The following is a 57,671-nucleotide window of genomic DNA, read 5'->3' as shown; positions in this document are numbered from 1 at the left end:
CGGGGCGGTTGAAAGCGAAGCAAGCGAGGCTCCAGTCGAGCACGGGAGATGTTGAACTGGAGGGCTTCGAAGGCGATGTGCTGGAGGTCAAGACGGACACCGGAGACATGGATCTCCCCGCTGTGACGGCAAAAGTGCAGCTTGTAAGCAGCACGGGAGATGTGAAACGATTGCAGCTGAATGCATTTACGAATGATGCAGATATCCACACGGACACCGGTGATGTCCACGTAACCATCCGGCCGCTGCCTGACTCCGCTCAACTGGATCTGGCTTCGGACGTTGGAGATGTGGAAGCCGATTGGCCGCGGCTGGATTACACCGAGAAAGGAAGGCATCGCCTCATCGGATCGGTGGGATCTGAAGGACCCAAGCTGACCGTGCGCAGCTCCACGGGAGATATCCGGATTCAGCAGTGAAATTTTTGGAAACAATGGGTACGAGAGGCGGGCTCGCTGAAACGATAACGATTTTGACACAATCATATCATTTTTTGTCGATTGCTGGGTGGTATCATAAGGATAAGGAATATTATCGTGTAAAGCGAGGTTTATTCATGACTGTAAAAGCGTTTAACGATACGTTTTTGAGGGCTTGTCGCCAGGAGACGACCGACCATGTCCCTGTCTGGTACATGAGACAGGCTGGCCGCTACCAACCGGAGTATCGCGCGATCCGAGCCAAACACACCTTTTTTGAGATGAACTACATACCGGAAGTATGCGCGGAAGTGACCCGTCTGCCTGTCGAACAGCTGGGCGTAGACGCAGCCATTCTCTTTGCTGATATTATGACCCCGCTGAAGCCGATTGGCGTCGATGTGAATATCGAATCGGGCATCGGACCCGTGATCGCCAACCCGGTCCAATCGATGGACGACGTGAACCGCCTGGGCGAACTGGACCCGGATACTCATGTGCCGTACATTATGGAAGCGATTAAAATACTGCGCCAGCAGCTTTCTGTGCCGCTGATCGGCTTTGCCGGCGCTCCGTTTACGCTGGCCAGCTACATCATTGAGGGCGGGCCATCGAAGCATTACCACAAGACCAAAGCCTTTATGTACACACAACCGCAGGCCTGGGACAAATTGATGGAAAAGCTGGGCACGCTGACGATCAACTATCTGAAGGCGCAAATCGCGGCCGGCGCGCAAGCTGTTCAAATCTTTGACTCCTGGGTAGGGGCGCTGAATGACGAAGACTACCGCAACTACATCGCACCCGTGATGACGCGGATTTTGCAAGAGGTAAAACCGACAGGCGTGCCGACGATTTATTTCGGCGTCGGCTGCGGCCATCTGCTGGATGAGTGGAACAAGCTCCCTGTCGATGTGCTGGGGCTTGACTGGCGTACGACGATTACGACCGCACGCGAGATGGGGATCACCAAGACCCTGCAGGGCAATCTGGACCCCACTCTGCTTTTGGCTCCGTGGGAAAAGCTGGAAAGCAAAGCAAAAGAAATCCTCGACGAAGGCACGAAGCAGCCTGGTTTTATCTTCAACCTGGGTCACGGAGTGTTCCCGGATGCCAAGGTAGAAACCCTGCAAAAGCTGACCCGCTTCATCCACAGCTATCGCCGGGACGCGTAACGCGGAGGTGCGACTATGTCCAAGCAAAAGATCGGCTTGCTCTTGATGGCGTACGGAACGCCGCGCAGCAAGGAAGAAATCGAACCCTACTATACACATATCCGCCGCGGTCGGAAGCCACCACAAGAACTCCTGGATGATCTGACTGCGCGCTATGAAGCCGTCGGGGGCGTCAACCGCTTCGCCGAAATTACGGACGAGCAGGTGCGCCAGCTCGAACAGGAAATGAATCGCCGGTACCCCGACAAGGAATTTATCGGGTATCTCGGCTTGAAGCATATTGCTCCGTTCGTGGAGGATGCGGTGGAAGCGATGCACCGGGACGGCATCACGGAGGCGATCAGCCTCGTGCTCGCCCCGCACTACTCCAGCTACAGCGTCAAGGAGTACAACGGCAGAGCAATCGCACATGCGGAGAAGCTCGGCGGTCCCGTCATTCATGCGGTCGAGAGCTGGTATGCGGAGCCGGGCTTCATCTCCTACTGGAGGGATGCGGTTCGGGCCGTCTTCGATGAAATGACTGAAAAACAGCGGGACAAGGCTGTCGTCATCTTCTCGGCTCACAGCCTGCCGGAAAAAATACTGCAAACAGGCGATCCCTATCCGCAGCAACTGGAAGAGACAGCCCGGAAAATCGCGGAAGCGGCGGGAATCTCCCAATTTGCGATCGGTTGGCAAAGCGCGGGAAATACACCGGAGCCGTGGCTCGGTCCGGATGTGCAGGAGTTAACCAGAGAACTGCATCAGCGGCATGGCTACGAGGCGTTTGTCTACTGTCCGGTCGGCTTTGTAGCCGAGCATCTGGAAGTGCTGTATGACAATGACATTGAATGCAAAGCCGTAACGGATGAACTGGGAGCTGCCTACTTCCGTCCGCCCATGCCCAATGCCAAACCTGCGTTTATCTCCTGTCTGGCGGATGTCGTAGGGAAAAAGCTGCATAAAATGGGGAATTAGGGATGAGTGCCAAACAGCTGCATGTGACGATCGTCGGCGGCGGTATGACAGGACTTACGGCTGCCTACTATCTGCAAAAATGGTCGAGGGAGAAAGGACTGAATCTCCGCTTTACCTTGCTGGAATCTAGCGATCGGGTGGGCGGAAAGGTGCAGACCTGGCGACATGAAGGCTTTACGATTGAGCTGGGAGCGGACTCTTTTCTGGAGCGAAAAACCAGTGCCGTCGAGCTGATCAGAGAGGTCGGACTGGGAGATCGGCTTGTGAACAACCAAGCCGGACAAGCCTACATCATGCACAAAGACCGGCTGTATTCCGTTCCTGAGGGTGCCGTGATGGGGGTGCCCACCAAGCTGATGCCCTTTGCGACCACACCGCTTATTTCGCCTTGGGGCAAGCTGCGGGCGGCGGCCGATCTGTTATTGCCGGGAGCCCAAAGCGGCGAGGATGAGTCCGTCGGTGACTTTTTCCGCCGTCGCCTTGGCGACGAAGTGATCGAGAACATCATCGAACCGCTGATCTCGGGCGTCTACGGCGGCAATATCGACAAGCTCAGCCTATTGTCCACATTTCCGCAGTACGCGCAAATGGAAAAGCAGAGTCGCAGCCTGATTCTGGCGATGAAGAATTCCCGCCAGCAGCAAAAGCCGCAGGCAGAGCCGAAGCGGACCAAAGGGATGTTTATGACCTTGACCAGCGGATTGCAATCCCTGGCTGAGCGACTCGAAGAGCTGCTGCCAGAGGATGCGGTGCGCAAGCAAACGTCGGTCAAACGGCTTGGCAAACGGGAAGAGGGCGGATACTCGCTGGAGCTGAGCAGCGGAGAAGTGCTAAAGACCGACGCCGTCATCCTGGCGATTCCGCATCATCTGGCCCAGGACGTGGTCAAAGAGTGTGTGGAGATCCCGCCGCTCTCGGGTGCCAAACCGACCCTCATGGCTACCGTAGCGCTCGCCTATCCGGAAGAAGGGGTCAGAGTGGACCGGGAAGGGACTGGTTTTGTCGTGCCGCGCAAGGAAAACTGCACGATAACCGCCTGCACCTGGACCCAGCGCAAGTGGCCGCACACCACCCCGCCGGGAAAAGCGTTGGTTCGCTGCTACGTCGGAAAGCCGGGCGCCGAGGAGATCGTAGAGCGCTCGGATGAGGAGATCGTCCGTGTCGTGATTCGCGATTTGCAGAAAGTGATGCAGATCGATGAGCGCCCCGAGTTTTACCGGGTGACCCGCTGGAACCGCGGCCTTCCGTATCTCGTGGGCCATCGCCAGTGGGTTTCGGGGATCACCGCGCGGATGAAGGAACATCTTCCCGGCGTGTGGTTGACAGGGGGATCCTACGGCGGCGTAGGGGTGCCCGATTGTATCGATCAAGCCAAACAGACGGTTCAGGAACTGCTGGACCATTGCACGAGCAAACCAGGGAACTAAGGTCCCTGGTTTTTTTCTGTCCCGCAAGTTCTGGTGCTAAAAAGCCCGTCAACCCCATATAGTGTAGGGAAATGTCCTGCACTTGAAAGGGGGAACACGCATGTCGATACAGGATGGACTGCTCTCGTTTGCCATCAAGGAAACCATTTTCCTCTCATCCGATAAAGCTGGTATCGAAGAATGGAAGGAGCTGGAACTGGTTCCTGACGTCGAGGTGCTGGAAACAGATACAGCCATCTCCATCACGGGTTGTCTGCAGTTATTCGGAAAATACAAGCCGACCAAGGAGGCCTTCGAGTCAGCCGAAGGCAGTGCGGACACCTTGGTCGAAGCCGTTACGTTTTCACCCTTTCGTCCGGGTGGTTCCGAAGGGCAGCTGTACGGCCGGGAAGAGCAGCTCCAGCATCGGATTCCGCTCAATATCACCATACCGCTGAACCGGATCGCCGAGATTGAGGATATATACGCGGTGGTAGACAGCTTTGACTATCAATTGCAGTCCGCTCATCAGCTGCTGATCGAAGCGGATCTGGTCATCGCCGGCATCAAGATCGGGGAGCCCCAGCAGTCGGTGGCCCAGCCAGCCAGCTACGAAGACGGAGCGGAAGAGAACGAGCCTGACCAGGAGCAGTGGGAATATGCCTATGCGGCGCACGAACAGGAAGAAAGCGGGATTCAGCCGATCTCGCTGGAAGACATCGAGAAAAAGCTGGCCGAGCTGGAGAGTGAAATGAAACGGCAGGATGAGCCGGAAGAAGAGGAAGAAGAAGAGCAGGACCGGGCCAAGCAAGAGAACTCCAGCGGGTTTGCGGCCATGTTTCAATCAATCGCCGGCAGGACGGCGTCCAACCAGCCGGCGGATCGGCAGCAGAGTTTTGGCGACGTGACCGACGATTTCATTTCGCAGGAAGAGCCCGTATTGTCCGATTCCGAGCCCAGCTATTCGATCGAGCCTGTATCCTGGCAGGAGACGGAAGAAAACGCGAATTTGTATGAAGGGATGCGTCCTGACGCCGAGCCTGTCGTGAGGCCGGCTGTCCAGAGCGAGGCCGATGCCGAGCGGGAAACGGTGTCCCCATGGCGGGCGGCCGAACAGAAGGTCCCCATGCACAAAGAAGTGCCCAGCGTGAAGCAGGCGCCGCCGTCCCCATTGCAGGAGGCAAGCCAGGTGGTCCATGAAGAGGCCGTGGAGGCAGCTGCGCCAAAAGCAGAGGCAGCAGCAGCTCCCCGTGAGGAACCCAGACAACAGGAGATTGCTCCGGCCTCCGCTTCGCAGGAGAGCGCCGCCGAAGCGCAACAACCCGCTCCGGAAACGGCTGAAGAAAGCAGCGTGACGGCTGCGGAAGCATCCGTTGAGACGACAGCCGCAAATGATGCGGAAGAGTCCGCGGAAACCGCCGTAGATGAGTCTCAGGAAGTGTCCGCGGAGGAGAGCGGTGAACCGGAAAGCGTGGAAGCGTCGGCCGCTCCCCCGGTACCGGAGGCAGCCGAGGAAAAAGAGGTGCGCGTGGCGATCACCAGCAAAGCCCATCGCGAGGAAGGGGGCAAGCTCAATTTGACCTCGATTTTCTCGCAAGCCACGCGGACGAAGCAAGAGGAGAAAGCCGTGGAAGAGTCCTCTTCCGCCACGCGAAGGGGGCCCGTAGATGCCGATCACGCTGCCATCGAGACGATGCAGAACCTCAGTTCCTTTGTCCAGAACAAAGAGGAGAAGAAAAGCCGGCTGAAACTGTGCATCATCCAGCGCGATGAGACATTGGAGACGATCTCGCAACGCTATTCCCTGCCCCCGTCCCGCATTTTGGAGGTAAACAATTTGCGTTCGGATCAGATCGTAGCCGGTCAGATTATTTACATTCCACAGTAGAGGAGGCGGGGGCGGTGGAGCAAATCAATCTGTCCGAGTTGTGTCAACGGTATCGGGCAAGGGTCATCCACATCACCCCGCTGGAGGATTGCTATCTGTTGGAGACAAACCGAGGCCCGAAGGAACTTCACATCTGGCCGCGAGCAGATGTCATGCGATGGTCGTTTTTCTGGCGGGAGAGCATGGCAAGGCAAGGGTTTCGCCAGCTGGAGCGATTTATTCGCACCCGGGATGCCAAGCCGTACGTGATGATGGGCCAGCGGGGAATCACCTTAACCGATCATCAGCGCCACATCGAAGCGGTGACTCCTACGGTGGAATTGGCTCGGCAGTGCGGCGAGATCGTCGCGATGATGCACGCTGCACAGCGCGAAAGCCGGCAATTTCACGCTGCCGATTACTGGGAGCGGGCGCAGGGCAAAGCGGCTTCAGAAGTGAAACGGGCCGAAGATTTTCTGGGGACGCTGCGCTTCAGGGGGCGTCCATCGGCGCGAAGGTATGAGGCGGTTTCCTGGCTGTTCCCGCCGCTTTTGGAGAGAATGCGGCGCTGCGCCTCTCTGCTGCAAAGTGCCCGTATCGATCACGCCGACCTGTTTGTCACACATGGCCGAATCAGCCGCGACAATTGGGTCATGGTCCGTGACAAGCTGTTTTTGCATGGCTTTTTCAAACCGAAGTTGTCCGTAGCCCAGCGGGATGTAGCGGGGTATCTGCGGGAGCTGTACCTCGTCCACGAAGACTTGGCGCAAATCGACGCCTTTCTGGACGGTTACGAGGAAATCCGCCCCCTTAGCCAAAGCGAGTATACGCTGTTGGTAGCCTTTATGGGCTTCCCGCTGGAGGTCTGGAGAGAACTGCAAGCGGTGTTCAGGTTAAACGGAGAGCCGGAGGAGGAGCGTTTGGCCAGGCTGGAGCAAGCTGTCCACCAGCAGCAAGCGGTGGATCAGCTGATTGGGCATATCGCCGAGCGCGCCGAGGGAATGAGGAGTGAGTCAAAAGCATGAAGCGCTTTGACGATATCTTTCCGCTGTTTCAGGAATATGACATGTTTGCCCAGAAGATAGAGATGGTAAAGTCCCCCAATGTGTACAGAGCGGTCACTCCATACGGCGATTTTGCCTGCAAAAGGACGCGGACGGATCCCCAGCGCCTGCATGCGGTCAGCGGGGTGCTGCGCCAATTGGAGCGGAGAGGATGGGAGGGGGCCGTTCCCTTTTTTTATACCAAATACGATGAACCCTATGTAAAGTACGGGAAAGACACGTATTATCTGACAGAATGGCATCCAGGCACGACACGGCGGCAGTATCAGCCTCTCGCCTGGGCGCAGCCTGCGGTCGAACGCTTGGCAGAGCTTCATCATCTGACACAAAACTATCGATTTGACGACCCCAGACAGGTGGAGCCTTTGATCGACACCATGCTCAAGCGGTGGGACGGGTTCCTCCTGCAGATGGATAAGGCTGCTGAGATCGCGGGCGAGCGGCTCTATCCGTCTCCGTTTGATATTGTGTTTTTGGCCAATCAAGCCTTTGTCAGGGAGACGGCCCAGACGGCCATCAGACAACTGCAGGAATGGCGTGAGAGACATCGGACGTATGCCCATTTTCGGCTGTCCCTCATCCACGGCTCCCCCCAACCGGCTCACGTCCTCACAGATCGGCATGGAAAAGCCCGCTTGCTCAATTTTGACCGGGCCGTCTTCGATACCCCGACCAGAGATTTGGCCCTGTTTTACCGGACGTATTTTTACCTCGCCGGAGATGAAGCGGGAGCCAGTCAGCTCTTCCGTCGCTACATGGAGATATTCCCTCTTCGCTCCGAGGAGACCAATCTGCTCGTCGCTTTCCTCACGTATCCGGAGCGCATCATGAGAGACATCGCGATCTATTACGGCGGGAAGAACGAGTGGAGTGAGCTGTACGCCGTCAAAAGGCTGGAAAAGGATATGGACCGGCTGTTGCGCTTGAACCGCTGGGTGCAGCAAGCGTTTTAACAGAGGAAAACGTCTCACCGCGTGGGGCGTTTTTTGTTTGCCCAAAATCGCATAGATCGAGGCCGGTCAGATCCAGTCCAGGATGACGGCTACGTAGAGGAGAGCCAGCAATCCGAGCAGAATGACATCAAATGATGTGGGAACGAAAACGGTTCGGATAAATTGAAAGATTATCAAAGGCAAAAGAATCTGTTTGCAGCCGTATTTAATCCGTATATACGTGGGGTGGTATTTCCATCGAGACATTCCGATCACCTCGTTTCAGTCTATGCGCCAGCGCCCCTGCCAGTGTATGGCAGGAAGCGAAGCCCCTGCTCAAAACAGGGCAAAGATGCGCTATAATAAGAAAAATAGTTTGCGCCAGCTTGGATCCGGGTACAGAATCAACAACATGGGCAGTACAGGAACGACAATCGAAGGCAAAAAGGTGATTCTCTATGATATGGCAGGCGATTTTATACGTATGCAGCATCGCAGCGGGTGTGACGATCGTGCTCTTCTCCCGGCAGCTGGTGTCGATCAAAAAATGGTACGACATCTCCTTCTTGCAGGGGGTTGGCCTGATTTTGTGGGGACTGTCCCATCTGATGATCAATCATCCGGATCCCGTCGTGAGAATCATCAGCCTGCCGCTGGACAGCCTGTTTTACCTCTTTTTTCTGATGTCTCTGCATGTCTATCCACTTGCCCCTCATATCTACTACGACCAGTGGAAAACGGTTCTGGATTCTGTTGCCTTTCTGGCGATCTACGGCGCGACGGTGCTTACCATCGTCTTCTCTCCCGCGGAGACGGGCTCCACTTTCATTTTGATGCATCTATTCAGTGGATTATTGCTGGTGTTTCCGTTAGTTACCGTGTACATGGCCAATGCCCGGCTGAACGGCAAGCAGACAGAGCGGAAGGCAGAGCTGTTGCTGGCGACGTTGCTATTGATTGTGACGGTGATGCTCCACCAGCTTCTTCCCGAACCCGTGGTTATGATCTTCGGGGTTCTTTCCATCGGCATCCTGGTCTTTGCTCATTACCGCTTTCCGCGCAACAGATCTAAATCTGTCGTCATGGACGAGCACAGTTACCTGCACGAGCAGCTTCATTTCAGTATCCAGGACTCCAATGCGATGCAGGTGCTCCTGATCATCCAGCTGATCGCGATGCTGACCTGGCGGGAATCCTGGGTGTATATGATCGGGTTCGGAATTGCGGCCATCATTACGACCGTCCGCATCTGCCTGACGAAAAGCAGAAATCAATCGCTGATCCGGCAGACGCTGAAGACGGCGGGCAGCTTGGAGAAAAAATTTTCCGAGCAGTTGGAACAAATCCAGGGAAAAAACTATCAGCTCTCCAAAATGCTGAGCCTCAAGCAGACCTACGAGAAGCTGCTATTGGCCAGCAATGAGCAGAGCTTGCGGGAAGTCAGCTACGAGAATTTGCAGCAAGTCATCGAAGAATTGGTGGATGTCTGGTTTGCGAAAATGGACAACCTGGTTTACCTGCGTCTTTCGCTGGAATCTCAGGATGGAGTCGTATATTATGAGATCATCCGCGGAGATGAGGATCATTCCGGCATCCAGCGAGACGTTACGGAGAGGATAGCCGTTGATGAAGAGCAGGACACGCCGCTCGTTCCCCGATACGTGGTGATGCAAGCAAAATGCGTGACCGAGAATGAAGAAGAACTGCTCTTGGAACAGTCTTTTTACCAGCTCCTGATCGTCAATGTACGCGGCTTGATCCTGAGGTGCCTGCAAGAGAACCAGCTCTTGGAGCTTCGGTTAATGGAGCAGGAGATGGAATTGGCTCAGAAAATACAAAGAATGTTGATGCCCGATGGCCGGCTGCTGCTTCCGAAGCTGGAAGCCAAGGCCGTTTTCCTGCCCGATACCTATGTGGGCGGCGATTATATCGACTATCTCAAGCTGGATGAGCGGCGCACCTGCTTTGTCATCGCGGACGTATCCGGCCATGGCTTGCCGGCCAGTCTGATGACGACAGGAATCCGCAGTGCGGTTCGGGCCGTGACGCAGACTTGCTGGGAGCCCGAATTGATCTTGCAGCGGCTCAATTCGCTGCTGTACGAGGATTTGATCAAAACCCGTTCTTTCATCACGATGCTGGTCGCCATCTACGACAGCCACGAGCATGCACTGCTGATCAGCCGGGCCGGGCATCCCCAGCCGCTATATCTGACCGCCTCAGGAGCCGCGCTCCTGCCCTGCTGCGGCGGACTTGGGCTGGGCCTTTCTCCCGACAGCTTTTACGAGAGAGAGACCATCCCGCTGAAAGAAGAGGGCATTCTCTTGGCGTATACGGACGGGCTGCTGGATTTGAGCCGAAATGACCTGCAGCGCTGTGTCAATCAATGGCTGGAGGGGTTTACTCGGTTAAGGCACGAAGGCCTGTTGTCAGAAGATGAGGACAGCATCGCCATCGTGGAAAATTACGTAAAGTCGCAAACGAGCGAATCGCTGCAGACGGATGATATTTCCCTGTTGATCCTGCGATTTCAATCAGGTACAGAACAGGAGGCTGTAATCGATGATGTTGTGTGAGGAGTGCCCGACGAATCCTGCATGTCATAACTGTCTTCACGCACTTCGAGCGGGAGCGGCAAAAAAGGTGGTGCCCGCGCGAAAAGTGCGGGTCACGCTCGAATCGGGACAGACGGCCCTTGCAGAGTTGCGGGCGATCAGCCGGACGGCGATTGGTTTGTATTGCAAGCAGGAAACGCTGTCCGCGCAGGTAGAAGTAGAACTGGCAGCAGACTTTCGGATTGTGGGCAGCGCTTTTCAAGGAATTCGTGATGTGCCCTACTATGTACTGGATATCGAAAAGGTGCTGCGGCGGGAAGAAGTCCTGGAGCGGCTGCTGCTGGACGAATTTCTCCAGTGGCATCGGAGGCGGGATCCGCTTACGGATGAATGGCCGCTGGAGCTGAGGCAGCCCGAGGATGAGCGGCACCGCATGATTAAAGAGGAGCTGCAAAAGCTCTCGATCTTGCGCCAGGTGCAGTCGATCTACCTGTATGTAATGGAAAACGGCGTAGTTCGGCCCATCGGCGGGCAGATGATCGAGGAAAAGATGACAGAAGATCTGAAGCGGGTGGCTGAGGAAGCGGTCTGGAGCGGATCGGCCGTTCGCGAGCAGCTGGTATCGGCTGACGGCAAGCGGATGTTTGAATTGTATGCGTCGCCTTTGCCGGATCAGACCTGCGGCCTAGCCCTGATCGATGTGACGGAAGCGATCGCCGCGGAGCGAAAGCGGCAACAGAAGGAGTGGGAGCTGTACAAGCAGGTGATGGGTGCCGTCACGCAGGACAAGCTCATCCTGCTGACCGATCAGGAACTGCATGAGCTGACGGAGAGAGGCAAGCAAGTAGCGAGCATTACGATTACGTCGGCCGAGGATCTGGCTTCGCTGCGGACGGAGTGCAAGAAAATCATGGCGCCGCTGGCCATGCCGGAGAAACGGAGCCTGCAATTTCTCGTCGCTGTCAATGAAGCGGCGACCAATACCCTGAAGCACGGATCGGGGGGAACCGTCACCATCTACATATGCAGGGAGGAGCGTTTGTTGCGCGTCATCGTCCACGACCGGGGACAGGGGATCCTCCTGGAGGAGCTTCCGAATGCGACGCTGCGGCAAGGGTATTCGAGCAAGCATTCCCTCGGCGTAGGCTTTCATGTCATGCTTCAGTTCTGCTATCGTCTGCTGGTCGGCACCTCTTCGGTGGGAACCAAGCTGGTTTTGGAGGCGATCATTCCCTGAGCGGATGTTTGGAAGGCGGACAAAGCGGGAATTTAATAGAACGAGGACGAATTGTTGGCGAAGAGAGAAAGAAAGCGAGAGAGGAGTTTGAACATGGACTTCCGGGCAATTGAAGAGAACGGACAAGCGATATTGTATTTTGCCGGTGAATTGGACATGGCTGTCGGTGAACGGGTCGGCAATCTTCTGCGTGAATACGGAGAGAGAAACGGCGCCGTCACCGTAGATTTCCAAGATGTCACGTTCGTGGACTCTTCCGGTATCGGCCATTTGTTTTTTACGACCAAAGATTTGCTCACCTTGGGGAAAAAAATTGACATTATTAATGTACGTGAGGAAATTTTGGACATCCTGCACGTCCTCGGTTTTGCGGAGGCTTTGGGCATCTCCCTGAAGCAGGCCTGAGAAACCGGGTTTGACGGGCGCGGCGATGATTGTATATAATACATTACGATTGACCAAGAATAGAACCAGTACAAGCGATGATCGGGAAGAGTAGAGCAGAACGCCTTGGCAGAGAGGGAGAATCGGTAAGCTGCGAGATTCTCTAAGGACAGGTCTGATCGAAGGTCGCCCGGGAGTTGTCACGGCGAGAGCTGATGCTGTAGCCGCGGCCGGTTTACAACCGTTATCTTGTCAAAGTGAGCGCCGTGCATGGATTCGTCATGCTGCTGCGTTAACAAAGGTGGTACCGCGAAACAATCCTTTCGTCCTTTGAGATGAAAGGTTTTTTTATTTTCTGAAGGAGGATATGCCATGTCGAATCAACAAGCGACGAATGACATTGATCAATTGCTGCCCAAAAACTACGACCCCAAAGCAGCGGAATCCAAATGGTATCGCTATTGGATGGAAAAGCAGTTTTTCAAGGCGGAGCGCGATCCAGAGAAACAACCGTTTACGATCGTCATCCCGCCGCCAAACGTGACCGGCAAGCTGCATCTCGGGCATGCGCTGGACACCACCTTGCAGGACATCATCACTAGAACCAAGCGGATGCAGGGCTACAGCACGCTGTTTTTGCCGGGGATGGATCATGCCGGGATCGCCACCCAAGCCCGCGTAGAGGCGACGCTGCGGGAAGAAGGCATCTCCCGTCACGACCTCGGCCGGGAGAAGTTCCTGGAAAAGGTGTGGGAGTGGAAACATATCTACGCCGAGCACATCCGTGAGCAGTGGGAAAAGCTGGGCCTGGCACTCGACTACTCCCGCGAGCGTTTTACGATGGACGAGGGGCTGTCCCGCGCCGTACGCGAGGTGTTTGTGCGCCTGTACGAAAAAGGACTGATCTACCGCGGCAACCGCATCATCAACTGGGACCCGGCTGCACGCACGGCACTGTCCGACATCGAAGTGATCTATAAAGAAGTAAAAGGCGCTTTGCATCATATGCGCTATCCGCTGGCTGACGGAAGCGGCTACATCGAGGTGGCCACGACCCGTCCCGAAACGATGCTGGGCGACACGGCCGTAGCGGTTCATCCGGAAGACGAGCGCTACAAGCATCTGGTTGGAAAGACCGTCATCCTGCCTCTCGTCGGTCGGGAAATCCCGATTGTGGCTGACGATTACGTCGATCCGGAATTCGGCTCCGGCGCGGTAAAAATTACGCCCGCTCATGACCCGAACGACTTCGAGCTGGGACAAAGACACAACCTGCCGCAAATTGTGGTGATGGACGAATCCGGCACGATGAACGAAAATGCAGCTGGCTACCAGGGGCTGGACCGCTTCGAGTGCCGCAAGCAAATCATCAAGGACCTGACCGAACAAGGCGTCATGTTCAAAATAGAAGAGCATATTCACCAGGTCGGCCACAGCGAACGCAGCGACGCCGTCGTGGAGCCGTATCTCTCGACCCAATGGTTCGTCAAAATGCAGCCGCTGGCCGATGCGGCGATCGCCAATGCCTACAGCGAAGAGAGCGTCAAATTCGTTCCGGATCGCTTCAAGACCAACTACCTGCGCTGGATCGAAAACATCCGCGACTGGTGCATCTCCCGTCAGCTCTGGTGGGGCCATCGGATTCCCGCCTGGTACTGCCAGGATTGCGGCGAAACCATCGTCTCCCGCGAGGATGTGGGCGAGTGCCCGCACTGCCACAGCCATCAGCTGCAGCAGGATGCCGATGTGCTGGATACCTGGTTCTCCTCCGCGCTCTGGCCGTTTTCCACGCTGGGCTGGCCGGATGAGACGGAGGACATGAAGTATTTCTACCCGACCAATGTGCTGGTGACCGGCTATGACATCATCTTCTTCTGGGTGGCCCGGATGATCTTCAGCGGCCTGGAGTTTACCGGGAAAAATCCGTTTGAGACCGTTCTGATCCACGGCATTATCCGCGATTCGGAAGGGCGTAAAATGTCCAAGTCGCTGGGCAATGGCGTCGACCCGATGGAAGTTATCGAGAAATACGGAGCGGATGCGCTTCGCTTCACGCTGGCGACAGGCAACTCGCCGGGCAATGACCAGCGTTTCTACTGGGAAAAGGTAGAGGCCAACCGCAATTTCGCCAACAAGATCTGGAACGCCTCCCGTTTTGCCCTGATGAACATGGCTGACTTCCGTTACGAAGATATCGATTTGAGCGGCGAATTGTCCACGCCTGACAAATGGATTCTGTCCCGCCTGCAAGCGACGATCAAAGACGCGACCCGCCTGATGGATCAGTTTGAATTTGGCGAAGCCGGACGCGTGCTCTACAACTTCATCTGGGATGATCTTTGCGACTGGTATATCGAGATGGCAAAGCTCCCGCTGTACGGCACGGATGCCGCAGCGAAAAAGACGACCCAGTCCGTCCTCGTGACCGTTCTGGATCAAACGCTCCGCCTGCTGCATCCATTCATGCCTTACATGACCGAGGAAATCTGGCAAGCGCTGCCGCATGAAGGGGAGAGCATCACGGTAGCCAAGTGGCCGACGGTCAAGGAAGAGTGGCTGTTCCCGGAAGCGGAAGCGGAGATGAATCTCCTGGTCGAAGTGATCCGCAATGTCCGCAATATCCGTGCGGAAGTAAATGTGCCGATGTCCAAAAAAATCGAGCTGCTGATCAAGCCGGGTGACCAGGCTACGAGTGAGCGGTTGAAGCGCGGAGAGGAATACCTCATTCGCTTCTGCAATCCGGAGCGGCTGGAGATCAGCGAGCAGCTGCAAACGCCGGATAAAGCGATGTCCGCTGTCGTAGCAGGGGCGGAACTGTTCTTGCCGCTGGCCGGTCTGATCGACCTGGAGCAAGAGATCAAGCGGCTGGAGAAAGAGCTGTCCACCTTGCACGGCGAAGTGGAACGCATCGAGAAGAAATTGAACAACCCGGGCTTCATGGCCAAGGCTCCGGAAAAAGTAGTCGCAGAGGAACGGGCGAAAATGGAAGGGTACATGGAGAAACGGGATAAAGTATTGGCTCGCTTGACAGAACTAAAAGGCGAATGAACCGCCCCTCCCTTGCATATTTTTGAGAATGGAGCAATGCGGCATGATAGCTGAAGGTTTGGCAACATACGAAGAAGCCATAGACTGGCTGCATGGACTGCTTCGTTTCGGGCAGAAGCCTGGGCTGGAGAGAATGCAGTGGATGCTTGAGCAAGTGGGACATCCTGAACGGAGACTGGCATTTATTCACGTAGCCGGTACGAACGGAAAAGGCTCCACTTGCTCCTACCTGAGTCAGATGCTGATCGAAGCAGGATACAGTGTGGGCATGTTTACATCGCCTTACCTGATTGATTTCCGCGAACGCATCCGCTATAACGGCGCGATGATTCCGGAAGCCGATCTGGTGGAATTGATCAGGGAGGCAAAGCATTTGGCTGAACGCTGCGAGGCAGAATCGGGGCATGGCTCTCCGACCGAGTTTGAAGTCATCACCCTGATCGCTATCCTCTATTTTGCCAACGTCACAAGACCGGCAGTGGTGATCTGGGAAACAGGGCTGGGCGGTCGCCTCGACTCGACCAACGTTGTTTTGCCCATCGCGACGGTTATTACGAACGTAGGTATGGATCACATGGACGTGTTGGGAAACAGCCTCATCGACATTGCCCGGGAAAAGGCAGGCATCATCAAGCCGGGGGTACCTGTAATCACCGGCGAGAGGCGGGCCGAGGTGCTTGCGGTCCTGCAGGAAGCGGCGGATAAATCTCGCAGCACCCTGTATCGGATCGGCTCCCAGTTCGATGTGGAGCAGCTACAGGAGAGCGTGGGCGAACAGACGATCCGCTACCGCAGCCTGCTCCGGCGGGAGGAAGCCGAATACCGCCTCGCCATGAACGGCCCTCATCAGGCAGTAAATGCGGCAGTATCCTTGATGACCATTGATATCCTGCGAAATTTCCTTTCCTATCTCTTGGAAGAAGAAGAAATTGCGCGCGGGCTGCAACAAACGCGCTGGCCGGGACGTCTAGAGGTAGTCTCTCCACGGCCAATGGTCATGTTGGACGGGGCACATAATCAGGAAGGAATTGAAGCGCTGGTCACCAGCCTGCAGCGGTTGACGCCGCCGGAAGCACGACTGCATGTGCTCTTTTCCGGCTTGGCGGATAAACCGCTTGCGAGTATGGCAGAAGCGCTGAGAGGATTGCAGACAAAAGTAGAAACCGTTCGACTGACGACGTTTGACTTCCCCCGCGCGGCGACCGCCGGCCACTTGCAGGAAGCATTTCTTGCAGGCGGCTGGGAATCTGCTCGATTGGAGCTCATTTCCGATTGGCGCCAGTTTCTCGCTTCTTGGGTGAAGGACAACCGAACAGCAAACGGCGACGACTGGTTGGTTGTCTGCGGTTCGCTCTATTTCATCGCCCAAGTGCGCACATTCTTTCCCACTACTGTAGAAGAGGTAGGTGAATAGGGTGGATCAGGCCCAACACGTCCACTTTGTAGGTATAGGCGGATATGGCATGAGTGCCATTGCCCGCGTATTGCTCGACCTGGGTTACAAGGTAACCGGCTCAGATGTGGCCATGAACGAACTGGCGAAAAAACTGGAACAGCGCGGAGCTGTCGTCTATATCGGACATGATGCAAATCACGTAAACGGTTGTGACAAGGTTGTCTATTCCACGAGTATCGCTCCGGACAATCCGGAGGTGGTAGCGGCAAAAGAGAGGGGCATTCCCGTCATGCACCGCGCCAAAATGCTGGCCAGCATTTTAAATGAAGGCAAAGGTGTGGCTGTGGCAGGAGCGCACGGCAAAACCACGACGACCTCGATGATCGCGCACGTCATGGAAACCTGCGGGGTAGACCCGACGTTTATCATCGGCGGCGAACTGATCAGCGCGGGCACGAATGCGAAAGCAGGCAAGAGCGAGTTTGTCATCGCGGAAGCTGATGAGAGCGATGGCTCGTTTTTGGAGTACCAACCGGCTTACGAAGTGGTGACTAACATCGAGGCCGATCATCTGGAGCATTTTGGCGGGGACTTTGCCAATCTGAAACGGGCGTACGCCCAATTTCTCAGCCATCTGAAACCGGGCGGAAAAGCGATCCTCTGTCTGGATGATGAGCACATTCGGGAATTGATGGAAACCGTAACCGAAGAGATCATCACCTACTCGATCCAGCCTGCGTATGTGGATCAGGCTGATTTCAGCGCCCGCGACATCGTCTGTGGTGACAGACGAACCAGCTGCCTGGTTTACCGGCGGGATGTCCTTTTGGGCGAGCTCGTCCTCTATGTGCCGGGTGCGCACAACATTGCCAATGCGCTGGCGGCCATCATCGTCTGTCTGGAGGCGGGACTCAGCTTTGACCAAATTGCCTCGGCCTTCACCACGTTCAGCGGGGCCAAGCGGCGCTTTCAGATCATCGGCGATGTGCGCAACATCCTGGTCGTGGATGACTACGCACACCATCCGACAGAGATCATGGCGACGCTGAATGGCGCGAGGGCATCGGGGAGACGCGTCATCGCGGTTTTCCAGCCGCAGCGCTACACGCGCACCTATTTTCTCATGGATGAATTCAGCAAAGCCTTCGCGGATGCGGATGAGGTGATCATCACCGATATCTACTCGCCGGCGGGCGAAGCCCGAATCGAAGGGGTGACGGCCGAAGTGCTCGTCGAAAAAATCCGCAGCAACAGCCATCCGCGTGCCCAGTACATCCCGACGAAGGAACTGGTGCAGGCGCATCTGGTAGAATCGCTGCAGCCCGGGGATCTCGTGCTGACGATGGGCGCCGGCGACATCTGGAAATCGGCGTACTGGCTCGCCGATAAGCTGGAGAAATAGGCTGCCGACTCGTTTGCAAATTTGTTTCAAATACAGAAAGGTCTGGACTCGATTGTCCAGGCCTTTTCGCTATGCGCTCATCCAGCGGCGCCTCGGAGGGCATGCAGATACCTCTTCCATGAGAGAATAGGGAATTGACCGCGACGTTTTTCATACTTATAATTAGTACCAGGTACTAACACTAAGTCATAAAAACGAACGGAGGCTACGCCCAATATGAATAAAAAATCGTCTGCCCTAATTACGGCGATCGGCACCTACGTCCCCGAAAAGATTTTGACCAACGCGGATCTGGAGCGCTTGGTAGAGACATCGGATGAGTGGATCATTCAGCGAACTGGCATGCACGAGCGCAGAATTGCGGCGGAAGATCAGTTCAGCAGCGATCTCGCCATCGCGGCTGTAGAGAACCTTAGACAGGTCTGGGGAAAAGATGTATCGGATGTCGACTTGATCGTGGTCGCCACGACGACTCCCGATTTTCCCTTTCCCAGCGTAGCCAGCCGACTGCAGGCGCACTTCGCGATGACCCGCGCAGGCGCTCTCGACCTCAACGCCACCTGTGCGGGCTTTTCCTATGCCCTCCATGTAGCCAACGGGATGATCAGCTCCGGCCTGCATCAAAAGGTTCTCGTGGTGGCGACCGAGACGATGTCCAAGGTGACGGACTACACCGATCGCACGACTTGCATTCTGTTCGGAGATGGCGCGGGAGCCGTGCTGGTGGAGGCGGACGCCGATGAGCCATCCTTCCTCTCCGCACACCTCGGAGCAAAAGGAGAGGGAGGCATTCACGTCTATCGTTCCGGCCTGTCCGCGCGCATGGGTGATCAGGAGCTGACGGGCGGGGGATGCATCGTGCAAAACGGCCGTGAAGTCTACAAATGGGCAGTGACGACGATCCCCAAAGGCATGAAAGCGGTCGTCGAGCTGGCGGGAAAAACGCTGGAGGAGGTAGACTGGTTCATTCCGCACAGCGCCAATCTGCGGATGATCGAGTCCATCTGCGAGAAGAGCGGATTCCCGCTGGAGAAGACCCTCCACAGCATGAAATACTGCGGAAATACTTCCGCGGCGACGATTCCCCTGGCCTGGAATTTGGCCATTCAGGAGGGCAAGCTGCAGGCGGGCGACACGCTGCTCATCTACGGCTTTGGCGGAGGTCTTGTCCATGCCGGCCTTCTCCTCACCTGGAATCCCGGTACCCTGCCCCGATAGCGGAGAGTCATAACCTGTCCCTCCCGGGCGTATGCTGGTACAAAGTAGCCTTTGCAAAAGGGAGGCGTTCGGGGTGAACGGGGATCGAAAAAACAGCAAGCTGACGGTGAGACTCAATGGCGAGCGGTGGACGAATCAGAGCGCGGAGAAAAGCAGAAGCGCACAGCAGCCGCTTCGCTGGAATACGGTTGCCGATCAGGCGCCCGTGAGAAAACAGCAGCGGGAAGGGGATGCCTGGACGCGGCTCGCCCAGCTTCGAGACAAGGCGCAGCTGGAGACGAGTGAGATGACAGAGACGGGTAGCGAGTATGTATCGCAGGCCGATCAGACCCGCGAAAATAGCCATACACCCAGATGGCGGCCGCGGATCGTGATACCCGATTGGGTTCACAGGCAGGGCTGGGCCAAAACGCTGCTGACGACGGGCGGTGCGGTTGCCATCGGCCTTTTGTTCGGATTTATGGTGCTCAGCGTCTTCCATCAGGAGCAGCTTCACCAATCCTACCAGACGGTTTTAAGCGATACGGTGGCCACCCTGACTGCTCAGGGCGGCGCCAAAACAACTCCAGAGGCAGAAGGGGGAGAGGCGCAGCCCGTGCCGGCCTCTGTGCAAGCCTCCGCAACCAAGCTGAATATACCTGGGCAGGATCTGTTTGTCGCCCAGGCCGGCGCCTTTCAGCTGGAAGTGCCGCGTGAGGCAGCCGTAGCTGCGCTGAAGGATGCGGGCTTGCCCCATCTGTTGTATAAACAGGGCGACAAGCAATACCTGTTTGCGGCGGGAGCACCCGACCGGAATGCCGTGCTCGGCTTTGCAAGCAGTCTGAAGCAAAAAGGAATCGACGTCTATGTAAAAGAAATGAAAATGCCGCCTCTGACGAGTGAGGTAACCGTAGCGGGCGGAGGAGCGAAAGACAAAGCGCCTGACCTGAATAGCTTCCTGCAGAATGGCTGGAAGATCGCCAAGGCATTGTCGCTGGAGTCGGGCAACGTCGTCAGCCTGACCCCATCCTCGCTGTCAAAGGAAGAAGAAGCCCAGCTAAAGGAGCAGCACCGCCGTTTTCTGGAGGAGAGCCGTCTCCTGGAGACTCCGGAAAAATGGCAGCCGATGTTTGCCGGTATGATAAACGGGATTAATCAGGGAATGGCTGCCCATGAAAAGATGGTGGAAGCGATCGCCGGGAAGAAACAGAACAGCGCGGAGTCCTATGCCTGGCAGGTGCAGGCCGGCGTCCTCCAGTTCTGGGAATCGTATGTCGATTGGGCGGCGGCAGTGGAAAAAGAAGAGTAAGGCGAGCAAACGGGAAAGGAAACTATCTGATCGGAATCGAACGGGGGCTTTCGGCATAATTTCTTGCCGGAAGTCCTTTCTTTCTGTACAGTAATTACCAAGGGTATTCAGGGATTGTTTCACATGGTCTCATTTGCTACACTTATGGTTGGCAAAAATAGAATCCCTCACAAGCAGGGAGTGGAGCTTTTACATGAAGGGGAAAGAGACGCTTACACTTTTGTTTCTTTTAATTTCCGGTTTGCTTTTCGGAAGCATGATGGGAGAGATTTTGGGCCCCTGGGTCCCTTTTCTGACAAAGAGCAAAGTGATAACATGGTCACCTGCAGCAGATTTAGAAATTTTGAAGTACGACCTTACCTTTCAGGTAAAACTAAATCTGGCTAGTATTGGAGGGCTCGCCCTCGCATTTTGGATATATCGCAGAATGAAGTAGGTAGATGGCACATGAAATCAAGCACAACTCTCATTTTAGCCTCCTCATCGCCTCGCCGCCGCGAGCTTTTGCAGACAATCGGCCTTCCGTTTACGGTGATGGCCAGTGATGTGGATGAGTCCACAGAACCGGGTCTGCGCCCCCATGAAATCGTGGAGCAGCTGGCCTATCGCAAAGCCAAAGCCGTGGCTGACCAGGTGGAGGAGGGGATCGTACTCGGTTCCGATACGATCGTCGTTTTGGGTGAACGCATACTGGGCAAGCCTGCTGACGAGCAGGACGCTTTTCGGATGCTCTCCGCCCTTCAGGGGAAGGAGCATGTCGTCTACAGCGGCGTTGCCTTGATTGATGCGAAGACAGGAAGGTTCGAGCTTGCGCACAGCAGTACGCAGGTACGCATTCGGCCGTTGACGGAGAGCGAGATTCATGGCTATATCCGAACCCGGGAGCCGATGGACAAGGCCGGCTCCTATGCGATTCAGGGGATCGGCGCCACGTTGGTGGAAGGCATTGCCGGCGACTATTTTACTGTCGTGGGCTTGCCGCTTTGCTTGACTGCAGATATGCTCTCCCGTTTTGGCATCACCCTTTATTAAGAGTTCTATTGGTAATATCTCATCCTTGAAAGAGCGGCAACGGCCGTGCTTCAACTGGGACTTTACTTACCTCTGCCAGCCGTATTCCGCCGTTCTCCGATAGAAGCTGGAGGCGGTAAAAATTGGCACAAAAAGCGTGTAACAAAATTCACATGAAAAACGTCCCTTATTATGACCGTCCAAGGGAAAGACTGCTTCGGGAGGGAGCGGGCTTTCTATCGGATGCTGAACTGATCGCCATCATGCTTCGCACGGGAAGAGAAAGAGAGACGGCCCTTGGGCTGGCCCAGCGCTTGCTTGCCACCTTTGGCGACATTGGCGGACTGGCGCAAGCCTCTCATGCTGAGCTGACAACCATTAAAGGGATTGGTCCGGTGAAAGCAGTAGGATTGCTGGCATCGTTTGAACTGGGACGGCGAGTGATGAAGTCCTCGCATGAGCGAACTACGATCCGTTTGCCGCGTGACGTGGCCAATTTAATGCTCCCCGAGATGAAGCATCTGACACAAGAACATTTTGTCTGCCTTTTTCTCAACACCAAAAATCATGTGATCGGAAAACAGACGATATTTGTCGGCAGTCTCGACGCTTCCATCGTCCACCCGCGGGAGGTCTTTAAAGAAGCCATCCGACGCAGCAGTGCTTCGATCATCTGCTTGCACAACCATCCGAGCGGTGACCCGACGCCCAGTCGGGAGGATATTGCCGTCACGCGGACCCTGCAAGAAGCTGGTGACCTGATCGGAATCACTCTATTGGATCATGTCATCATTGGTGACGACAGCTATGTCAGCCTGAAGGAGCAGGGGTATATCTAATCCCCGCTGTTTCGCTAACTACTTACAATACTTACGAGCAAATGGAAATTAGCGGAAGGAGTTTTACTATGTTTGGTGGATTTTCTCGTGACATGGGGATTGACCTCGGCACTGCCAATACACTTGTATTTACGAAAGGAAAAGGGATCGTCGTCCGGGAACCGTCCGTCGTGGCGATCCGTACAGATACCAATACCATCGAGGCGGTCGGAAATGCCGCCAAAAATATGATCGGCCGTACGCCTGGCAATATCGTTGCGGTTCGTCCGATGAAAGACGGCGTCATCGCCGACTTCGAAACCACGGCGACCATGATGCGCTACTTTATCAACCAGGCGCAAAAAAATCAGGGCTTGTTCAGCCGCCGTCCCAATGTCATGGTCTGCGTGCCTTCGGGCATTACCGCCGTTGAAAAGCGCGCGGTCGAAGATGCGACCAAGCAGGCGGGAGCAAAAGAAGCCTTTACGATTGAAGAGCCGTTTGCAGCGGCCATTGGAGCGGACCTGCCGGTATGGGAACCGACGGGCAGCATGGTCGTGGATATCGGCGGAGGTACGACAGAGGTCGCAATCATCTCGCTGGGCGGCATCGTGACGGCCCGTTCGATCCGGGTAGCCGGTGACGAGATGGATGAGGCGATCGTCCAATACATCAAGCGAAAGTATAATCTGATGATCGGGGAGCGCAGCTCGGAGACGCTCAAGCTGGAGATCGGTTCGGCGATTGCTCCGGAGGTGGAGGAGTCCGTGGAAATCCGCGGCCGCGACCTCGTAACCGGCTTGCCGAAGACCATCAGCGTCAGCAGCACGGAGGTAGCCGAAGCGCTCGCTGAGACAGTCTCCGCGATTGTAGAGGCTGTGAAAGTGACGCTGGAAAAGAGCCCGCCGGAGCTGGCTGCCGACATCATGGACAGAGGAATTGTCCTGACGGGCGGCGGCGCTTTGCTGCGCAATATGGACCGCCTCATCAGCAAGGAGACGGGGATGCCTGTGCACGTAGCGGAAAACGCATTGGATTGTGTGGCAATCGGAACGGGCCGTGCCCTCGAGAACCTTCATCTGTTCAAATCCAAGCACGGAATAACCTCTTCCCGGCAAAAACGCGGTAGATAAACGGAGGTTGCGTCATGTCGTTTTTCGGGAACAAGCGACTAATTATTGTCCTGGTGGGCCTGGTTTTGCTCATTACCATTGTGGGCTTCACGTCCCGGGAACGGTCTAAACTCAGCTGGCCGGAGATGTTTGTCAAAGATACCTTCAGCTTGATGCAGGGCTTGCTTTATCGCCCTGCTCAGGCTGTTTCCGGCTTTTTTCAGGGAGTTGGCGATGCGTACAGTGTCTACGAAGAGAATCGTGCACTGAAGGCGAGTCTGGATCAATATGTGAGAACAACTGCGGAATTGCACGACCTGAAAGCAGAAAATGACCGCCTGCGGGAAGCCTTGGAGGCAAAGGAAAGTCTGGTAAAATCCTATCAGCTCCGATTTGCCGAAGTGGTCGCGCGCAATCCGGACACATGGAATAATACCATTACGATTGACATGGGTCAGAAGCACGGCATTAAAAAGGACATGGCGGTGATGACAGCCAAAGGGCTGATCGGCCGCGTGCAGAGCGTTTCCAACTTTTCCTCCACCGTCGAGCTCTTGACCAGCTATGAACGGAGAAACCACATTTCCGCCTACATTCAAGTGCAGGTGCCGAATCCAAGTGGCGGGATCATGTACCAGACAGTCAGCGGCGTGATCGAAGAATACGATCCGCAGGAGAGGCTGCTGGTGATGCGGAAAATCGCTTGGGGACAGAAAATTGAAGCAAATCAACAAGTCGTGTCTTCCGGACTGGGAGGCGTGATTCCGCGCAATCTGCCGATCGGATACATCGTGAAGGCCGAGCCGGATGACTACGGTTTGACGCAGACGGCTTACATTCAGCCGAGCGCCGACTTCTCCCAGTTAAATGAAGTTATGGTCGTAGAGCGGGGCTTTACGTTCTCCCCGGCGGGCGAATTGGTTCCTACCGGGCAGCCGACCCAAACGCCTGGGGGTGGGCAATAAATGTCGCGCTTTTTGCTGACACTGACGCTGCTCTTGCTTTTTCTGCTAGAGGGAACTGTGATTCAGTTTGTGTCACCTTCTGCTTGGGGTCTGTCCTGGTTGACAGTACCCCGCTTTGCACTTGTTGGAACGCTTTTGATTTCGATGTTTCTGGGCAGGCGGGAGGGGTTGTACTACGGCCTGGCGATCGGCCTGTTGCACGACCTCTTGTACGGGCAGGTCGTCGGACTCTACATGATGACGATGATGGTCGCCAGTTATTTTGCGGGGCTGATCGTCATCCTGTTTCAGCGCGGCTTTGCGATGGTGCTCGTCACCTGCAGTCTGATCCTGTTCGGTCATGAATGGCTGCTGTACAGTGTTCATCGCCTGTTTTCGACGGCTCCCGTAGATGTCCGCTGGATGCTCCATTGGCAAATCCTGCCGACAGTCGGGCTCAATCTGCTGTTTGCCCTCTTGGTCTACGCACCGCTGAAAAACTTGTGCCAGGCCGTGAATGAAAAGCGGGATGTTCCCCTGGAGTAAACCGCCAGAATCTTGATTCTTTCGGGAAGGAGGAGAGTTGTCGTGGAGGAAAAGAAGGAGCTGAAATCTCATATACCGGCGCGATTAAACATCCTCTTTATCATCGTATTTCTATTTTTTGTTGCGATCATTCTGCGCCTGGCCTACGTCCAGCTCGTCGAAGGAGAGCAATACCGCCATCAACTGGAGAAATACAGCATTCGCGAGCTTCCCATCTCTGCCCCGCGCGGTCGGATTCTGGATAAAAACGGAGTGGTGCTCGTCTCCAATAAGCCTGTCTACTCGATCACATATGTGGAGGAGCAGGGCCAGGATATTGACGAGGAGCAGGTGGCCGACCGTTTGGCCAAAATCCTGGCAATGGATGGCGAAAAAATTGGAACGGATGAGGACTTGCTGAAGACGACGATTGAGCTGAATTCCACGCTGCCCGTCGCCTTTAACCGGGCGGAGACGGAAGAGCTGATCGGCCGGTTGATTCCCAAGCTGCAAAAGGTGCCGAAAGTATCGGAGCTGGAGGCGATGTCCGATTACGAGCTGGTCAAGACGGCCATCTACGTCGGCTTGCACGTCCGTTCTCCCTTCGACAACAAGGAGCGGGAAAAAGTCCTCAGCATGATGAAAACGAAGCTGAACGCCCCCGGACAGGCGTTGACTTTTGACGATATGTCCGATCTGGAGCTATTGAAGTACGCCATTTCGACCAATATGCAATTGAATCTGACTTTGGACAAGGACGACCGGGACGATTTGCTGAAAGAGGTCAAATACCAAATCGGCAAGCTGCCTGCTCCCGATGAGCTGAAAAATAAGTCAGACATGGATTTGCTGCGGTACGCATCGCTCTTTTCGCTGGAAATCAACCTGCGGCTCACAGAGGAGCAGCGACTCTTCCAATGGCATAAGCTGTCCCTCCTGAAAGAAATGCGCTCAGCCCATCTGCCCAGCTATATTCCGCGGCGGGTTAAGGTAAACATCAGTGAAAACGAGCGCTTCCAGATCGAAGAGAGACTCTCGGAGCTTCCCGGCATCTCCGTGGTCCTGGAGCCTGTCAGGGAGATCCACAAAGATCCCGACGGTTCGGCCTTTGGCACCCATATTCTCGGCTATACCAATGCGATCAAGCCGGAGAATCTGAAAGAGTATCAAGCGCAGGGCTACAACCCCACTGACCGCGTCGGCGTCACCGGGCTGGAGGCCTTTTATGAGCGCTATCTGCGGGGCAAGGACGGAATCGAGGAAGTCCACGTCAACAAGAACTCGGAGACCCTGGAGCGGAACCTGAAAAGGCCGGCAGAGCCGGGCAACGATCTGGTGCTTACGCTGGATTGGCGTTTTCAGAGCAAAGTGGAGGCGATCTTGAAGGAAGAGGTAGAGGCGTTCAAGAAAAGGCCGACCACGCCCAAAGAGTTTAAAGAGGCCCACGTTCTCGCCTTGAATCCGAATACGGGTGAAATTCTGGCGATGGCCAGCTACCCGGACTACGACCTGAACCTGTACTACGACCGCAAAGAGTTTAACAAACGGTACTCGACGGAAATTCTCCCGAACGAGTCCAACAAGTTTATCTACGCCGCCTACCCGCCGGCCTCGACTTACAAGCCGCTCTCGGTCATGATCGCGCTGCAGGAAGGCTTGACGAATCCTAGCGAGACGATCATCGACAGAGGGGGCCTGAACGTCGGTACCTCGTACAAGCGGAACTGGAAGCCGGGCGGTCATGGTCCGGTAAATGCCCGCCGCTCTTTGCAGGTATCCAACAACACATATATGTACGAGATGGCTGTTCGCCTGGCAAGACGGGCGGGAAAGGACTGGATCTCCAAGCTTCCCGAGCAGTTCTCCCTGCTCCGCTACTACAATGCCCAGTTTGGCCTCGGCGTCAAAACAGGGATTGACCTGCCGGGCGAGAGAACAGGCGTGATCAACAAAAACACGCACTATGGAAACCTGGCGGACGCCTTGATCGGCCAGTACGATATTTTCACGCCCATCCAGCTGGGGCAGTACGTGTCCACGATTGCCAATGGCGGATACCGTTTGCGCCCTCATCTGGTCCGGGAGATTCGCAGCGGCAACACCGATCCGCTGCAATCCGGCAAAACCCTCTCCGTAATCGAGCCGGAGGTACTGAATCGAATCGACATCGATCCCAAACACCTCAAGGTGATTCAGGAAGGGATGCGCATGGTTACCCAGATGGGGGGAACGGCGTACCGGACGTTTTCCGGCCTGCCCTTCTCGGTTGCGGCCAAAACAGGTACCGCCCAGACGGGAAAAGCGGCGGAAAATGCGGTGCTGATCGGCTACGCGCCTTACGAAAATCCGAAAATCGCTTTCGTGGTCGTCGCTCCTGACAGCTTGAGAGACGGCACCTCCAGTTCGGACGCGACCGGCTATGTCGCCCGCCGTTTGCTGGAGGCGTACCATGAGCTGAATCCGGGCGTACTGGCCCCGGCGCCGGCCGGCACAGCAGCAGCCGCACCGGAGAGCGCTGCGGCAAGCACGGGCGGACTCGTTCCTGCCGCTGGAACGGCTGGCAGCGCAGCAACAGCACCGTCCACCAGAACGACAGGCAGCCCGACAGGTACGGCTGCCACGGGCACAACCGCTCCTGCCGCAGGAGGGACTGGTGCAGCCTCTGCGGGCGGGCTTGCCCCTGCAGCCGGATCGTCCGGTTCAACCACTCCAGCCACGCAACCACCCGCTGCAGTGCCGGGAGGAGCCGTATCCTCGCTGGCTGGGTCCGGTGCATCGCGAGCCACGACGACAACACCAGACACCCGATAGGTCCCCGGGCCAGTCCATAGGTCCGGAGACCGACCCGGTTCGGCATTTTTTTCAGGCAGAGCAGGAATCTTTTGTCACGATGGCGAATGGTATCGGTCGAGGTGAAACAGGTGACGACTGTGAAAAGCAAGGTCACAATCAAGGGCACAAAAGAGGGTCTCGTTTTTTTCATGGATGATGCCTGTACCTTTGATGAACTGCTGGCCGATTTGCGAGAAAAAATAGAGCATAGCCATCAACAAATATTGTCAGGACCCCTGATTCGCGTGTCTTTGAAATTGGGGAAACGATACTGCTCCGCAGAACAACAGGAACAGCTGACCCAAATCATTCGGCAAAAGGGAAACCTGGTGATCCATACGATTGAGTCTGATGTGATCACGAAGGAAGAAGCCTTTGCCGAGCGCCTCAAATCTACTTTTTCAACACAGGTGGTTACGGTTCGCTCTGGTCAGGTACTGGAGTTTGAAGGCGACCTGCTGATCCTTGGGGACGTCAATCCCGGCGGCACTGTGCGCGCGACGGGCAGCATCTTCGTCCTCGGCAATCTGCGCGGATACGCACATGCGGGCATCAAAGGCGATACGCAGGTGATCATTGCCGCTGCGGCCATGTCGCCGACGCAGCTGCGCATCGCGGAGGTTATCAGCAAGCCGGGGGAAGAGTGGACACAGGAATCCGGAGGCACGGAGTTCGCCTATTTGGAAGACGGCACCATGCTCGTAGCCAAAATGAACTACTTGCCGCGGATCCGGCCGGAATTGGGTGTACGCAAACAAGAGATATAGCTGTAGAAAGTGGTGCCCTGGCGTAAAGGCGCCACTGCGAGGGAGGAACGGATGTGGGTATTGGAATTGTCGTAACATCAGGAAAAGGCGGCGTGGGAAAGACGACCACCTCCGCCAATCTGGGAACGGCTCTTGCACTTCTGGGCCAAAAGGTTTGCATGGTGGATACCGATATCGGCCTGCGCAATCTGGACGTCGTGATGGGTCTGGAGAACCGCATAATATACGATCTGGTAGATGTTGCCGAAGGTGCCTGCCGCCTGCAACAGGCCTTGATCAAGGACAAGCGTTTTGAAAATCTCTCCCTCTTGCCGGCTGCGCAGACCAAAGACAAGACAGCTGTGCACCCGGAACAGATGGAAGAGATCGTGACGCAGCTAAAGCGTGAATTTGACTATGTCATCATCGACTGTCCGGCGGGAATCGAGCAAGGCTTTCGCAATGCGGTGGCCGGCGCGGACCAGGCGATCGTGGTGACGACCCCGGAGAAAGCGGCTGTCCGCGATGCCGACCGCATCATCGGACTGTTGGAGCGGGAAAAAATGGGGATGCCCAAGCTGGTGATCAACCGCGTGCGCCCGCATATGGTAAAAAACGGGGACATGCTGGACGTCGAAGACATTTTGGATCTGCTTGCCATTGACTTGATCGGCGTCGTCCCGGATGATGATCATGTGATCAAGGCCGCCAACCAGGGAGAGCCGGCGGTGATGAACCACGAGTCGCGCGCGTCCATATCCTACCGCAATATTGCCCGCCGCCTGTTGGGGGAATCGGTCCCTCTCCAGCCGCTCGATGAAAAAGCGGGTGTTCTGCAGAAGGTGCGCAAGTTTTTTGGATTTAAATAAACCGTTCACACGATCAATCGAAAAAGAACAGGAGACCTCCTGTTCTTTCCTTTCGTCTGCCAAGCCCGGCGGACAGGAAGCCCCCGATTTTTGATCGAGGCATCAGGTTTTCTAGGAGGATGAGCCATGGACCTGGAAAAACGACATTTGAAGCTGATTGACTGGCCGATTCTCTTGATTCTGGTGGGGCTTTGCGTATACAGCTACCTCGGGATTAGCGGTTCGGCCAAAGGGATCGACGGGGCCATGAAACAAGTGCTGTGGTACGGGATTGGCTTTTTTGTGCTGGCTGTATCCCTGTTGTTTGATTACCGGGTGTACTACTCGCTGGCCTATGTATTTTACGCCATCGGCATTATCCTCTTAATCGGTGTGTTTCAGACGACGCCGATCAACAATACGACCAGCTGGTACAATCTCGGGCCGGTCCTGTTTCAGCCTGCCGAGCCGATGAAGCTGTTTACGATATTGGCGGCAGCCCGGCTCCTCGCCAAGCAGGCGGAGAATCCCAATCGTTTTTATTACTTCTATCAGTTGCTGCCCGTCGTATTGCTCGTGGCCGTGCCGCTTCTGTTGATTTTGGTTCAGCCTGACCTCGGCAGCGCGCTGGTGTTCAGCGCCATCCTGGCGACGATGCTGATCGTCGGCGGCATCCGGATGAGGCATTTTCTCTACATTGTGACGCTGGTCGGCAGCTTTTTCGGCACCATGGCCTTGTTGTATCAATACAAGGAAGACATCTTTTTCAAGATTATCAAGCCTTACCAATGGGACCGCATCGTCTTCTGGCTCAATCCGGATCTGGAAGCGATGGGAAAAGGGTTCCAGCTCAAGCAGTCCCTGATCGCGATCGGCTCCGGACAGCTGTTTGGCAAAGGGATCAATACACCGACGCAGGCGAGCTTTGGCTGGGTGCCGGTAGGGGAAAGCGACTTTATCTTTACCGTGATCGCGGAAAAGCTGGGCTTCATCGGCGGCGGCCTCTTGATGATCCTGTTCTTTTTCCTCATCTACCGGATGATCCGGATCGCCATGGAGGTAAAGGATCCCTTTGGCTCCTATGTCGTGGCCGGCGTCGTCGGCATGTTTACCTTTCAGGTTTTTGAAAACATCGGCATGACCATCCAGCTGATGCCCATCACGGGAATTCCCTTGCCGTTTATCAGTTACGGGGGCAGTTCGCTGCTCACCAATTTCCTGATTGTGGGCGTCGTTTTAAACATCGGGATGAGAAAAGACAGCCTTCGTTTCGACTAAAAAGAGGGCCAGGCCCCCCGTGCAAAATGCGTGACAAATAAAAATGATTATGATACACTCAACCTAAGTTAACCATTTTTACTAGCTGTAGTGATTTGATGGATTGGTTGTGGGTCGTACCTTCGGTGAGAAGCCGCCACCACGTGGTCAAATCTCGCTGTGGTATGACTTTTTCCCATACCTGAAAAAACTTCTCTGTAAAAACAGGTTAACGGTACACTTTTTCGCCTCAAGAGGCGCAATGTTTAGGAGGTTTGTTTCATGCAACAAGGTATCGTGAAATGGTTCAATGCGGAGAAAGGATACGGCTTCATCCAAGTTGAAGGTGGAGACGACGTATTCGTACACTACAGCGCAATCCAGTCTGAGGGTTTCAAAACTCTCGAAGAAGGACAAAAAGTAGAATTCGAAATCGTTCAAGGTAGCCGTGGTCCTCAAGCTGCCAACGTTGCAAAACTGTAAAATTAGGCAGATACGAAAAGCAGTCTCTCGCTGGAGGGACTGCTTTTTTGCATGTCCATCTCTCTGGCGAAGCCAATAGAATAATGCGGCGAGACAAGTCATAAGATGTACCAAAGCTTGGCCTTCGGAGGGATGGTACATGTTTGATGAAGTCAACCGAGTCAGGGAGAGAAGGAGGGAGCGGATGGAGCGGATTCGCACCCAGACGAGGGACAGTCTGGCTCCGTTTGTGGATGACTGGAAGGACCCGGTCGATACGGATCCCGATCCCTTTTCCGGTTCGTTCAGCGATTCCCACCCGTTCTCTTCCCGCCATAACCGAAACGGTCTGAATCCGTCCCCCACGCAGGAAAAATGGAGCATGCAGATCGCGGCTTCCCTGCTCTTAATCGGCTTTGCGTATGTGCTATTCAACTCCTCTTTGCTGCCTGCCTCCTGGAAAAACCAAGCGCGTGAAGTGATGACGCGCGATTTTAACTTTTCCGGTGCGGCCGAGTGGTATGAGGCGAGGTTTGGCTCGCTGCCGACGCTGTTGCCGTCGCTCTCGGGGACCAAAGCCGTCCCGGCAGCCGCGCCGAAGACAGGGGAGGTCTGGATGTGGCCAGCGACGTGGAGAGTCGTAAAACCATATGACCCCAAAAGCACCAAGGTGGTGCTCAGCACCGAAGGAGACGGCTCTGTGACGATGGGCGAGACAGGCTGGGTCACCTATGTGGGCGATAAGCCAGGCTATGGCCAGACCGTCGTCGTCCGTTTGACCAAGGGAAGGGAAATCTGGTTTGGCAATCTGGAGCAAGTCCATGTCAGCGAGGATGATTTTCTCGAGCCTGGGCAGGTCATCGGGATCTCCCGCGGGGCCAATGAACAGGCGCGTCACCTGTACCTGGGCATGCTTGTGCAGGAGAAGCCGGTTGACCCACTGGAAGTGATCTCCTTTGAATGACGGACGTCTCTTCGGGATCCGCATCCGCATCCACCTGCTCTTCTGGGGCGTGATCGGCCTCTCGCTCCTGATGGGGATGTTCACCGAGGTCATCACGCTGTTCATCATCGTCTGCATCCATGAGATGGGGCATGTAGCCGTTGCCCGAGAGCTGGGATGGACGGTAACGGAGGTACAGCTCCTGCCTTTTGGCGGGGTAGCTACGATCGAGGAGGCGTATGCCGCAGATCCGATGGATGAAATCGTGGTGGCGCTCGCCGGTCCCTTTATGAATATCGTCATGATGGCCTTCTCTTGGGCCTGCTGGAGTGCGGGCTTCTGGACCGAGGAGTGGGCGCTGTTCTTTCTCAAAAGCAATCTCATTATCGCAGGATTTAACCTCTTGCCGATCTGGCCGCTGGATGGGGGGCGTATCATACAAGCGATCTTATGCTGGTATCTCCCTTATCGAAAAGCGGCTATTTCTTCGCTCGCGGCCAGTACCATGCTGGCGGCCCTGATGTTCGGGATAGCGGGCCTCTCCCTGCACATGAATGTAGCTGTGGTGGCGGCTTATCTTCTCGCGATCAACATCCAGGCAACTCTGCGCTTTCCCTATCAATTTATCCGCTTCCTCATGGAGAAATATGTGCGTATGGCAGACGAACAGGCGGTCCGCGCATTGACGGTTTCCCCGACCGCGACCGTCATCGAGGTGTCCCATCTGCTGTGCAGGGGATACACCCACCTGGTTTATGTCAGGGGAGCGGGGATGCTGCCTGAGGATGAATTGCTGCAAGCGGTGCTGTTTGAGCAAAAGCAAGATACACCGGTAAGTAAGTTGCTGAAGCTGTGATGCCGACAGCCAGTTTGGATACCTCGCCTGCGCGAGTCCTTCTACGCAGGCTGTTCGCGATCAGATCTCGCCATTTACGCTTTTCTTTCCGTGCCGGCTATGCTAGATTACGGATACAGATTACGGTGCCTCCGCCAGCCGAACCATAGGAAGATGGGGGCTGGCCGGGGGAAGCTGGGCGACGGCGAGGAGGTAGTTCGGTGAAAAGAATCGGCATCGGCACGGCAGACGGACAGATGCGCATCGCGCTGCTGGAGCAGTCGAGACTGGCAGAGTGGCGCACGCGATCAGAGAGCGGGGAACCGCGGATCGGCGCCATCTACCTGGGAAAGGTAGCGAGAGTGGTACCAGGCATTCAGTCGGCCTTTCTCGATATCGGTACGGATGAGCATGCCTTTCTCTACGTGGACGAGGCGGCACCGCCCAAGCAGCGGGGAGCGGAGGAGCGATCCATCAGCCATTTCGTGCGCGAAGGGGAAACGCTGCTCGTCCAGGTGATCAAAGAAGCGACGGAATCGAAGGCCCCCCGCCTCACGACGCAGATCAGCCTGCAAGGCCGCCTCTTGGTGTACCTGCCGCCGGAAGGAAACGGAGCGGGAGCAGAGCCGGTCTCCCTCTCCCGCAAAATCAGGGATCCGCAGAAACGGGCGGAATTGCAGGCGGTTATGCTCGGACTGCTGGCAGACGGGGAAGGCGTCGTGGTCCGCACGGAGGCCGCAGAGGCAGACAGAGAGCAGCTCCAACAGGAATGGATGTTTTTGCGCGAGCGCTGGCAGCAGATTCTGCTTGCCGCCCGTGGAAAAAGAACGCCCGGTCCCGTGTGGCAGGGGGATGATGTGATCGAGTCTGCCTTGCGCGACTTTTTGTCGGCTGATGTGGCGGAAGTAGTCGTGGAGGATGCCGGTTTGTACCAAGAGACACGCCGGCTGATGCAAGCATTGTTTCCGGAATCGCTGGCAAAGCTCCGTTGGCACCGGGAGCGGGAGCCGTTGTTTTGGCAATGGGGGATACGCGAACAGCTGATGGCCGCCCTCCATCGCGAGGTGCCCCTGCCCGGCGGCGGCAATCTTGTGATCGAGCGGACAGAGGCGCTGACCGTCATCGATGTGAACACGGGAGCTTTTCAGGGGAGAGGGGGGCAGCAGCGGGAACAGGCTGTCACCCTGGCCAATGTGGAGGCTGCCCGGGAGATCGCGCGGCAGCTGCGCCTGCGGGACATCGGCGGCATCGTGCTGATTGATTTTATCAATATGCGCGAGTCTGCCAATCGCGAGCGTGTGCTGCAGGCCTTGCGCACGTCACTGGCTGACGATCCGGTTCCTGCCGCAGTGATCGGAATGACGCCGCTCGGTCTGGTCGAAGTGACGCGAAAGCGCACCGGAGCCAGTCTGGCCGAGCGGATGACAGAGACCTGTTCCTGCTGTGCAGGGAGCGGTCGGCTCTTGCACAGCGCCGTACATTTTCAGCATCTGCGGGAAGATTTGGCTGCTGTGGTGCGCACGCAGGAGGCGGAAGCCGCATTAGTCGAGCTGTCCCGGCGGCTGTATGAAAAGTGGCAGAGCGGACAAGCCCCGGTGGAAGGATGGCCGCTCCACTTGCATGTGCTGCCGGGCGAAGAACTGGCAGGTGACCGGTATCGGATCCTCTACGCCGGACGTGCGGAAGAGGCCGAACGGCTGTACCTCACTCGAACAAAAAAACCTTGACTAGGCGGACTGGGCTATGGTATTCTAATGGTTGTCATACAGCTATGCCTCACAGCATACTGTAACCGCACGAAACAGGTAGCGAAAGACGCCGCTCGCGGCGCACCTGCACAGGCGAGTCTGAGTATAGGAGGTGCACACACATGTACGCTATTATCGAAACCGGTGGAAAACAGTACAAAGTAGAAGAGGGAGCGGTTCTCTTCATCGAGAAGCTGCCTGCTACTGAAGGTGACACAGTTACTTTCGACAAAGTTCTCTTTGTAAGCAAAGACGGCAAGGTTACAGCAGGAGCTCCTACTGTAGCTGGCGCAACGGTAACGGGTAAAGTAGAAAAACACGGTAAAGGCCAAAAAATTATCGTGTTCAAATACAAATCCAAGAAAAACTACCGTCGCAAGCAAGGTCACCGTCAACCGTTCACTAAAGTTGTGATCGAAAAGATCAACGCTTAATAGTAGGAAACGGTTATGATTGAAGTGATCGTGAATCGAGCGCCGTACGGAATCAAAGAGGTGTGCATTTCCGGACATGCCAATGCGGCAGCCTACGGATCAGACATTGTCTGCTCTGCGGTGTCTGCGATCAGTTTTGGCACTTTGAATGCAATTCACCCTCTGCTCGGCATCGTTCCGCAGGTCTCGCAGGCCCAGCAGGGCGGCGGGTTTCTCCGCTGGAGCATTCCATCCCTGGAGGATACGGAGCTCCACGAGAAACAGCAATTGCTGGCCGAGAGCATGGTGATATCTTTGCTCGCGGTTGCTGAGCAGTACGGATCATACGTTGCGGTACAAGATGATAAATGGCAAGGAGGTGCCTCATGATGAAAATGCTCTTTACTGTGGATCTTCAGTTCTTCGCCTCCAAAAAAGGGGTAGGTTCCACGAAGAACGGTCGCGATTCCATCGCCAAGCGTCTTGGCGTTAAGCGCGGCGACGGTCAATTCGTAAAAGCCGGTAACATCCTCGTTCGCCAACGCGGTACGAAAATCTACCCAGGTGAAAACGTGATGAAAGGCGGAGACGACACTCTGTTTGCAACTGCAGACGGTGTTGTTCGCTTCAAGCGTCTGGGCCGCGATCGCAAACAAGTGGTGATCGAGCCGGTCGCTGTACAAGCGTAAATACGGAAACGAAAAACCCAGCCTTGTTGCTGGGTTTTCTTTATGTCCGCAGATGCATGTGTTACAATGGGACAAGAAAAGAAATTCTTATCGGTCTGGGTGGGGAAGATGATAGACGAGCGAAAGCTGTTTACGCAGCAAACGGACGAACTGCTGACCGTACTGAATCGGCAGCGTCATGACTGGTTAAACCATCTGCAGGTGCTCCTTGGCTATCTTCGTCTGGGACGCCCGGAGGAGGGAGAGGCCTACCTGAAGCGCGTGTCTGAACTGGCGATGCAGGAAAGCATGCTGGCCCGATTGAACTGCTCGATGCTATCCGTCTTCTTTTTAACTTTCAACGCGCTGCACAAGGACATGATCCTGGAAGTAGACGTATGCAATCACGTCGATCTTGCACGGACAGCGCTGGATCAGGAAACCTTGTTTCGCACCATAGCAGGTACGGTTTGCGCGGTTTATCAGCGTCTGGAACAGAATCAGTATGAACCGGCCAGCATGCAGCTTTTCCTTCTGGGCGGAGAGCGGGAGATGCGCGTCCGATTTGATCTGGCGGGCAAAATTCGTGCATCCGGAGCGGCTGATCTGGAAAAACTGGTACGTGACGGTATGGCGAGCACGGTGACTGTCGCCGAGTGGATACATACAGATGAGGAATGGATACTGGAATTGGTGATTCCGGTTGTCGAAGGATAGAGGTGACACCATGTTTGTCGATCAAGCGAAAGTGTACGTGAAAGGAGGAGACGGAGGAAACGGAGCCGTCTCTTTCCGGAGAGAAAAATACGTGCCGCTGGGTGGTCCTGCCGGCGGTGACGGCGGCCGCGGCGGGGACGTCATCTTCGTCGTGGACGAAGGTCTGCGCACGCTGGTAGATTTTAAATACCAGCGCCACTTCAAGGCGCCGCGCGGCGAGCACGGACGGAACAAGGCACAGCACGGGGCAGGTGCAGAGGATCTGATCGTCCGGGTTCCCCCGGGCACGACCGTGGTAGACGATGATACGGGGGAAGTGATCGCCGATTTGGTGGAGCATGGCCAGCGGGCCGTGATTGCCAAAGGCGGCCGCGGCGGTCGCGGAAACATGCGCTTCTCGACGCCGGCCAATCCGGCCCCGCATATTTCCGAAAACGGCGAGCCGGGCCAGGAGCGATACATCACGCTGGAGCTGAAAGTCATGGCGGATGTGGGCCTGGTCGGTTACCCCAGCGTGGGGAAATCGACGCTGCTCTCTTCCGTGACGGCAGCCAAGCCAAAGATTGCCGACTACCACTTTACCACACTCACGCCCAATTTGGGTGTGGTGGACTTGGGAGAGCGCAGCTTTGTCATCGCCGACCTCCCGGGTTTGATCGAGGGAGCTCATGAGGGCGTGGGGCTGGGACATCAGTTCCTGCGTCACGTCGAGCGCACGCGCCTGATCGTCCACGTGATCGACATGGCTGCTGTGGACGGACGAGACCCTTATGAGGACTTTGTGCAGATCAACAAGGAATTGAGACTGTACAATATGCGCTTGGAAGAGCGTCATCAGATCGTGGCTGCCAACAAGATGGATTTGCCCGAAGCCCAGGAAAACCTGAAGCGCTTCAAGGAAAAGCTGCCGGACATCAAGGTCTACGAGATCTCCGCGGCGACCAGGCAGGGTCTGCAGGAATTGATGTACGCCATCGCGGACCTGCTGGAAACCATCCCGGACAAGCTCACGGTGGAAGAAGTGGCGGAAGCAGAAGAGCGGGTCGTATTTCGCGCGGAAAAAGAACCCGAACCGTTCTTTATCACGCGAGAGGATGACACGTTTATCGTCAGTGGAGAAAAGATCGAAAAACTGGTGCGCATGACCAACCTGAACAGCTATGATTCGGTTCAGCGCTTTGCGCGCATGATGCGCAGTATGGGAGTTGACGACGCCTTGCGCCGGCATGGCGCCAGGGATAAGGATACCGTTCGGATTGGCGACTTTGAGTTTGAATTTGTGGAGTGATGAATGGTATGGCTGAAGTAGTCTCCCTGTCCCCTTTTCTGGCTGACCGAAGATTGCATCGCGGGGCCGTCTTGCCCATGATGGTCGCGACAAAGGTGAACCAAACGCTGATGGTATTGGTCGAACACGTGGAGCCGGGATATCTGATCGCGTCGTATACACAGGATGCGGGAGCGATGGGTTCCCTGGTCGGCGCTGCCGTTCGCATGCGCTGGGAAACGGATACGGCGGTCACAACCCTGGATATGCAGGTCGTCCAGGAGGAGGCCGTCTGGCCGGTCAGCATGCTTCGCCTTCAGCCCGTCGGATTGGTGAGTGCGGCCAAAGGACAGCCCCAACTGTACAAACCGGATGTGGCCATCACGATTCCTTACAAAGTCATGGGGGCACGCCCGATTGAGGAAAACGGAACGGGGAATCTGCTGTCTTTTTCTCCGGAAGGACTGGTGATGAGCACAGACGGCTTCGTATCGGTTGGAGAGTTTCTCCACCTGTCCTTTCAATTGCCCGGTACGCCGCAGGAGCTGGTGGCCATGGCAAAAGTGGTGGAAAAAGCCTATGAGAACGGGAAATCGGTCATCGGGCTGAACTTTACGGATATGAATGAAAAGCACCAAAAAGCCTTGCGCGACTATTACCGCAAGATTTCGCAAGCCGCTTCTTCCTGAGGAGCGGTTTTTTCTATTCTTAAGCCCATCAAAGTCCTGCAAGGCCCAACAAAGACGGCCCCGAAAAAAAGTATGCCCCGGACAGGCATACTTTTTCTCGGTCGACACCTAGCGATTGCCGCTCGGATCTTCCGTGATATGCGGAGACTGCGCCATCTTTTTCCCGCGCATCTCGTCTCCGAATTGATCCAGATCACTTGGCTTGCTGGCCGGGTAGTTATTGCGTCTTTGGGATTTATCCATTTTGCCGCGTCCTGCCAACTTCCATCACCTCGTTTCTGATCAGGATGGGTTATAGTCTCTCCAGGAACTGCCGTCTCATGTAGAGAGCGGAAGCAGGAGGCCCGATTTGAGAAAATATCGGAGAAAGGATTGTCAGATCATGAGGAATCAGATATAATGTCCCCTATGTAAATACAACTGTTTTTCTCAGGAGGACATAGTGAGTGAACAGGGAAGAAAAGTTCTATCTGATACGCGCAGACATCCTGCCCGAGTCGATTGCGAAAACGATTGAAGCGAAAAAATTGCTCGATTCCGGCGAGGTAGACACGGTTAATGAGGCGGTCGAGCGGGTCGGATTGAGCAGGAGCGCCTTTTACAAGTACAAGGACAGCATTTTTCCGTTCAATGCGATGATGAGCGAAAAGATCATGACGATTACCTTTGCATTGGAACACCGTTCCGGGCTGCTCTCACGTGTGCTGCAATTCGTAGCGGACCAAGGGGGCAACGTTTTGACCATCAACCAGACGATTCCGCTGCAGGGCATCGCCAATATCACGCTGTCGGTGGACATGGCCAATCTGAAGGTGCCCAGCACCGAGTTTCTGGAAGGACTGCAAGAGATAAACGGCGTCCGCAAAGCGATGATCGTCGGTCGCGGATAAGCCGCCCATAGAGGAGGAGAACAGATGGAGAAGCAAATCGTACGTGTAGGCTTAATGGGCTTTGGAACAGTGGGAACAGGGGTCGTCCGGATTGTTCAGGCCCACCAGGAGGATCTGCAGAAGCAGACCGGGCTGGGCATCGAAATTACGAAAATCCTCGTTCAGAATGCTGAGAAATCGCGCAGCATCAGCGAAATGGATCCGCTACTGACGACAAATGCAGACGAAATTCTGAATGATGCGGATATTGATGTCGTGGTCGAAGTGATCGGCGGCATCTCGCCGGCGCGCGAGTACATCCTGGCCGCTCTCGAACAGGGCAAGCACGTCGTGACGGCCAACAAGGATCTGATGGCGCTGCACGGTGCCGAAATCCTCGCCAAGGCGGAGGAAAAAGGCTGTGATGTGTTCTACGAAGCCAGCGTCGCCGGGGGCATCCCGATTCTCCGCGCACTGGTCGAAGGCTTCGCTTCGGACCGCATCACCAAAATGATGGGCATCGTCAACGGGACGACGAACTACATCATGACCAAGATGAGCCAGGAGGGCGCCGATTATGCCGACGTCCTGAAAGAAGCGCAGGCACTCGGCTATGCGGAAGCCGATCCTACCTCTGACGTGGAAGGCTTTGACGCTGCCCGCAAGATGGCGATCTTGGCCACATTGGGCTTCCGCGTGCCGATGAAGCTGGAGGATGTGGACGTCAAGGGCATCAGCAGCGTCTCGAAAGAAGATATCGCCTACGGCAAGCGACTCGGCTATGAAGTCAAACTGCTGGGCTTGGCCCGCCGCGACGGAGAGGCGATCGAGGTCAGCGTACAGCCGACGATGGTGGCCAAGCATCATCCGCTCGCTTCGGTAAACGGCGTATTCAATGCCGTCTACGTCCACGGAGAAGCGGTCGGCGAGACGATGTTCTACGGACCGGGTGCCGGAGAGCTGCCAACAGCCACGGCGGTGGTATCCGACCTGGTAACCGTGGTGAAAAACATGAAGCTGGGCGTAAACGGACGAGGCGTCGTCGCCCCTTACAAAGAAAAGGTGTTAAAAGCTGACAGCGAAAAGCTGTCCAAGTATTTCCTCCGCATGGTCGTCGCCGACAAGCGAGGCGTGCTTGCGAAAGTGACACAACTGTTGGCAGAGAAAAACATCTCGCTGGAGCAGGTCGTGCAACAGCCATACAACAACGGCAGCCAGGCCGAAATCATTCTGGTCACGCATCAGGCAGCCAAGAGCGATATGGACAGCGTCCTCGCCTACATGGAGGGCATGGAAATCGTCGAAGAGATCAAGAGCTGCTATCGGGTCGAGGGAGGAGAGTAAGAGATGAGTCAGCCATCATCGCCAATTACCATCAGCCGTCATACGGGAATTCTGGAACGTTACAAGAGCTTTTTGCCGGTGACGGAGAAGACACCGCTGCTCAGCCTGCACGAAGGGAGCACGCCGCTGATTCACGCGCCCAATCTGAGCGCAAAAATCGGCGTGGAGCTTCATTTTAAATACGAAGGATTGAATCCGACCGGATCGTTTAAAGACCGCGGCATGGTCATGGCTGTAGCCAAGGCAGTGGAAGAGGGAAGCCGTACGATCATGTGCGCCTCGACCGGAAATACCTCGGCAGCGGCAGCAGCCTATGCAGCTCGTGCCGGCCTGCGCTGCATCGTCTTGATCCCGAACGGCAACATCGCGCTGGGCAAGCTGGCCCAGGCGATCGCCTACGGCGCTGAAGTCATCGCCATCGACGGCAATTTTGACGAAGCCCTGCATATCGTTCGCGACATTACGGCATCCGAGCCGATTACGCTGGTCAACTCGGTCAATCCATACCGAATCGAAGGACAAAAAACCTCCGCCTTTGAAATCTGCGACGCACTCGGCAAGGCGCCTGACATCCTGGCGATTCCGGTGGGCAATGCGGGGAATATTACGGCCTACTGGAAGGGCTTCCGCGAGTATCAGGAAAAAGGACTGATCGCCTCGCTGCCCAAAATGTACGGCTTTCAGGCAGCGGGTGCCGCTCCATTGGTGCGCGGCGAGACGGTACATAATCCGGAGACGATTGCCACGGCCATCCGGATCGGCAACCCTGCCAGCAAAGAGGGGGCGCTTGCAGCCATCTCCGAGTCCGCCGGCCTTGTCGACAGCGTGACGGATGAAGAGATTCTCGAAGCCTATCAACTGCTGGCGAAGCATGAGGGCATCTTCTGCGAACCGGCATCTGCGGCTTCGCTCGCGGGCGTGATCAAGTCCCGCAGGCTGGGCAAGGTGCCGGACGGTGCCAGGGTCGCATGCGTCTTGACCGGAAATGGCTTGAAAGACCCGAATATTGCGCTGGGGCTCGTCGGCGAAGAGCCCCGTTCCGTCCCTGCCACCCGCCAAGCGGTGATGGCGCTGATCGGCGAGAGGGCAGGGGAGGCATAATGGCTCGACAATCTGCCGTACGTGTAAGCATTCCCGCAAGCACTGCCAATCTCGGTCCCGGCTTTGACACGGTCGGCATGGCATTTTCCCTGTACTCCTCCGTGGAGATGAGCGTAGCGGAGAAGACGGTTATTGAACTGGTAGGCCCTGAACTGCAGGGCCTGCCGCAAAATAAAAGCAATTTGCTCTACGAAGTGGCCGCCGATCTGTTCCGCGAGGCGGGCCAGGCAGTACCGGAGCTGCATATCCGGGCAAGCAGCGATGCACCGTTGACCAGGGGGCTGGGCAGCAGTGCCGCCGCGATCGTGGGGGCGCTGGTCGCCGCCAATCAGCTGGCCGGCCAGCCGTTTTCTCGCGAAGACCTCTTCCGCATGGCTTCCTGGCGCGAAGGCCATCCTGACAATGTGGGAGCGTCCCTTTTTGGCGGCGTGGTCGTAGCCAGCATGCCGGAGAACGAGGACGAGCCGATCCCGTTTGTGCGCTTTGGGCCTCCTGAAGCGCTGCATATCCTGGCCATCATTCCGAATGCACCGCTTTCGACTGAAAAAGCGAGAAATGTCCTGCCGACGTTGTACAGCAAGCAGGATGTGATTTATAATGTTGGTCATAGCAGTCTGCTGGTGGCCGCATTGGCTCATGGCAGGCTTGACCTGTTGAGCCAGGCGATGAAGGATCGGATGCATCAGCCGTACCGTGCCAAGCTCGTGCCCGGTCTGTCGGAGATATTGGCAGGAGCAAACGAACATGGAGCGCTGGGAGCCACGCTGAGCGGCGCTGGTCCCACGATCCTTTGCTTCTACCAGACAGAAGCGGATTTGGGGCGGCTGAGTCCATTTGTGGAGCAGGTGATGAGCGAACAAGGCGTCGCTTATCGCGCGATGCAGCTGAAACCGGATCACCATGGCGCACAGGTAGTATTCGAAGAGAGATAGTAAATACGGATAGGAGTACTACCATGGAGAAGAAGCTAGCTTTTTTAGGGCCGCATGGAACCTTCAGCGAGGAAGCCGCGAGGGCTTTGACAGCCGGGCAGAGGTTTCAGCATTTGCCTTATCCGAGCATTATTGATGTAATTAGTGCCGTCGCCGAGGGAAAAGTGGATTACGGTGTCGTTCCGATCGAAAATACGATCGAAGGCACGGTCAATTCGGCCTTGGACTGGCTCATTCACGAAGTGGATTTGCCTATTCTCGCCGAGTTGGCTCTGCCGATCTCCCAGCATCTGCTGATCGCACGCCGCGAGGAGCCGCTGCAATTGTCATCGATTCAGCGCATCTTGTCGCATCCGCATGCCATCGCCCAATGCCATAATTTTATCCGGGAGCATCTCCCCCAAGCGACTATCGAGTACACCAACAGCACAGCCAAAGCGGCGCAGATCGTCAGCGAGCATCCGGAGGAAGCCTGGGCGGCCATTGGCACCCGCTTGAATCCGGAGATTTACCCGCTCTCATTTGCCGCTCAGGAAATTCAAGACTATTCCAATAACTACACGCGCTTTTTGCTGATCGGCACAGAACCGCTCGACATGCCGCTCTGCCCCAAGGAAAAGACGACGATCCTGGTGACGATGCCGGAGGATTTCCCCGGAGCGCTGTACCAGGTGCTGGCTGCCTTTGCTTGGCGCAAGATCAACCTGTCCAAGATCGAATCCCGCCCGACGAAAAAGGGGCTGGGCAGCTATTATTTCGTCATTGACATCGAACAAAAGATGGATGATGTCCTGCTTCCGGGCGCTTTCGCCGAGATCGAGGCCCTGGGCTGTCAGGTCAGACAGCTGGGCACCTATCCCTCTTACCTCTACAAAACCACCTGATGGGTGGTTTTTTTTTCTGCCCCTTTTGGGCGAGGCGCAGGCCGGGGTGGTGACAAAGATGGGCGCGCCCCCAAATCTGCCGGGGGAGCAAAAAGCCCATGGGTGCATATCATGGTAGGGAGTTTTCCAGAGGGAGGAGAAACAGTGAGAATTCATGTAGTTCAAAAAGGCGATACCATGTGGAAAATCGCAAAACGATATGGGGTTGACTTTAAAGAGCTGCTCCGCCTGAACAGTCAGATTAAAAATCCTGATCTCATCTATCCCGGCCTGCGCGTAAAAATTCCGGCGAGTGGGGTGCCGGTCCGCCCGAGACCGCAGCGCCCGTCTTCGGCCACGGACTCCGCCAATCAGATGGGGGAAAGCCCGATCGTGAGAGGAATCGAGTCGCCGCAGGTGAAGGAAAGCCCGATCGTGAGAGGAATCGAGTCGCCGCAGGTGAAGGAAAGCCCGATCGTGAGAGGAATCGAGTCGCCGCAGGCGAAGGAAAGCCCGATCGTGAGAGGAATCGAATCGCCGCAGGTAAAGGAAAGACCAATCGAAGAGCGCAGGATGCCGGAAGTGCCGGAGAGAATTGAGGCAAGACCGATCGAGACACCGGAAGAAGAAGAGCTGGACATGGATATGGACATGGAGGAGGAAATCGTGGAGGATCACGAGGAAGACCTCGAGCCGGAAGACAGTGTGGAAATCGAAGCGGAAATGGATACGCCAGAGGCCCTGCCTTCCTTGCCCAATATCAATTTGCCTCCCGCTTTGCCGCCATTGCCGCCAGCAAGGCCTCGGCCGCAGCCGCGCGTCTCGCCTCAGATGGTCCCGCAGCCGCGCGTGTCGCCTCAGACGGTTTCACCGCCGGTGCCGCGCCCGATCATGCCGCCGCCGCAACCGAAGCTCGCTCCGCTGGCACCGCCCAGCCAGCCGCCCGCAAAAGGTAAGCCGCTGCCGCCCATGAGGGTAAGTCCGCAGCAGACGCTGCCGCCCATGAGGGTAAGTCCGCAGCAGACGCTGCCGCCCGCTTCAATGAAGCCGCAGCCGCCTGGACGGGTAAGCCCGGCCCTGCCCCATCAGCCGATGCAGCCGTACCCGCAAGTGCTGCCACAAGAGACCTATCGTCCCGAACCAAGACCCTGCCCGCCCTGCGGCCGCTCTCCCATGCAGATGCCGTACGTCCAGGCAGAATCCTATGCTGATATGATGCCGTACTACCAGCCGATGCCGCATCCTGGGATGATGCCATCGATGGTGCTGCCGCACACCATGCAAGGGTTGCCTCCCTACGGTATGCCAAACGCGATGCCGTTCGGCTTTCCTCCGATGATGCCGGACACTCTGCCACCGATGATGCCAATGATTCATCCGTACTTTGATGAGATGGAGCCTTTTGCGCATCGCGGACCGCGCAGGATGGCGAGAAGGTATGAAGATTCATCCTCCAGTTCCTCTCCGTATCCAATGAAGCCATGTTCCGATGATCACGGCGGCGTTTCTGACCAGCACAATCCCACGCCATATCCCGCTTCCACAGGCCCGGCAGCGAAACCTGCTCCTGAAGTATGGCCTGATTGGGATACAGGATATGACGAATCTTCCTCCTGAACCCTCAGGCATGAATAAATCCATTGTTCCGTCTCTTGAAAAAGCATTCCGCTGCCGAATATACGGGGCAAGACCCCGTCGGAACGTGAGCTACCTGAAAACGGATCGGGGCCATTGGATTCTGAAAGGATACAAACAGCGAGAGAAGGCAGACTGGGTGATCCGTCTCTCTGAATTTCTGCGTCACAAGGGTTTCCTGCATACGGTGCAATACATCGCGGATAGCACAGGCGAAAAGATCTTTCCCTACGGCGGGAAGTTCTACACGATCATGAAAATGATTGACGGCCGCGAGTCGGATAATGCGTCCTTGTCCGATGTGAAAAAAGCGGCGATGACTCTCGCCCGATTCCATCAGGCCGCCCGCCACTTTCCCAGCTCGGAGCCGTTTCCGATTGACGGGAAGCCGGCCCTTTTGGACAAATGGGAAGGCCGCTTGGAGCATTTTGAGCGAATCACCTGGCAAATCGAGCAAAAAGGACCGCAGAACAGGCTGGAGCAATTGATCATGGAGATGGCGGAAGAGGCCATCCACGATGCCAGACACATCCTCCAGGCGGCGTACAAGATGCCGCTCACGGCAGAGCTGTTTGCCGCCTACGAGCATGGGACCCTCGCTCACAGGGATGTCGCCAGCCATAATTTCCTCCTCACGCCACGGGGGAGCTGCTATCTGATCGACCTGGACACAGTCGGTCAGGATATGCAGCTTGTCGACCTCGTGCAGTTCATGGGAAGGATGCTGCTGCTGCAAGAATATCGCCTGTCATCGTTTGTGGAGGCGATCGATGCGTACTCGCAGATCCATTATCTGAGCGACACGCAAATCTGGATGATTCACCAGTTGCTTCGCTATCCGGATAATCTGTTGCGCGAGGTGACCGGTGTCTACGGAAACCGCCCGGGCTATCACATGCGAGGGGTGATCCAGTTGACGCAGATGGAGGAGAGGCTGCGCGAGGCGCGCCAGGATTTTTTACGTGCAGGGGTGGAGCTCTTCCACCATTCACCTTGGGGGAAATACCATTTTGTCGGGTAACATGCGGGTGAACATATGCAACAAAGGGCAACGAAAAAAGCTGACGGCCGGGGCCATCAGCTTTTCTTTTGGACTTATTTCGCTGCCGATTGGGAGAGGTCGATGCTGAATTTCGCAAAACCGCTCTCCAAGGTGGACAAGTATTTCAGATGCGGCATGTTTTCCGCAAAGGGCTTCGCATCAGGAGAAGTCGTGAACGTCACGTTTACTTTCTCGCTGATCGGAGCAAAGGACCAGTTGTTGTCCGCGGCAGGGTTAATCGTTTTTTGGCTGAGGATGTAGTCGATGACGATTTGACGGTTTTCGTCCGGCGAATCGATGACGATCGTCGAGCCGTCCGCACCCGGGAAGTTTCCGCCGCCGCTGGCACGGTAGTTGTTAGTGACGATGATGAACTTGTCTTCCGCCTTTACTTCCTTGCCGTTGTACTGGAGGTTTTTGATGCGGTTTGCCTCTGGGTTTTCCAGCTTGCCTTCAATATTGTACTTGGCAGGCTGGGTCACGTCGATCTGATAAGTCACGCCGTCGATCACGTCAAAGTTGTAGGTAGGGAACGCTTCATTGATCAAGGCTTGCTCTTCCGCTTTTTTCACGTCGATCTGGTTAAACTGACCGGCGGAGCGCTCCAGCCAATCCTTCAACTGGGTTCCATTCACCAATACCGCCTTCAGCGTGTTTGGATAGATGTACAGGTCGGATACGTTCTTGATGGCGATCGTGCCGGCCGGGATGTTGGTGTAGTAAGTGGCGCCGTTGCGTCCGCCCGCCTTAAACGGAGCGCCCGCGGAGAGTACCGGAATGTTTTCATACTCCGTTCCTTTGATATTCTTTTCGACAAACCACTTCTGTGCATTGGTCACGATCTGAATCGATGGATCGTCTTGCACCAGGGCGAAGAAGCTGAAGATCGGCGAGGTGGTGGTGCCTACTGCCGAGCGCACCCACTCTACCGTATGGTCGTGATCTTCTTTTACCGCTTCCACGATCGACGGGTCTGCATCGACGAGCGGCTTTTTCTCCGCTTTGTCAAAGATCGGCAGCGCTTTGGTGCTGGCGTCTGCGACTGTCCACTTGCCTTTTTCTTTTTTCAGGGTGAGATCCACGATGCCCAGGTGGTTGCCCCAGAATCCTGGCATCACCGCAGGCTTGCCGTTGATCAGCCCCTTTTGGTTGTCTATTCCCGGAATATCGTCAAAGCCCGGGCCCGGGAAGACGGAGTGGGAGTGGCCAAACAGAACCGCGTCAATTCCTTCTACCGTTGTCAGTTGATAGCTGGCGTTTTCCAGATTGGCTCCCGCTTCTACCGGACCAATGCCGGAGTGAGGGATGGCGACGATCAGGTCTGCGCCGGCTTTCTTCATTTCCGGCACGTATTTTTTGGCCGTTTCCACGATGTCTTTGGCGATCACTTTGCCTTCGAGATGGGCCTTGTCCCAGTTCATGATTTGCGGAGGCACGAAGCCGATGACGCCTACTTTCAGCTTGACGCCTTTGCCTTGCTCGTCTTTGAAGGTGCGATCCAGGATCAGGTAGGGAGTGAAGTAGTTTTTATCGTTGTTCGGATTGCCATCTTTGTCATCCACATAGACGTTGGCATTGACATAAGGGAATTTGGAGCCCTTCAGGCTGCGGTCCAGATGCTCCAGACCGAAGTTGAACTCATGGTTTCCGATATTGCCGGCATCGTAGTTCAACAGGTTCATGGCTTTGTATACGGGGTGGGTTTCTCCGTCTTTCAGCGGGTTGATTTTGGCTACATAGTCACCCAGCGGGTTTCCTTGGATCAAATCGCCGTTGTCAAACAGCATCGAGTTGGTCACTTCTTCGCGAGCCTGTTTGATGAGGGACGCTGTTTTGGCCAGGCCAAATTCATCCGTAGCCTTGTCCTGGTAATAGTCGTAGTTCACGATGTTGGTGTGGAGGTCCGTCGTTTCCAACAGACGCAATTTGATGGTGGCTTCGGCATTCGCGCTTGCTGCGTTAGCGGGGTAGGACAAAACTCCTGCGGCCAGCACCGCCGTCAGCAAACAGCTAAGCAGCTTTTGAGAGCCCGTTTTTTTCATAATCTAGCATTCCTCCAATGATTGAAAAATATAGCAATCACGTTCATTCTATCATGTCTTACTTGCTATTGGTATAAATTCCATGTGGTATTTGTCATAAAGATGCGAATCTTGCCGGGGTTATGGGTATGCTTTTCTCACTTTTCGGCCACACTTGTAAAAAAATGAGAGAAAGGGCTTAGGTACATGAGACGGCAGTGGATGGTTTACACGGCGTGGAGTGCTGCTTTGGCAGCGGGGTTGGTCGGTGGATTTTTGGCCGGTAAGAGTGTGGCAGACACGAGGAGCGGCGCGGTTTCCGTGGCGACGACGGCCGATGCGGGCATGATGAGCGGCGCTTACCAGGTGGTCTTTGCCAGGACCTATTTATGCGGAGTGAAGACGGAAGAAGTGACGAAAGTCCCGCGCAGCGAGGTGGCGCAGACGTTGACCGCCCATCAGGGGTGGGAAATCGTAGCGGCCGAGCCGGACAAGCTGATCCTGTTAAAGCGGGAAAACGACCTCGCTCCGGAATGCAAGGAGAACGGCTACATCGGAATTTCCGCAGACGGCATGCTGACGCTCTTTCACGGCTTGCCGGAAGAAGCGGAAGTGATACAAACCTTTTACCGGATCAGCACAGAAAAAATGGAGGCCCGGCTCTCGCCAGAAGAGATCGCCTCGCTGAAAAAAGGGATTCGCATTCGCGATCTGGCAGAGTACAACAGCGTCTTGTCCACCTTTGGCGAGTTTCAGATCGGGGCGGGAGATGAATAAGAGGCTGTCCTGTTCATCCACGGGACAGCCTCTTATGTGATTCCGGCAGGACCTCTACGATTTTCCAGGGGTCACATGGCGACAGCCGGGCGATGGTGAACGCCCAGGTGTCTTTATGCTCCCGTCCGCGTTGATCCAGATAGTCCACCCGGACCGCCAGCTCGATCTCAAGGAGTGGCTCCGCTTCATGCTGCTCATAAGGGTTGCTGCGCTTGATCGACTGGATTCCCGTCAATGTGGCGGGCAGCGATTCGCTGGCGGTCGTCAGACTCAAGGCATAGTGGTCATGCTCGTGCAGAGACGTCAGGAAATAATCGGCCAGCTGCTCCGGCAAAGCGGCGTTGATCGTTTCATAGAGCTTTCCGGAAGCCTTGAGAATCATCAGGCTATGGCTGGGATCGGGCTCTGTTTTGCGATGGGTGGAGCTGCCCTGAAAATGGATGCAGAAATGGCCGGGGAACTGATTGCCCTGGATCGCTCCGGCTCCGTGCGGCATCCCGTGCATCGAGGCGGCGTAGTGTGTGCCATTGATATAAACGAGGATGGCCCGTCTTTTCCAGCTCCATTTCCCCTGGTAGATCTGTTTCATCGTGCGGGTGTCTTCGCGGGTGAGCGGCTGCACGTCGGCGTGTCTGCTTCCCGCCCGGCGCTGGACGCGAAATTGCTCTCCCGTCTCCAGGTCGATCACGGTAGCGTGGCTCATCCGTCGAAAGTGCTGGCGCACCTCGTCCCAGGGAAGCTGCTTTCCGTAGTGGCTGCTTTCGAGCAGGGTGACGTGCTGGTCCAATTGGCGATAGGTCGCCGCCGGCAAGCGGATGTTTTTTCGGTGCGCCGGATCATGGAAAGCCCCGTCATAACCGAGGAAATAGCGCGTTCCTTTTATCTCCACCGTCGCCCGTACGGGATGGGGAGGCGCACCGGCGGGGGCTTCCGGACTTTTCAAAATGGAGCGGATCAAGCTTTTGGCAGGTCGAACCGTAAGCCGGGAGACATGTGAAGACGCCGGAGAGACCCGGACGCTGATCGCGATTTCGTCAGCCTGCTGTTTGGCCGCCTCGGACGGATTCGTACTGGATAAGAAAAGACAAACAATGGCAAGCAGGAGCAAAAACGGGCGGGCCGCTTTTCGTTTCGCCAACCGATTCACCTCCGTATGCAGCATCATTTTCGTTCTCTGCAGGTAGTTTGTGCGGAAGCGGATAGGAGTCTGCATGGGGAGGCGTACAGGGGGCTGAACAAATGTTGCCATCATAAGGGCGGGCTTCTTACATCATACTGATGACATACGGCGGGCAGAGGAGGAGTCTTTCAGCATGTCTTCGATGCCAAGAGGAAGCTACAAAGACCAATTCCATCAGCGTTTGTACGTTCAATTGAACCAGGGGCACAACAAGCTGAACTATCGTCAGATCAACCAGATTCGGGAAGAGATGCGAAATGATGTGGATGAGTACGCACACATGCAGCATGACGAGGCTGACGCGCTTGGGATGAACAAACATTAGCTGCCGCCGATGAAGATCCGTTCCCGCGATCGGGGAACGGGTTTTTTCTTGGGGCAGTTCCGAAGTAGGGCCGGGATTTTCGCTGAGTGAGAAGAAGCACTGCCCAGCATCCGGTTAATCTTGCCGTACGGTTAACACTACATTGCCCCGCTTATGTCCCGGGTTTCAACTTTTCCCTATATTCAGATAATTTTTGTGGCATGATGTCCTGCGAATCAATCGCATCTATGGAAATGCACGTTCGCTTTTTTCCAGCTTTGTGGTACAGTAAAAGACAGAAATCCTTCTGCCTGGAGTTGTAAGCCATGAAAATCATCGGGATCGACCCGGGAATTGCCATTGTCGGTTTCGGCGTCATCGACAAACAGGGAAGTCAGCTGAAGCCAGTTCAATACGGAAGCATCCAGACCGAAGCGGGCTTGCCCGTCCCGCTGCGTTTGAAGCAAATCTTTGAAGCCATGCAAACCTTGCTCGATACATACAAGCCCGACGAGATGGCCGTGGAAAAGCTGTTCTTCAACCGAAACGTCACGACAGCGTTTACCGTCGGCCAGGCCCGGGGGGTGATTCTGCTCGCTGCGGAACTGGCGGGGATCCCCATCTACGAGTATACGCCGATGCAGGTCAAGCAAGCCGTGACCGGATATGGCGGAGCGGAGAAAAAACAAATCCAGGAAATGACGAAGATGCTGCTCCGGCTAAAAGAGGTGCCCAAGCCGGACGACGTGGCGGACGCGCTCGGCATCGCCATCACGCATGCCCAGATGCGGGCATTCATTTCCCTTGTGGAAGGAGCAACAACATGATTGATTTTGTGGAAGGGACGCTTGCCTATCTCGATTCCGAATACGTGGTCCTGGAAGCGGGCGGCATCGGCTACCGTCTGTTCTGTCCCAATCCCTATCATTTTGTCAGGTATGAGGGGACCAAGACCAAGCTCTACACGCATCACCACGTACGTGAGGATGCCATTTTGCTCTACGGATTCCCGACGCGGGACGAGCGTGATCTGTTTCGAAAATTGTTGGACGTGTCCGGCATCGGTCCGAAGGGAGGCCTGGCCATCCTGTCGGCAGCCACGCCAGAACAGATTGTCATGGCCGTCCAACAGGAAAATGTCACGTACCTGACGAAGTTTCCGGGGATTGGGAAAAAGACCGCGCAGCGGATCATTCTCGATCTCAAGGATAAGCTGTCCGGCTTTACCCCGTCTGTTTTCCAGACCGTGGCCGCAACCGAATTGCAAGTGGGAGAAACAGCCGCACAAGTCCTGCAGGAAGCGCAGGATGCCCTGCAGGCGCTCGGCTATTCCGATCTGGAAATCCAGAAAATTCGCGGGGCGCTTTCCGAGGGAGCGAAAAACGGCTCGACCGTCGAGCAACTGATCAAGCAGGGGCTTTCCTTGTTTATGAGGGGGTAGCGAAGTGGATGAACGCATCATTACGACACAGATGAACTGGGAAGAGGATGCGGCAGAGCTGAGTCTTCGCCCTCGTTATCTGCATGAATACATCGGGCAGCAGCAGGCAAAAGATAATTTGAAAGTATTTATCGAAGCGGCCAAAATGCGGAAAGAAGCGCTGGACCATGTCTTGCTGTACGGGCCGCCGGGACTTGGCAAAACCACTCTTTCGCAAATTATCGCCAATGAATTGGGCGTCAGCATTCGCACCACGTCGGGGCCGGCGATCGAACGTCCGGGGGATCTGGCTGCCATCCTGACCAACCTCCAGGAAGGCGATGTGCTGTTTATCGACGAGATCCACCGTCTGAATCGCAGCGTAGAAGAGGTGCTCTACCCGGCCATGGAGGACTTTGCCCTCGACATCATCATCGGCAAAGGGCCGAGCGCCCGCAGCGTCCGGCTGGATTTGCCGCCCTTCACCCTGGTAGGCGCCACGACCCGTGCGGGGATGCTCTCCTCGCCGCTCCGCGACCGTTTTGGCGTCGTCAATCGCCTGGAATTTTACACGGTGCCGGAATTGACCTTCATCGTCAGCCGGGCAGCGGATATTTTGCAGATCGGGATGAAGGAAGACGGCGCCGTGGAGATTGCCAAACGCTCTCGGGGGACGCCGCGCGTGGCCAATCGCCTGCTGAAGCGGGTGAGGGATTTTGCCCAGGTACAGGGGGAGGGAGTGGTCACGGCCGAAATCGCCCGGGAAGCGTTGGAGCGTCTGCAGGTGGATGCCTGCGGTCTCGATCACATCGACCACAAGCTGCTCCTGGCGATCATCGACCGGTTTGACGGCGGACCGGTAGGGCTCGATACCATCGCAGCCACGATCGGCGAAGAGAGTCAGACGATAGAAGATGTCTGTGAGCCGTATTTGCTTCAGATCGGGTTTATCCAGCGCACCCCGAGAGGACGGGTCGCGACCCCTGCTGCCTACGAACATTTTGGTCGGGAGATGAAAAAAGCATGAATCCGGTTGCCAAACTGCTCATCATCGGGGGAGCTGTGCTGATTGTAATTGGCCTCTTGTGGCAAGTGGGGGGGAGGTTCCTCCCTCTCGGCCGCCTGCCAGGTGACATCGTCGTGGAAAAGGAAAACGTCAAATTCTACTTTCCCATCGTCACCTGTATCGTCATCAGCATCGTGCTGTCTCTGGCTACTTATTTGTTTCGCCTGTTTAAGTAATTGTTTGGAACGGCCCGCTGACTGTTATTGCGCGGGCTCTTTTCTTGTCCTATTATCGGAAATATGATATCATTTTGTTGATTTTTACATTTTATGGGGATGAAAAAGAGACGTAGGGGGCGTAGCGATGTCGTTTTCGGAGTCCATGAAAGCGCACCGTTATCGGGCAAACCTGTCATTGCAAGAATTGTCCGAACGAACAGGGATCAGCCGCAGTGTTCTTGCACGAATTGAGTCGGGAGAGACGAAAAGGCCAGGGTTTACGACTTGGAAAAAGATTGCCTCCGAACTGGACATTCCTTATGAACGTGTCATCGCTTTGTATTTGGATATTTCAGAGCGGGCTGACGTCCTAAAGTTCCTGTTGGCAGAAGCGATCGCGTATACAGATCGGCACATCGTCCGCAAAGCCGCCAGAAAGCTTTTGGAATCTACCAAAATCAATACGTTCTTTGCCCTTGATTACCTGCTGCAAGTGACGAGGGAGACCGAAGACGAAGAGATCAAAATTACGATTTACGACATGATTATTGATTGCACGAAAAAACAGGGGATTCCGTTTTACCAGGCCAAAGCGCTGCTGGAGCGCTATTTTATCGAGCGGTATGATTTTTCCCGGATGGAAGAAACGTACCGCAGAGGCAAGGAATTGTTGTCGTACATCGAGTATCTGACGGTGTCCGAGCGGGTAAACGCTTACTACCGACTCGGTTTGCAAGCCTACGCCTTGAAGTATTATGACGACTGTATTCACCTGTGCCGACAGGGGATCTCCGGAGATTCGGAGGAGAACGAATTGATGGCTTCGGCCCTGCTGGCCATCACCAATTCGTACATCAATATGGGGGATGCCATTTTGGCGGAACTCTACTTGAAAAAGTACGAAAAGAGCGGCTACGCGAAAGCCAACCACATCCGCTATCTGCGTGCCCAGCTGCATGCCCAAAAGGGAGAATACGACGAGGCGATCGCCGGCTTGGAGCTGTGTCTGTCAGAAGCAGAGAGTGAGACCCGGATTGCGATTGCGACTGATCTTTTGGAATGCTATGCCAGCATCGAGGATGTCGAGGGGATGAAGGGACTGTTCGAACGGGAGAGCCACTTCCTGCCGCTTGAGATGAATACGCCCAAGAAGCTGGAGCACGTGGCGATGTACATGAAGCGCAAAGGCGTCTACCTGCTGGAGCAGGGCATGTTCCGGGAAGGCATGGACAGCTTGTTTGAAAGCCTGTCCCACTACCGTCAAATCGGAGCGTACTCGTCTGTCTCCGAATGCGTCGGCTTGATCATGGCAGAGCATCTCAACTACGGGGAAAAACTTTCTCCAGAAGATATGGAAAAACTTTCAATTTTATGGCATAGTAAGAGTAGCTTGAAAACAACCCAAAGGAGGCAGATGGTATGAAAAAGATTCTGACCGGTATTTTGGTGCTGCTGATGACAATCACGATGGTAACACCTGTTTTAGGAGCTACAAAAGATGCTGGTGCTACGGCTTCCAGACCAAGTGCACCGATTACTACCTTTGACATTGACCCGGGATATTAATAAACATACTGGACAAGCAGTTTCTAGTTTCGGCGCCGGATACCCTAGGCGCCGATTTTTTTTGTGCTTGGGAGGGTGTCATACCTGCGGCAATATCCTTGTCCCCATGCCTTTTTCATTGCGTCTCAAGTCCCAAATACGCTTGGTGGAGCAGGAGTCTGGGGAAAATTGTCGAACATCATGAGAGTTCGTGCCAAAAAGTTTGATGTTCCAATCAAATTTCCATTCGAAAAGTAACTATACAGGTGAGAGGAAGGACAGACGTCATGTGGAAGCGGAAGATGGGAAGAGTCCTTTTAGCGGGCCTGTTATCGTTGGTGCTTTTGGCTGGGCAGACGCCTGCCGGGGCAGCATCCGATACGATCCGGGTTGCGCTGTTTATCGACAATGGACAGGGCTATCGGGGCGTAGTCCCCGCAGTAACCTTGACGGCGGAGGGAGGGCTGGAGGTGTCCATGCGGGCACAGGAAGGCACCGCGAAAATCCCCTCGCTGGGTGGAGAGACGGCCCGGGTGCGCGTAGACGAGTTCTATGTCCAGGCCGTAGAGACTGGCGACCTGACGCGTGCCCAGCAAGCCGCCCAACAGCTGAGCCAGCGAAAGATCGATGCTTCGATTCAGCTGGCTGAGCTGGGCGGAAAGCGCGTCTATCAGGTGGTCAGCGGAACCTATGATACGTATCAAGCCGCCATCGCACAAGCGCGGGCGATCGAGCAGGCAACGGGACAGCCATCCGCGGTCAAAGGACCGATGCGGCTGGAGGCGGGGCGCTTTACCAGTCTGAACGAAGCACTGGACTGGCAAGCGGCGTTCGCCTCGGCCAATATTCCGGCCTACCCCGTTTTTCTGCAGGAGGGTCGCAAGCTCTCCTATGCGGTGTGGATCGGAGACGAGGTGAGCAAAGAGGCGGCCCAGAAGCTGGCGCGGAAAGCGTCGGCAGAATTCCCCGGCTTTACCTTTCGGGAAGCGAGCAGCCCCTCCTACGTCGTCATGAAAAAGGACCTGATCGGCTCGGCAGGTGTCTGGAAATACGTCCTTTCCCCAAAAACGACACTCGAAGCAAAATCGGCAAAAGACGGCTCGCGGTCGCTCATCGGCGTAGAGGAGCGGGGGCAGCGAAAGTACCGGGGATCGATCGAGCTGTCGGAATACAAAGGGAATCTGGCGGTCATCAATGAACTGAAAATGGAAGAATACCTCTATAGTGTCGTCGGCTCCGAAATGGCGCCGGGATGGCCGCTGGAGGCGTTAAAGGCACAGGCCGTGCTTGCCCGCACGAGAGCTGTGGCCCAGGGGAATAAATACGGGATCGCCAACTTGTCCGACACAGTGTATGAGCAGGCTTATTACGGCTTCGAAAAGGAGTCCAGAGACACGCGGGAGGCCGTCGATGAAACAGAGGGCGAAGTCATTTTCTACCGCGGGAAGGTAGCAGAAGCGCTGTACTACTCCAACGCCGGGGGTATGACAGCTGCCGGCGAGGAGGTCTGGGGCAATGATGTGCCATACCTCCGTTCCATTCGCAGCGATGACAGCGAGCCGGCGAAAAAAGCGGCCCGCTGGTATCAGGTATCGCTGGCTGACGGGACGATCGGCTATCTGCGGAGCGATCTGGTAGAGGCCTTTGACAGTGCAAATTCGCTCGGATTCCGGGAAGGCGTGGTCCAAACCGCGAACAGCAATTTGCGCTCCGGACCGAGTACGGCCTATCACCGGGTACTGACCACATTGCCCGCGGGTACGGCGGTGACGATTGTCCGCGAGGTTGCCGAAGAGAATGCGTACAGCTGGACGAGAGGACCGTATACGGCCGAAGAGGTTACCGCGATGATCAACGCGAGTCAGGAGCGAAACAAGGGCCCGCGGATCAGCGGCGTCGTCGAGACCTTGCGCGTCACTGAGCGGGGCGAATCGGGCCGGGTGATCGAGATGGAAGCAAATGGACAGCCGCTGAAAGTCTCTTCTCCGGATGCGCACCGTTCGATCTTCCAGCAGGGCGGGGCAGCCCTGCGCAGCACCAAATTCGATGTGATCGAAATGGGCAGCGTCACGGTGCTGGGAGCGGACGGAAAGCAGACGAACTACCCCAAGCACAGTTCGCTCATGGCGGTCGGCGCTGACAGCTACGGCGCGATGCCAGCCAACGGATACCAGGATCAATATCTGATTCTGGGCGCGGAGAATGCCATCCGGACGGCCTCGAAGCAGCAGATGTTCCTGTTCGAGGGCACCGGCTTTGGACACGGGCTGGGCGTATCCCAGTACGGTGCCAAAGCAATGGCGGAAAATGGGTATGACTATCGGGAAATCTTGCAACACTACTACCAGGACGTGTCAATCGAAAAATATTGATTGAGAATAGATGGAATTGACATGTGAACTGAGTGATGAGGAGTCAGAAGTTGTGGACGTCAAACAGTTTGATTTTGAATTGCCGGAGAGATTAATCGCCCAGCACCCGCTGCCAGACCGTACTGCTTCGCGATTGCTGGTGATGGACAAGCGGACGGGCGAGCTGTCTCACCGTCGCTTTACCGATCTGAAAGAGTACCTGCGGGCAGGCGATGTCCTGGTTTTGAATGACAGTCGCGTTCTCCCGGCCCGGCTGATCGGAGAAAAAGCGGATACGGGAGCCAAGATCGAAGTATTGCTGCTGAAATCCTTGGGAGAGGACCGCTGGGAGACCCTGGTCAAGCCAGGCAAACGGGTCAAGCCGGGGACGGAAATCATCTTTGGAGAAGGTCTGCTGCGCTGTGTCTGCGAAGAGACTACGGAGACGGGCGGCCGGATTGTCCGTTTTCACTACGAAGGAATCTTTTACGAGATCCTCGACCAGCTGGGCTCCATGCCGCTGCCGCCTTATATACACGAGCAGCTCGACGACCGGGAGCGCTACCAGACCGTCTACGCCAGGGAGCGCGGCTCGGCAGCTGCGCCTACGGCCGGCCTTCATTTCACGGAGGAATATTTGCGCCAGTTGGAGGCGGGGGGTGTGCAGCTCGCTTATGTGACCTTGCATGTAGGTCTTGGGACCTTTCGTCCGGTTACCGCAGACGTGGTGGAAGAGCATGTGATGCACAGCGAATACTATGAAATTCCGGCCCGGACCGCCGAGCTGGTGAATGCGGCGAAGGCGGAGGGAAGACGCGTCATCGCGGTCGGAACCACTTCCTGCCGGACACTCGAGACGGTGGGGACGCGGCACGGAGGA

The 57,671-nt window shown here is 55.7% G+C and carries 56 protein-coding genes and 2 other annotated features (2 of these 58 only partly in view); of the genes, 52 read left to right on the top strand and 4 right to left on the bottom strand.

What is annotated here, in order from left to right:
* From JD108_RS15575 to JD108_RS15545, 7 genes are all read left to right on the top strand, one after another.
* Positions 1-419, top strand: the 3' portion of a protein-coding gene (locus JD108_RS15575) for a DUF4097 family beta strand repeat-containing protein (RefSeq protein WP_198826939.1). It extends 454 nt beyond the left edge of the window; only the last 419 of its 873 coding nucleotides appear in the window; the start codon falls outside the window, past its left edge; its stop codon occupies positions 417-419.
* Positions 420-556: 137 nt separating this feature from the next.
* Entirely contained in the window at positions 557-1,594 is a 1,038-nt protein-coding gene (gene hemE / locus JD108_RS15570) for a uroporphyrinogen decarboxylase (protein ID WP_198826938.1), read from the top strand.
* Positions 1,595-1,609: 15 nt separating this feature from the next.
* Positions 1,610-2,551, top strand: a complete 942-nt coding sequence (gene hemH, locus JD108_RS15565) for a ferrochelatase (protein WP_198826937.1) — start codon at positions 1,610-1,612, stop codon at positions 2,549-2,551.
* 2 nt (positions 2,552-2,553) lie between these two features.
* On the top strand, positions 2,554-3,978 hold the full coding sequence (hemY, locus tag JD108_RS15560; RefSeq protein WP_198826936.1) for a protoporphyrinogen oxidase: 1,425 nt from the start codon (positions 2,554-2,556) through the stop codon (positions 3,976-3,978).
* Between the two features lie 100 nt (positions 3,979-4,078).
* Complete coding sequence (locus JD108_RS15555) at positions 4,079-5,845, top strand: LysM peptidoglycan-binding domain-containing protein (protein ID WP_198826935.1); 1,767 nt, start codon at positions 4,079-4,081, stop codon at positions 5,843-5,845.
* 14 nt (positions 5,846-5,859) lie between these two features.
* Positions 5,860-6,849, top strand: coding sequence for a protein kinase family protein (locus JD108_RS15550; protein ID WP_198826934.1), 990 nt, complete (start codon positions 5,860-5,862; stop codon positions 6,847-6,849).
* Positions 6,846-7,841 carry a protein kinase family protein gene (locus JD108_RS15545; protein ID WP_198826933.1) on the top strand — a complete coding sequence of 332 codons (996 nt, stop codon included), beginning with the start codon at positions 6,846-6,848 and terminating at the stop codon, positions 7,839-7,841. The genes JD108_RS15550 and JD108_RS15545 overlap by 4 nt, the downstream gene beginning before the upstream one ends.
* A 66-nt stretch (positions 7,842-7,907) precedes the next feature.
* Here JD108_RS15545 and JD108_RS15540 read toward each other — a convergent pair whose 3' ends face one another.
* Positions 7,908-8,087, bottom strand: coding sequence for a hypothetical protein (locus tag JD108_RS15540; protein WP_198826932.1), 180 nt, complete (start codon positions 8,085-8,087; stop codon positions 7,908-7,910).
* Between the two features lie 191 nt (positions 8,088-8,278).
* Here JD108_RS15540 and JD108_RS22385 point away from each other — a divergent pair, with 191 nt between their 5' ends.
* From JD108_RS22385 to JD108_RS15400, 28 genes are all read left to right on the top strand, one after another.
* Entirely contained in the window at positions 8,279-10,396 is a 2,118-nt protein-coding gene (locus tag JD108_RS22385) for a PP2C family protein-serine/threonine phosphatase (RefSeq protein WP_228728166.1), read from the top strand.
* Positions 10,383-11,612, top strand: a complete 1,230-nt coding sequence (locus JD108_RS15530) for an ATP-binding protein (protein WP_198826931.1) — start codon at positions 10,383-10,385, stop codon at positions 11,610-11,612. Before JD108_RS22385 ends, JD108_RS15530 begins: the two co-directional genes overlap by 14 nt.
* Positions 11,613-11,705: 93 nt before the next feature.
* Complete coding sequence (locus tag JD108_RS15525) at positions 11,706-12,017, top strand: STAS domain-containing protein (RefSeq protein WP_198826930.1); 312 nt, start codon at positions 11,706-11,708, stop codon at positions 12,015-12,017.
* Between the two features lie 68 nt (positions 12,018-12,085).
* Positions 12,086-12,330, top strand: a binding site (T-box leader).
* Positions 12,331-12,368: 38 nt separating this feature from the next.
* Positions 12,369-15,044, top strand: a complete 2,676-nt coding sequence (locus tag JD108_RS15520) for a valine--tRNA ligase (RefSeq protein WP_198826929.1) — start codon at positions 12,369-12,371, stop codon at positions 15,042-15,044.
* Between the two features lie 43 nt (positions 15,045-15,087).
* Complete coding sequence (locus tag JD108_RS15515) at positions 15,088-16,458, top strand: bifunctional folylpolyglutamate synthase/dihydrofolate synthase (protein ID WP_198826928.1); 1,371 nt, start codon at positions 15,088-15,090, stop codon at positions 16,456-16,458.
* 1 nt (position 16,459) lies between these two features.
* Entirely contained in the window at positions 16,460-17,842 is a 1,383-nt protein-coding gene (gene murC, locus JD108_RS15510; protein ID WP_198826927.1) for a UDP-N-acetylmuramate--L-alanine ligase, read from the top strand.
* Between the two features lie 216 nt (positions 17,843-18,058).
* Complete coding sequence (locus tag JD108_RS15505) at positions 18,059-19,060, top strand: ketoacyl-ACP synthase III (protein ID WP_198826926.1); 1,002 nt, start codon at positions 18,059-18,061, stop codon at positions 19,058-19,060.
* 73 nt (positions 19,061-19,133) lie between these two features.
* Complete coding sequence (locus JD108_RS15500; RefSeq protein WP_198826925.1) at positions 19,134-20,348, top strand: hypothetical protein; 1,215 nt, start codon at positions 19,134-19,136, stop codon at positions 20,346-20,348.
* 193 nt (positions 20,349-20,541) lie between these two features.
* Positions 20,542-20,784, top strand: coding sequence for a DUF4321 domain-containing protein (locus tag JD108_RS15495; protein ID WP_198826924.1), 243 nt, complete (start codon positions 20,542-20,544; stop codon positions 20,782-20,784).
* Between the two features lie 11 nt (positions 20,785-20,795).
* Positions 20,796-21,380: a Maf family protein gene (locus JD108_RS15490; RefSeq protein WP_198826923.1), complete on the top strand. Its 585-nt coding sequence runs from the start codon at positions 20,796-20,798 to the stop codon at positions 21,378-21,380.
* Positions 21,381-21,502: 122 nt separating this feature from the next.
* Complete coding sequence (gene radC / locus JD108_RS15485) at positions 21,503-22,198, top strand: RadC family protein (RefSeq protein WP_323958376.1); 696 nt, start codon at positions 21,503-21,505, stop codon at positions 22,196-22,198.
* A gap of 68 nt (positions 22,199-22,266) precedes the next feature.
* Positions 22,267-23,310, top strand: a complete 1,044-nt coding sequence (locus tag JD108_RS15480; RefSeq protein WP_198826922.1) for a rod shape-determining protein — start codon at positions 22,267-22,269, stop codon at positions 23,308-23,310.
* A gap of 14 nt (positions 23,311-23,324) precedes the next feature.
* Complete coding sequence (gene mreC, locus JD108_RS15475) at positions 23,325-24,254, top strand: rod shape-determining protein MreC (protein ID WP_198826921.1); 930 nt, start codon at positions 23,325-23,327, stop codon at positions 24,252-24,254.
* Positions 24,255-24,779, top strand: a complete 525-nt coding sequence (gene mreD, locus JD108_RS15470) for a rod shape-determining protein MreD (RefSeq protein WP_198826920.1) — start codon at positions 24,255-24,257, stop codon at positions 24,777-24,779. It begins immediately after the preceding gene.
* A 42-nt stretch (positions 24,780-24,821) separates the two neighbouring features.
* Positions 24,822-27,569, top strand: a complete 2,748-nt coding sequence (locus tag JD108_RS15465; RefSeq protein WP_228728165.1) for a peptidoglycan D,D-transpeptidase FtsI family protein — start codon at positions 24,822-24,824, stop codon at positions 27,567-27,569.
* A gap of 86 nt (positions 27,570-27,655) precedes the next feature.
* Positions 27,656-28,357 carry a septum site-determining protein MinC gene (minC, locus tag JD108_RS15460; RefSeq protein ID WP_198830148.1) on the top strand — a complete coding sequence of 234 codons (702 nt, stop codon included), beginning with the start codon at positions 27,656-27,658 and terminating at the stop codon, positions 28,355-28,357.
* A 53-nt stretch (positions 28,358-28,410) separates the two neighbouring features.
* Positions 28,411-29,205: a septum site-determining protein MinD gene (minD, locus tag JD108_RS15455; protein WP_198826919.1), complete on the top strand. Its 795-nt coding sequence runs from the start codon at positions 28,411-28,413 to the stop codon at positions 29,203-29,205.
* A gap of 126 nt (positions 29,206-29,331) precedes the next feature.
* Positions 29,332-30,462 carry a rod shape-determining protein RodA gene (gene rodA / locus JD108_RS15450; protein ID WP_198826918.1) on the top strand — a complete coding sequence of 377 codons (1,131 nt, stop codon included), beginning with the start codon at positions 29,332-29,334 and terminating at the stop codon, positions 30,460-30,462.
* Between the two features lie 261 nt (positions 30,463-30,723).
* Complete coding sequence (locus tag JD108_RS15445; RefSeq protein ID WP_198826917.1) at positions 30,724-30,924, top strand: cold-shock protein; 201 nt, start codon at positions 30,724-30,726, stop codon at positions 30,922-30,924.
* Positions 30,925-31,063: 139 nt separating this feature from the next.
* Positions 31,064-31,867 carry a M23 family metallopeptidase gene (locus JD108_RS15440; RefSeq protein WP_198826916.1) on the top strand — a complete coding sequence of 268 codons (804 nt, stop codon included), beginning with the start codon at positions 31,064-31,066 and terminating at the stop codon, positions 31,865-31,867.
* Positions 31,860-32,702: a M50 family metallopeptidase gene (locus JD108_RS15435; protein ID WP_198826915.1), complete on the top strand. Its 843-nt coding sequence runs from the start codon at positions 31,860-31,862 to the stop codon at positions 32,700-32,702. Before JD108_RS15440 ends, JD108_RS15435 begins: the two co-directional genes overlap by 8 nt.
* A gap of 200 nt (positions 32,703-32,902) precedes the next feature.
* Positions 32,903-34,408 (top strand): Rne/Rng family ribonuclease, encoded by a 1,506-nt coding sequence (locus JD108_RS15430; RefSeq protein WP_198826914.1) that lies wholly within the window; start codon positions 32,903-32,905, stop codon positions 34,406-34,408.
* Positions 34,409-34,461: 53 nt separating this feature from the next.
* Positions 34,462-34,540, top strand: a sequence feature (ribosomal protein L21 leader region).
* A gap of 11 nt (positions 34,541-34,551) precedes the next feature.
* Positions 34,552-34,863, top strand: a complete 312-nt coding sequence (gene rplU, locus JD108_RS15425; RefSeq protein WP_198826913.1) for a 50S ribosomal protein L21 — start codon at positions 34,552-34,554, stop codon at positions 34,861-34,863.
* Between the two features lie 15 nt (positions 34,864-34,878).
* A complete protein-coding gene (locus tag JD108_RS15420) occupies positions 34,879-35,232 on the top strand; it encodes a ribosomal-processing cysteine protease Prp (RefSeq protein WP_198826912.1) in 354 nt (117 codons plus the stop codon).
* A 5-nt stretch (positions 35,233-35,237) separates the two neighbouring features.
* Positions 35,238-35,531 (top strand): 50S ribosomal protein L27, encoded by a 294-nt coding sequence (gene rpmA, locus JD108_RS15415; protein ID WP_198830147.1) that lies wholly within the window; start codon positions 35,238-35,240, stop codon positions 35,529-35,531.
* A 108-nt stretch (positions 35,532-35,639) separates the two neighbouring features.
* Positions 35,640-36,227, top strand: a complete 588-nt coding sequence (locus JD108_RS15410) for a Spo0B domain-containing protein (protein ID WP_198826911.1) — start codon at positions 35,640-35,642, stop codon at positions 36,225-36,227.
* A gap of 10 nt (positions 36,228-36,237) precedes the next feature.
* The gene (obgE, locus tag JD108_RS15405; RefSeq protein WP_198826910.1) at positions 36,238-37,515 is read left to right on the top strand and encodes a GTPase ObgE; all 1,278 of its coding nucleotides are present in this window, start codon (positions 36,238-36,240) and stop codon (positions 37,513-37,515) included.
* 8 nt (positions 37,516-37,523) lie between these two features.
* Positions 37,524-38,183 carry a PilZ domain-containing protein gene (locus JD108_RS15400; protein WP_198826909.1) on the top strand — a complete coding sequence of 220 codons (660 nt, stop codon included), beginning with the start codon at positions 37,524-37,526 and terminating at the stop codon, positions 38,181-38,183.
* Positions 38,184-38,291: 108 nt separating this feature from the next.
* Here the strand turns inward: JD108_RS15400 and JD108_RS22610 are convergent, their stop codons facing one another.
* On the bottom strand, positions 38,292-38,426 hold the full coding sequence (locus tag JD108_RS22610) for a hypothetical protein (protein WP_267459279.1): 135 nt from the start codon (positions 38,424-38,426) through the stop codon (positions 38,292-38,294).
* Between the two features lie 203 nt (positions 38,427-38,629).
* Here JD108_RS22610 and JD108_RS15395 point away from each other — a divergent pair, with 203 nt between their 5' ends.
* From JD108_RS15395 to JD108_RS15365, 7 genes are all read left to right on the top strand, one after another.
* Positions 38,630-39,073: an ACT domain-containing protein gene (locus JD108_RS15395; protein ID WP_198826908.1), complete on the top strand. Its 444-nt coding sequence runs from the start codon at positions 38,630-38,632 to the stop codon at positions 39,071-39,073.
* Positions 39,074-39,097: 24 nt separating this feature from the next.
* Positions 39,098-40,396: a homoserine dehydrogenase gene (locus JD108_RS15390; protein ID WP_198826907.1), complete on the top strand. Its 1,299-nt coding sequence runs from the start codon at positions 39,098-39,100 to the stop codon at positions 40,394-40,396.
* A gap of 3 nt (positions 40,397-40,399) precedes the next feature.
* Positions 40,400-41,497 (top strand): threonine synthase, encoded by a 1,098-nt coding sequence (gene thrC, locus JD108_RS15385; protein ID WP_198826906.1) that lies wholly within the window; start codon positions 40,400-40,402, stop codon positions 41,495-41,497.
* Entirely contained in the window at positions 41,497-42,429 is a 933-nt protein-coding gene (thrB, locus tag JD108_RS15380) for a homoserine kinase (RefSeq protein WP_198826905.1), read from the top strand. The genes thrC and thrB overlap by 1 nt, the downstream gene beginning before the upstream one ends.
* A gap of 23 nt (positions 42,430-42,452) precedes the next feature.
* Positions 42,453-43,313: a prephenate dehydratase gene (pheA, locus tag JD108_RS15375; protein WP_198826904.1), complete on the top strand. Its 861-nt coding sequence runs from the start codon at positions 42,453-42,455 to the stop codon at positions 43,311-43,313.
* A 144-nt stretch (positions 43,314-43,457) separates the two neighbouring features.
* Positions 43,458-44,909, top strand: coding sequence for a SafA/ExsA family spore coat assembly protein (gene safA / locus JD108_RS15370; RefSeq protein ID WP_198826903.1), 1,452 nt, complete (start codon positions 43,458-43,460; stop codon positions 44,907-44,909).
* Positions 44,910-44,919: 10 nt separating this feature from the next.
* On the top strand, positions 44,920-45,948 hold the full coding sequence (locus JD108_RS15365) for a phosphotransferase (protein WP_198826902.1): 1,029 nt from the start codon (positions 44,920-44,922) through the stop codon (positions 45,946-45,948).
* Positions 45,949-46,022: 74 nt separating this feature from the next.
* On the opposite strand, the gene JD108_RS15360 is transcribed toward JD108_RS15365, so the two are convergent.
* Positions 46,023-48,011: a bifunctional 2',3'-cyclic-nucleotide 2'-phosphodiesterase/3'-nucleotidase gene (locus JD108_RS15360; protein ID WP_198826901.1), complete on the bottom strand. Its 1,989-nt coding sequence runs from the start codon at positions 48,009-48,011 to the stop codon at positions 46,023-46,025.
* 186 nt (positions 48,012-48,197) lie between these two features.
* Between JD108_RS15360 and JD108_RS15355 the strand changes: the two genes are divergently transcribed.
* On the top strand, positions 48,198-48,767 hold the full coding sequence (locus tag JD108_RS15355) for a BofC C-terminal domain-containing protein (protein ID WP_198826900.1): 570 nt from the start codon (positions 48,198-48,200) through the stop codon (positions 48,765-48,767).
* 13 nt (positions 48,768-48,780) lie between these two features.
* On the opposite strand, the gene JD108_RS15350 is transcribed toward JD108_RS15355, so the two are convergent.
* Positions 48,781-49,905 carry a hypothetical protein gene (locus JD108_RS15350; protein ID WP_198826899.1) on the bottom strand — a complete coding sequence of 375 codons (1,125 nt, stop codon included), beginning with the start codon at positions 49,903-49,905 and terminating at the stop codon, positions 48,781-48,783.
* Between the two features lie 175 nt (positions 49,906-50,080).
* Here JD108_RS15350 and JD108_RS15345 point away from each other — a divergent pair, with 175 nt between their 5' ends.
* The 9 genes from JD108_RS15345 to queA form a co-directional block, all read left to right on the top strand.
* Entirely contained in the window at positions 50,081-50,272 is a 192-nt protein-coding gene (locus JD108_RS15345) for a hypothetical protein (protein ID WP_198826898.1), read from the top strand.
* A gap of 305 nt (positions 50,273-50,577) precedes the next feature.
* Entirely contained in the window at positions 50,578-51,078 is a 501-nt protein-coding gene (gene ruvC / locus JD108_RS15340; RefSeq protein WP_198826897.1) for a crossover junction endodeoxyribonuclease RuvC, read from the top strand.
* Entirely contained in the window at positions 51,075-51,692 is a 618-nt protein-coding gene (ruvA, locus tag JD108_RS15335) for a Holliday junction branch migration protein RuvA (protein ID WP_198826896.1), read from the top strand. The genes ruvC and ruvA overlap by 4 nt, the downstream gene beginning before the upstream one ends.
* Positions 51,693-51,696: 4 nt before the next feature.
* Positions 51,697-52,698 carry a Holliday junction branch migration DNA helicase RuvB gene (ruvB, locus tag JD108_RS15330; RefSeq protein ID WP_198826895.1) on the top strand — a complete coding sequence of 334 codons (1,002 nt, stop codon included), beginning with the start codon at positions 51,697-51,699 and terminating at the stop codon, positions 52,696-52,698.
* On the top strand, positions 52,695-52,913 hold the full coding sequence (locus JD108_RS15325) for a DUF2905 domain-containing protein (RefSeq protein ID WP_198826894.1): 219 nt from the start codon (positions 52,695-52,697) through the stop codon (positions 52,911-52,913). The genes ruvB and JD108_RS15325 overlap by 4 nt, the downstream gene beginning before the upstream one ends.
* Positions 52,914-53,040: 127 nt before the next feature.
* The gene (locus tag JD108_RS15320; RefSeq protein ID WP_198826893.1) at positions 53,041-54,318 is read left to right on the top strand and encodes a helix-turn-helix domain-containing protein; all 1,278 of its coding nucleotides are present in this window, start codon (positions 53,041-53,043) and stop codon (positions 54,316-54,318) included.
* Positions 54,315-54,461 (top strand): hypothetical protein, encoded by a 147-nt coding sequence (locus JD108_RS15315; RefSeq protein ID WP_198826892.1) that lies wholly within the window; start codon positions 54,315-54,317, stop codon positions 54,459-54,461. Before JD108_RS15320 ends, JD108_RS15315 begins: the two co-directional genes overlap by 4 nt.
* Before the next feature lie 266 nt (positions 54,462-54,727).
* The gene (locus JD108_RS15310) at positions 54,728-56,812 is read left to right on the top strand and encodes a SpoIID/LytB domain-containing protein (protein ID WP_198826891.1); all 2,085 of its coding nucleotides are present in this window, start codon (positions 54,728-54,730) and stop codon (positions 56,810-56,812) included.
* Between the two features lie 52 nt (positions 56,813-56,864).
* Positions 56,865-57,671 carry the 5' portion of a tRNA preQ1(34) S-adenosylmethionine ribosyltransferase-isomerase QueA gene (gene queA, locus JD108_RS15305; RefSeq protein ID WP_198826890.1) on the top strand. 222 nt of this gene lie beyond the right edge of the window, so the window shows 807 of its 1,029 coding nt (coding positions 1-807); its start codon is at positions 56,865-56,867; its stop codon lies beyond the right edge, outside the window.

This window comes from Brevibacillus composti (genome assembly GCF_016406105.1).
Lineage (GTDB): Bacteria > Bacillota > Bacilli > Brevibacillales > Brevibacillaceae > Brevibacillus > Brevibacillus composti.
This window is presented reverse-complemented; position numbering and strand designations above follow the sequence as displayed.

Excerpts from the sequence above, each read along its gene's own strand:
- hemE (WP_198826938.1), top strand. The coding sequence starts at position 557 with ATGACTGTAAAAGCGTTTAACGATACGTTTTTGAGGGCTTGTCGCCAG.
- hemH (WP_198826937.1), top strand. The coding sequence starts at position 1,610 with ATGTCCAAGCAAAAGATCGGCTTGCTCTTGATGGCGTACGGAACGCCG.
- hemY (WP_198826936.1), top strand. The coding sequence starts at position 2,554 with ATGAGTGCCAAACAGCTGCATGTGACGATCGTCGGCGGCGGTATGACA.
- JD108_RS15555 (WP_198826935.1), top strand. The coding sequence starts at position 4,079 with ATGTCGATACAGGATGGACTGCTCTCGTTTGCCATCAAGGAAACCATT.
- JD108_RS15545 (WP_198826933.1), top strand. The coding sequence starts at position 6,846 with ATGAAGCGCTTTGACGATATCTTTCCGCTGTTTCAGGAATATGACATG.
- JD108_RS15540 (WP_198826932.1), bottom strand. The coding sequence starts at position 8,087 with ATGTCTCGATGGAAATACCACCCCACGTATATACGGATTAAATACGGC.
- JD108_RS22385 (WP_228728166.1), top strand. The coding sequence starts at position 8,279 with ATGATATGGCAGGCGATTTTATACGTATGCAGCATCGCAGCGGGTGTG.
- JD108_RS15530 (WP_198826931.1), top strand. The coding sequence starts at position 10,383 with ATGATGTTGTGTGAGGAGTGCCCGACGAATCCTGCATGTCATAACTGT.
- JD108_RS15525 (WP_198826930.1), top strand. The coding sequence starts at position 11,706 with ATGGACTTCCGGGCAATTGAAGAGAACGGACAAGCGATATTGTATTTT.
- JD108_RS15520 (WP_198826929.1), top strand. The coding sequence starts at position 12,369 with ATGTCGAATCAACAAGCGACGAATGACATTGATCAATTGCTGCCCAAA.
- JD108_RS15515 (WP_198826928.1), top strand. The coding sequence starts at position 15,088 with ATGATAGCTGAAGGTTTGGCAACATACGAAGAAGCCATAGACTGGCTG.
- JD108_RS15505 (WP_198826926.1), top strand. The coding sequence starts at position 18,059 with ATGAATAAAAAATCGTCTGCCCTAATTACGGCGATCGGCACCTACGTC.
- JD108_RS15495 (WP_198826924.1), top strand. The coding sequence starts at position 20,542 with ATGAAGGGGAAAGAGACGCTTACACTTTTGTTTCTTTTAATTTCCGGT.
- JD108_RS15490 (WP_198826923.1), top strand. The coding sequence starts at position 20,796 with ATGAAATCAAGCACAACTCTCATTTTAGCCTCCTCATCGCCTCGCCGC.
- JD108_RS15480 (WP_198826922.1), top strand. The coding sequence starts at position 22,267 with ATGTTTGGTGGATTTTCTCGTGACATGGGGATTGACCTCGGCACTGCC.
- mreC (WP_198826921.1), top strand. The coding sequence starts at position 23,325 with ATGTCGTTTTTCGGGAACAAGCGACTAATTATTGTCCTGGTGGGCCTG.
- mreD (WP_198826920.1), top strand. The coding sequence starts at position 24,255 with ATGTCGCGCTTTTTGCTGACACTGACGCTGCTCTTGCTTTTTCTGCTA.
- minC (WP_198830148.1), top strand. The coding sequence starts at position 27,656 with ATGGTATCGGTCGAGGTGAAACAGGTGACGACTGTGAAAAGCAAGGTC.
- rodA (WP_198826918.1), top strand. The coding sequence starts at position 29,332 with ATGGACCTGGAAAAACGACATTTGAAGCTGATTGACTGGCCGATTCTC.
- JD108_RS15445 (WP_198826917.1), top strand. The coding sequence starts at position 30,724 with ATGCAACAAGGTATCGTGAAATGGTTCAATGCGGAGAAAGGATACGGC.
- JD108_RS15440 (WP_198826916.1), top strand. The coding sequence starts at position 31,064 with ATGTTTGATGAAGTCAACCGAGTCAGGGAGAGAAGGAGGGAGCGGATG.
- rplU (WP_198826913.1), top strand. The coding sequence starts at position 34,552 with ATGTACGCTATTATCGAAACCGGTGGAAAACAGTACAAAGTAGAAGAG.
- JD108_RS15420 (WP_198826912.1), top strand. The coding sequence starts at position 34,879 with ATGATTGAAGTGATCGTGAATCGAGCGCCGTACGGAATCAAAGAGGTG.
- rpmA (WP_198830147.1), top strand. The coding sequence starts at position 35,238 with ATGCTCTTTACTGTGGATCTTCAGTTCTTCGCCTCCAAAAAAGGGGTA.
- JD108_RS15410 (WP_198826911.1), top strand. The coding sequence starts at position 35,640 with ATGATAGACGAGCGAAAGCTGTTTACGCAGCAAACGGACGAACTGCTG.
- obgE (WP_198826910.1), top strand. The coding sequence starts at position 36,238 with ATGTTTGTCGATCAAGCGAAAGTGTACGTGAAAGGAGGAGACGGAGGA.
- JD108_RS15400 (WP_198826909.1), top strand. The coding sequence starts at position 37,524 with ATGGCTGAAGTAGTCTCCCTGTCCCCTTTTCTGGCTGACCGAAGATTG.
- JD108_RS22610 (WP_267459279.1), bottom strand. The coding sequence starts at position 38,426 with ATGGATAAATCCCAAAGACGCAATAACTACCCGGCCAGCAAGCCAAGT.
- JD108_RS15390 (WP_198826907.1), top strand. The coding sequence starts at position 39,098 with ATGGAGAAGCAAATCGTACGTGTAGGCTTAATGGGCTTTGGAACAGTG.
- thrC (WP_198826906.1), top strand. The coding sequence starts at position 40,400 with ATGAGTCAGCCATCATCGCCAATTACCATCAGCCGTCATACGGGAATT.
- thrB (WP_198826905.1), top strand. The coding sequence starts at position 41,497 with ATGGCTCGACAATCTGCCGTACGTGTAAGCATTCCCGCAAGCACTGCC.
- pheA (WP_198826904.1), top strand. The coding sequence starts at position 42,453 with ATGGAGAAGAAGCTAGCTTTTTTAGGGCCGCATGGAACCTTCAGCGAG.
- JD108_RS15365 (WP_198826902.1), top strand. The coding sequence starts at position 44,920 with ATGAATAAATCCATTGTTCCGTCTCTTGAAAAAGCATTCCGCTGCCGA.
- JD108_RS15360 (WP_198826901.1), bottom strand. The coding sequence starts at position 48,011 with ATGAAAAAAACGGGCTCTCAAAAGCTGCTTAGCTGTTTGCTGACGGCG.
- JD108_RS15355 (WP_198826900.1), top strand. The coding sequence starts at position 48,198 with ATGAGACGGCAGTGGATGGTTTACACGGCGTGGAGTGCTGCTTTGGCA.
- JD108_RS15345 (WP_198826898.1), top strand. The coding sequence starts at position 50,081 with ATGTCTTCGATGCCAAGAGGAAGCTACAAAGACCAATTCCATCAGCGT.
- ruvC (WP_198826897.1), top strand. The coding sequence starts at position 50,578 with ATGAAAATCATCGGGATCGACCCGGGAATTGCCATTGTCGGTTTCGGC.
- ruvA (WP_198826896.1), top strand. The coding sequence starts at position 51,075 with ATGATTGATTTTGTGGAAGGGACGCTTGCCTATCTCGATTCCGAATAC.
- JD108_RS15325 (WP_198826894.1), top strand. The coding sequence starts at position 52,695 with ATGAATCCGGTTGCCAAACTGCTCATCATCGGGGGAGCTGTGCTGATT.
- JD108_RS15320 (WP_198826893.1), top strand. The coding sequence starts at position 53,041 with ATGTCGTTTTCGGAGTCCATGAAAGCGCACCGTTATCGGGCAAACCTG.
- JD108_RS15315 (WP_198826892.1), top strand. The coding sequence starts at position 54,315 with ATGAAAAAGATTCTGACCGGTATTTTGGTGCTGCTGATGACAATCACG.
- JD108_RS15310 (WP_198826891.1), top strand. The coding sequence starts at position 54,728 with ATGTGGAAGCGGAAGATGGGAAGAGTCCTTTTAGCGGGCCTGTTATCG.